Genomic DNA, 57,269 nt, shown 5'->3' with positions numbered 1-57,269 from the left:
GGATCCGCGACGAGGTTGTTCGACACGGTGTTGTCGGTGCCGCCGTAGATGGCGATGCCGTTGGCGAGGGTCGGCGTCTGCACGGTGTTGTGATCGAAGGTGTTGCCGCTGTTCTCGGAGTTCTCCGACCACATGGCGAGTCCGTCGTCTCCCGTGTTGCGGACGAAGTTGTTCGTCACGGTCGAGTCCGTCACCCCGGTGTGGAAGTTCAGCGCGTCGGCGATCTGGTCGACGATGATGTTGTCCTTCACTGTGAGGCCGTTCATCGGCCCGTCGAACCACATGCCGACCTTCGTGTGCCGGATGTGGAGCCCCTCGATCGTCGAGTCGCTCATCGCGCCGCCGATGCCGTTCACCTGGTCGGTGTCGATGCGCTCACGCACGTCGCCCTCGATGGCGAAGCCGGAGAGGTGCACGTTGGAGCTGCCGCCTGCCGCGGCATCCTTCCCGTAGAAGCCGACACCGGTGTGCACGGAGCCGTCGGGTGCCGGCTCGGCGAGCGCGACCTCCCGGCCCGTGATCGTCGTGTACCAGCTGCCGGCCCCCTCGATCGTGACGTCGTCGACGATGATGTGCCGATCCACGCGGAACGTGCCCGGCGGTACGTAGACGGGCAGGTCGTGCTTCTGTGCGAACGCGATCGCGCGATCGAACGCCTTCGCGGAATCGCGACGACCGAACGGATCCGCTCCGAACAGCAGCACGTTCGCCGCCTTCACTCGCACGTGCGGCCGCGCGACCTGCTCGGTGTCGATGAGGTCGATCGTCGTCGACGCGGCGGTGGTGCCCGCGGGGGCGGTGAGCCGGATGACGTCGCCCGCACGGTAGGTCTTGCCGAGAAGCATCCGCTGCTCGTCGTAGAAGTGCATCGGACGGAACGGCTTCGCGACCTCGAACCCATCCCCGGGCACGCAGCCGCACTCGGTGATCCACCAGTCGGGATGCAGGAGGCCGGCGTTCGGGTCGTTCGTGAACGGGTACTGGTTGTACAGCCATGCGAACTCGGACGTGAGCGTCATGGTGCGCTTGTGGCCGCCGTTGACGGTGATGTCGAGCGGAGCCCGGATGCCGCCGCCGTTCGGTGCATCAGGGATGCTGTAGCGCACGGTGACGGCATTCGCGGCCGCCGGGAGCGTGAACTCGACGTGCTGACCCGGCGCGAGCTGCACCGCGCTCCGTCCCGAGGCCTCTGCGGGCAGGGTGTAGGCGGTTCGGTCGGGCCCGATGACCGTGCCGTTGTGGGTCGCCGACTCCGCCTCCTGTTCGAGGAACGCGACGGATGCTCCTCGACCTTCGACGAGCGCCGGGTCGAGCGCCGCGCGCGTCACGACCGGACTCGGCGACGTGTTCGGCGCCGCAGTCGCTGCCAGGGGGCCGCCTGCGACCGCGCCGAGCGTCAGCACGCCGGTGAGGAAGATCGCGAGCCGTGCGGATCGCGAGGCGCGCCGCAACGGTGGGAAGGGGATCGTGCTGCGCGGCATCGTCGACTCGTCTCCTCGTGGTGGGTGCGCGTCATCGGGCACCGGGGCGGGCGAGGTGCCCGCCGGGTGAGCCGACTGTACGGCGCGGCCGAACCGCGCCACAAGGTCGTGCGAGGGAATGTCATCGAAAAGTCGAGTTCTTGCGAAACCTCGCGGAAGCGAGTGAAACTCCGGTCGCGTCCTGACGCGAACTTTCACGGATCGCGCAAGCCGGGTCGCGACGCCGACCCGGAGATCACCCGGTCTGCTCGAACACGAGCGGGGGGTAGGTGATGCGGGTCGTGTACCAGGCCCACGACTCGCCCGCCGTCTGCTCGATGGCGGCCCAGCCGCCGTATGCGGGCAGGTTCTTCAGGGTGAGGCTCACGGTCTGCTTGCCGTTCACGCTCCTGGGTCCCGCGCCGACGACTGTCCCGGATGCCGCATAGCCGCTCGCGTTCAGCGTCACCGGGGCACCGGATTCCACCGAGAAGGTGCAGACGTAGGTGCCCACGCCGGTGATGCCGTAGGCGGCCGGCTCGAAGTGGATGGAGACCGCGGGGTTGCGTGTCGGCGACTCGCGGCGATCGAACCCGGCGTACGGCGTCGCGGCATCGGTCTGCATGATCGTCGGGCGGATCAGGGTGAGGTTCGTGCGACCCTTGCCGACGGTGTGCACGGGGGAGAGGAAGTCGATCGGCGCCCAGAAGATCGGGCCGAGCACGAGCTCGCCGACCCGGTACTTCTCGGCCCACTCCTCGAGGCGGATGTCCGGCTCGAAGTCGGCGAACTCGACGACACGCTCGTCGAACTCGCTGCGAGAGCCCAGTTCTTTCGATGTCTCATACATGAGCAAAACTCTAGAACGGTGAGGCGCGAGCCGTCTCAGGGGCAGCACGGAGGTGCCGAGCGGGCGTGCTCACGGCGACTACAGTTGAAGGGTTCTGTAGACCGATTTCAAGGAGTGGATCCAGGTGGCCGACGGCTTCGAGCTCTTCACCGACCGTTCCGTTGTCGCAATGCGCGTCAACGGCGAGCTCAAGGACCTCGCCACGACGGTCACGGAGGCCGACGTGGTCGAACCCGTCACGATCGACTCGCCCGACGGACTGAACATCCTGCGCCACTCGGCGGCGCACGTGCTCGCGCAGGCGGTGCAGACGGTGAACCCCGAGGCGAAACTCGGCATCGGCCCGCCCGTCACCGACGGCTTCTATTACGACTTCGACGTCGCCGAGCCGTTCACTCCCGAAGACCTCAAGGCGCTCGACAAGGAGATGTCTCGAATCATCCGTGCCGGCCAGCGCTTCATGCGCCGGGTCGTCACCGACGAGGAGGCGCGCGCGGAGCTCGCGAACGAGCCGTACAAGCTCGAGCTGATCGGCCTCAAGGGCTCGGCGTCGACGGGCGGCGACAACGAGAACGTCGAGGTCGGTGCCGGCGAGCTCACGATCTACGACAACGTCGACCCGAAGACCGGTGAGACCGTCTGGAAGGACCTCTGCCGGGGTCCGCACCTGCCGAACACCCGCATGATCGGCAACGGCTGGTCGCTCACCCGCATCGCCGCGGCCTACTGGCGCGGCTCGGAGAAGAACCCCCAGCTCCAGCGCATCTACGGCACCGCATGGCCCACGAAAGACGAGCTGCGCGCGTACCAGCACCGACTCGAAGAGGCCGCGCGTCGCGACCACCGCAAGCTCGGCCGCGACCTCGACCTGTTCAGCTTCCCCGAGGAGATCGGCTCCGGCCTCTCGGTGTGGCACCCGCGCGGCGGCGTCGTGCGCATGGAGATGGAGCAGCACGCGCGTCGTCGTCACATCGAGGGCGGCTACACCTACGTGTACACGCCGCACATCTCGAAGGAGGACCTGTTCCTCACCTCGAACCACCTCGTCACGTACAAGGAGGGCATGTTCCCGCCCATCGTGATGGACGAGGAGCGCGACGCCGAGGGCAACATCACCAAGCAGGGCCAGGACTACTACCTGAAGCCGATGAACTGCCCGATGCACATCCTCATCTACAAGGAGCGCGGTCGCAGCTACCGCGACCTGCCGATGCGGCTGGCTGAGAACGGCACCGTCTATCGCAACGAGCTCTCGGGTGCGCTGCACGGTCTCACCCGCGTGCGCGGCTTCACGCAAGACGACTCGCACCTCTTCGTCACTCCCGACCAGCTCGAAGAGGAGGCGACCAAGGTCATCGAGTTCGTCATCTCGATGCTGCGCGACTTCGGCCTCGACGACTTCGAACTCGAGCTGTCGATGCGCGACGACGAGAAGGACAAGTGGATCGGCTCCGACGAGTTCTGGGAGTACTCGACGAACGCGCTCCGCAACGTCGCCCGCTCGAGCGGACTGAAGCTGACCGAGATGCCCGGCGAGGCCGCGTTCTACGGCCCGAAGATCGACCTCAAGACCCGTGACGCGATCGGCCGCACCTGGCAGCTCTCGACGGTGCAGGTCGACCCGAACCTGCCCGAGCGCTTCGGACTCGAGTTCACCGACAGCGACGGCCAGAAGAAGCGGCCGATCATGATCCACCGGGCGCTGTTCGGTTCGATCGAGCGATTCTTCGCGATTCTCCTCGAGCACTACGCGGGAGCGTTCCCGGTGTGGCTCGCTCCCGTGCAGGTCGTCGGCATTCCCGTCGCCGATGACTTCGCGCCCTACCTCGGTGCGATCATCGAGCAGCTGAGGGGCGCCGGTGTTCGTGCCGAGCTCGACGTGAGCGACGACCGCATGCAGAAGAAGATCCGCACGCACACCACCCAGAAGGTGCCGATCCAGCTCATCGCCGGCGACAGCGACCGCTCGGGTGAGACGGTCAGCTTCCGCTTCCGCGACGGCACCCAGGAGAACGGCGTCGCGATCGCCGAGGCGGTCGAGCGCATCAAGCAGGTCATCGAGGAGCGTCGCCAGGTCGTCACTCGCGACGACCTGTTCGCATGAGCGCGTACCAGCCCGACGAGTTCGAGGGCGTGCAGACGGATGCCGCGGCCGACCTGGCCGGAGTGCCCGACGCGTTCCAACGTCTCTGGACGCCCCACCGGCTGGTGTACATCCAGCACGGCCAGCAGCCCGACGAGCACACGTGCCCGTTCTGCCGCGCCCCCGAGATGACCGATGAGCAGTCGCTCATCGTCGCACGCGGAACGCACGCGTACGTGCTGCTGAACCTCTACCCGTACAACAGCGGGCACCTGCTCGTCTGCCCGTACCGCCACATTGCGACGTACGACGAGGCGACGCCCGAAGAGGTCGCCGAGATCGGCGAGCTCACGCAGATCGCGATGCGCGTCGTCAAGCAGGTGTCGAAGTGCGACGGGTTCAACATCGGCATGAACCAGGGCCGCATCGCGGGCGCGGGCATCGCCGAGCACCTGCACCAGCACATCGTGCCGCGGTGGGCGCTCGACTCGAACTTCTTCCCGATCATCGCCGGCACGAAGGCGCTGCCGCGCCTGCTCGGCGAGGTGCGCCAGGAGATCGCCGAGGCGTGGCCCGCCTGAGCGCTCGCTGCGCCGGGGCGGGCCCGTACCGGGCGGATGCGACTCAGCGCACCTGGCGCACGGTGAACTGCAGGCTGGGGTTCGCGTAGTACTCCTGTGCCTCGACGAGCTGCAGTTCGCGCTCGCCCGAGGTGTGCGTGATCGAGAGCAGGTCGAAGACGCTCGACGTGGCGCGAGCGAGGGCGTCGGCCGCATCGCCCGTGCGCCGGTAGTGCGCCGTGAAGAGCGCTGCGGTCACGTCGCCGGAGCCGTTCGCCTTCATCGGCAGCAGCGGCGTCTGCACGATCCAGGCGCCCGAGTCGTCGACGGCGAGCATCTCGATCGTGCCCTCCTCGCGGTCGGGCCGCTCGACGCTCGTCACGAGGACGGTGCGCGGGCCGGTCGCGCGCACCAGATCGACCGACGCGAGCGTCGACTCGAGGGTGTCGGGCTCGGTCTCGGTGAGGAAGCCGAGCTCGAACTGGTTGGGCGTGATGATGTCGGCCGCCGGCACCACGCGGTCGCGCAGCAGGACCGGGATGGCCGGAGCCACGAAGCATCCGGATTTCGCATTGCCCATGACGGGGTCGCAGGCGTACACGGCGTCGGGGTTCGCGGCCTTGACCCGCGCGACCGCATCGAGGATGACGTCGGCGATGCCCTCGCCGCCCTGATAGCCCGAGAGCACGACGTCGATCTGCGGGAACACCCCGCGCTCCTCGATGCCCGTGATGACGTCGCGAACGTCGTCGGGGCTGATCATCGGCCCGCGCCACGCGCCGTAGCCGGTGTGGTTCGAGAAGTTGACGGTGTAGACCGGCAGCACCTCGACGCCGATGCGCTGCAGGGGGAAGACGGCGGCGGAGTTGCCGACGTGACCGTAGGCGACCGCGGACTGGATCGAGAGAATCTTCACCGATCGATCATCGCACCTCCGGCGTCGGTGCTTCGTTCGCGGCGCGGGCGCTAGCGGCGAACCGCTCGAACGGAGGCGCCGAGATCGGCGGCGAGCTTACGCAGGTCGGCGTCGTCGAGGTCGTGCACGGTGAGGCGGAGGTGATCGGATGCCTCGGCGCCGAGTGCGAACTCGTCGCCGGGCCTCGCGAGCCACCCGCGACGCATGAGCTGCTCGGAGACCGCGCGGGCGGGTGCGCCGAGGGGCACCCAGACGTTCAGGCCGTCGCCGGCGTGCGTCGGAATGCCCTCGGCGCTGAGGAGCTCGGCGAACGCGGCGTTGCGAGCTGCGTAGTGCTCGCCCGCCGCCCGGATGCCGGCGGTGACCTCGGGGTCGGTCGCGAGCGCGCGCACGAGCCGTTGCAGCAGGTGGCTCACCCATGTCGTGCCGGGGGTGAGGCGCATGGCGAGCCGGTCGGCGGTCTCGGGGTCGGAGGCCGTGACGGCGAGGCACATGTCGGGACCGAGGAACTTCGACACCGAGCGCACGAGCGCCCAGCGTCGATGCTCGGCGCCGATGAGCGAGTGGTAGGGCAGTTGCGAGAGCAGCGAGTAGTGGTCGTCCTCGATGACGAGCACGTACGGGTGATCGCGGAGCACCGCGCGCAGCTCGGCGGCGCGTTGCTCGGAGAGGCCCGCGCCGGTCGGGTTCTGGGCTCGCGGCGTGCAGATGACCGCGCGGACGCCCTGTTCGAGCGCGGCGCGGAGGCCCTCGACGGTCATGCCCTCGTCGTCGATCGGCACCGGCACCGGCCGATAGCCTGCGACGCGCACCGTATGGATGCTCGTGAGGAAGCACGGGTCTTCGAGGGCGACGGCGTCATCACGTGTGAGCGCCTGGGCGAGCAGTCGCTCGACGGCGTCGCCGGCGCCGCTCGTCACGGTGAGGTGCATCGGGATCTCGGGCGGCAGGTCCGCGCCCATCCACTCCTGCGCCCACCGGGCGAGGTCGGGATCGATGACGGGCTCGCCGTACAGCACCGGGCGACGGGCGATGCTCGCCAGCGCGTGCGAGGGGTCGGGGATGCGGGAGGGATCGGGATTGCCGGTGCCGATGTCGCGGAGGGCGGTGTCGGCGGCGAAGCCCTCCTGCGCGACGGCAGCACCGCCGGCCACGCGAGTGCCGCCGCGGCCGAGGGTGATCACGACGCCCGCGTTCATCAGCTGCCGGTAGGCGGAGACGGCGGTGTTCCGGTTGACGCCGAGATGCTCCGCCAGGGTGCGAACCGGGGGGAGGGCGTCGCCGGGCCGGAGCGCTCCGCGCTCGATGAGCGTGCGCAGGCTGTCGGCGATCTCGGCCGCCGAGCGTCCCTCGATGTCGATGATGTCGAACCGCCCTTCCTCGTGTCTGCGACCATGCTATCTTTTGGCCTAGGACAATAGTTCTGTTCGTCTGTACTGATGCGCGACAACGTGCCGCGCACGTCCGAGTTCTGATGCGCGCCGAAGCGCGCGCTCGTCCGAGAGGATCCCCCTGTGACCGTATCCGAAACGGGTTCGAGCCGCGTGAAGCGCGGCCTCGCCGAGATGCTGAAGGGCGGCGTCATCATGGACGTCGTCACCCCTGAGCAGGCGCGCATCGCCGAGGATGCCGGCGCCGTCGCCGTCATGGCCCTCGAGCGCGTGCCCGCAGACATCCGCTCGCAGGGCGGCGTCGCCCGCATGAGCGACCCCGACCTCATCGACGCGATCATCGCCGAGGTGTCGATCCCCGTCATGGCGAAGGCCCGCATCGGCCACTTCGTCGAGGCGCAGGTGCTGCAGGCCCTCGACGTCGACTACATCGACGAGTCCGAGGTGCTCTCTCCCGCCGACTACGTGAACCACATCGACAAGTGGGCGTTCAACACCCCCTTCGTCTGCGGCGCGACGAACCTCGGTGAGGCGCTCCGTCGCATCAACGAGGGCGCGGCGATGATCCGTTCGAAGGGCGAGGCCGGCACCGGCGACGTCTCCGAGGCGACGAAGCACATCCGCAAGATCTCCTCCGAGATCAACGTGCTGCGCTCGATGACGAAGGACGAGCTGTACGTCGCTGCGAAGGAGCTGCAGGCGCCCTACGAGCTCGTGCTCGAGGTTGCGGAGACCGGCAAGCTCCCGGTCGTGCTCTTCGTCGCCGGCGGCGTCGCCACGCCCGCGGATGCCGCGATGATGATGCAGCTCGGCGCCGACGGCGTGTTCGTCGGCTCGGGCATCTTCAAGTCGGGCAACCCCGAGGCGCGTGCCGCCGCGGTCGTGAAGGCCACCACGTTCTACGACGACCCCTCGGTCGTCGCACAGGTCTCGCGCGGCCTCGGCGAGGCCATGGTCGGCATCAACGTCGCCGACCTCGCCGCACCGCACCGCCTCGCCGAGCGCGGCTGGTGATCACCAACCTCAGGAGCGGTTCCCTCGATGCGGGGCGGTCGGCTTCGGCCGGCCCCCGCGTCGGGGTGCTCGCCCTCCAGGGGGACTTCCGCGAGCATGCGCATGTGCTCGCCACGCTCGGCGCCGACGTCTCGCTCATTCGCCGCCCCGAGGAGCTCGACGCGATCGAGGGTCTCGTGATCCCCGGCGGCGAGTCGAGCGTCATGGACAAGCTCGCGCGAACCTTCGGGTTGCAGGCGCCGCTGAAGGCCGCGATCGCCGCGGGGCTTCCCGTCTACGGCACGTGCGCCGGGCTCATCATGCTCGCCGACACGGTGCTCGACGCGATCGCCGGCCAGGAGTCGCTCGGCGGCCTCGACGTCGTGGTGCGCCGCAACGCCTTCGGCTCGCAGAACCAGTCGTTCGAGACCGATCTCGACATCCCCGTGCTCGGCGAGGTGCCGGTGCATGCCGTGTTCATCCGCGGGCCCGTCGTCGAGTCCGTCGGCGACGGCGCGACGCCGCTCGCGACGCTCGACGACGGCCGGGTCGTCGCGGTCGAGCAGGGCAACCTCATCGGCACGAGCTTCCACCCCGAGATCACGGGGGAGCACCGCTTCCACGAGTACTTCCTCGCGAAGGTGCGCACCCGGGCCTGATGCATCGGGCTGCGTCACCCGGCTGAGCGAACGTTCAGGCGTCTCCCGCTTCGTCGTCGAAGAACGGGAGCGAGCCGAGTGCGGCGGTGCGGATCGCCGTGGCGTCGAATCGGATGCGGCGTTCCGGCATTCCCGCGCCCTGCCATTCAGCGACGAGCTCGAGGACGCCGTCGGCGGGCAGCGGCCAGAGCCAGAGCTCGACCGTGCCGTCGAAGCGATCGTCGCTTCCACCGGAAGCGCCGCCGCGCACGATCAGCGACGGTCCGGTGAACGGCTCGTCAGCAGCTGACGTCCACCACGGAACGTTCCCGTCGCTGCGCGCGATGCCGCCGTCGTCGGCGATCGTACCGAAGCGGAGCGCCACGTCGCCGGGGGCTTCGAACGGCGCGTGGTGGCCGGTGCCGGAGGTGACCGCCGCCCGCCAGCCCTCGTCGCTGCGGGTTCCGCGGCGCAGCGCCCACTTCGCGGTGATCGCGCAGCCGTTCGAGTAGGCGGTGATCCCCGTCACGGCGAGCACGGTGTCGGTGGTTCGCTCGAGGAACGCGGTGAACACGATCGGCACGCCGAGCTCGTCGGGAGGCTGCACCCACGCCGGTGCTGCCGGCACGGCCGTGCGTTCGGGCTCTGCGGGATCCGGCAATCGGCTGAAGAACACGGCCCCTCCTCGCGTCCGGCGATCGAAGCGCCGGCTCGCACCGAGCCTTCCACGCCGGTCGTTCCCGCGACAAGCGCCGCCGGGCGATGCGCGTGGTCGGTCGTGCTCGCTAGGGTCGCAGCATGGTCGACTACATCGCACTGCTCCGCGGCGTCAACGTCGGCGGAATCACTGTGAGATCCGCAGATCTGCGCGAACTGTTCGAGGGCCTGGGGTTCGGTGGAGTCCGCACGGTCCTCGCGAGCGGCAACGTCGTGTTCGAGAGTTCCGCGAAGGAGTCGCACGGGGCGCTGAAGGCGCGCATCGAGCAGGGGCTCCGCGACCGGTTCGACTACGACGCGTGGATCGTGCTCGTCACCCGCGACGAGCTGGCGCGCGCCGTCGACGATTTCCCGTTCGACGCTGAAGACGAACGACGTCAACCATGGGTGATCTTCGCCTCCGATTCCGCCGTCATCGAAGAGCTCGTGGCGTTCGCCGGCGAGGCGGACCCCGACGTCGATCCGATCGCGCAGGGGGAGGGCGTCGTGTACTGGAACCCCGTGAAGGGCACGACGGTCGACACGGCGTTCGCGAAGCTGCTCGCGAAGACCAGGTTCAAGCCGACGACCACGAACCGCAACCTCCGGACCCTTCGGAAGATGCTCGGCTGAGCCCAGTCCCGGCCTTCCCGAGTACGCCGGAGTTCAGGGGAGGCACCGAGTGCAAGCGCGGGTCGTCACGGGGGCGGGAGGCCGCGGCATCCGCTTCGCTGTCTTCCCATGACCACTCGACTCCCCAGTTCCGGCGCTCCCGGCGCTCCCGGGGCTCCCGACGCGCCTCGGACGACCTGCCGCAGCGATGAGATCGTGCTCATCCACCGCATGTTCCGTCGCCTCTTCGGCGAAGCGCCCGCGCTCGTGCGCGAGGTCGTGCCCGGTGATACGCCGCGGGCGGCCTTCCTCTCCAAGCACCTGCACGGCCTCACGAAGCTGCTTCACGTGCACCATCACGCGGAAGACGACTTCTTCTGGGACCGGATGAGCGAACGAGCACCCGCGTGCGGGCTCCACGTCGCCCTCATGCGGTCGCAGCACCAGAACGTCTCCGACCAGCTCGACGCGATCGACGTGCTCATCGACGGCTGGACGGCGAGTGGTGCCGATGCAGCGGCGGCCGAGCGCCTGGCGACGGCACTCGACGAGGTCGACCGGAGCCTCGCCGTGCATCTCGCCGATGAGGAGCGCGAGGCGTTCCCCGTGCTCGACGCGGTGCTCTCCGAGGCCGAGTGGGACGAGATCTCCGCCCACGCGCAGCGCGAGAAACCGCCGTTGCCGCTGTTCCTGCTGCTGGGCCTCATGATGGCGGCCGTCCCGGAGACCGAGCGCGCCGCGTGGATGGACCGCGAGCTGCCCGCGCCCATGCGGGTCGCCTACCGGCTGTTCGGCCGTCGTCGGTACGAGCGCGCCCTCCGCCGACTGCATCCCGTGCCGCGGAAGAGCGTGGAGGTCGGGCGCCGCTGACCTAGAATGGTGGCGCGCGAGCCGCGACCCGGCCCGCGAGAGGATTCGATTCAGGAGACGCATGTCCGGGCATTCCAAGTGGGCGACGACCAAGCACAAGAAGGCGATCATCGATTCGCGCCGTGCGAAGTCGTTCGCGAAGCTCATCAAGAACATCGAGGTCGCCGCGAAGATGGGCGGCGCCGATCTCTCCGGCAACCCGACCCTGGTCGACGCCGTGCAGAAGGCGAAGAAGACCTCCGTCCCGAACGACAACATCGATCGCGCGATCAAGCGCGGCGCCGGCCTGACCGGTGAGTCGATCGAGTACACGACGATCATGTACGAGGGCTACGGCCCCAACGGCGTGGCGCTGCTCATCGAGTGCCTCACCGACAACAAGAACCGTGCGGCCGCCGAGGTGCGCACGCTCATGTCCCGCAACGGCGGCACCATGGCCGACCCGGGGTCCGTCGCGTACAACTTCGCGCGCAAGGGCGTCATCGTGGTCGCCAAGACCGACGGTCTCAGCGAAGACGACGTGCTCGGCGCGGTGCTCGATGCCGGCGCAGAAGAGGTGACCGACGAGGGCGAGACCTTCGAGGTCATCACCGAGGCATCCGACATGGTCGCCGCGCGCACCGCGCTGCAGGAGGCGGGCATCGACTACGACTCCGCGGATGCCGCGTTCGTGCCGTCGCTCAAGGTCGAGATCGACGCCGAGACCGCCCGCAAGGTGTTCCGTCTCATCGACGCGCTCGAAGACAGCGACGACGTGCAGAACATCTACAGCAACTTCGACCTCACCCCCGAGGTGCAGGCCGAGCTCGAAGCGGAGTAGCCGATCGCCGTGCGAGTGCTCGGCATCGACCCCGGCCTCACGCGATGCGGCGTGGGCGTCGTCGATGTCGAGCCGAACCGCACGGCGCGACTCGTCGACGTCGTCGTGCTGCGCTCGCCCGCCGAGCTCGACACCCCGCGCCGGCTCGTGCGCATCGCCGAGGGACTCGAGGCGATCATCGAGGAGCACCGGCCGCAGGCCGTCGCCCTCGAGCGCGTGTTCGCCCGCAGCGACGTCTCGACGATCATGGGCACGGCCCAGATCTCGGGCGTCGCCATGCTGATCGCCGCCCGCCGCGCCCTGCCGGTCGCGCTGCACACGCCGAGCGAGGTCAAGGCCGCGATCACCGGATACGGCCGCGCCGACAAGAAGCAGGTGGGCGCAATGGTCGCACGCATCCTCGGCCTCGACGAGGTGCCGAAGCCGGCGGATGCCGCGGACGCCCTCGCCCTGGCGATCTGCCATGCCTGGCGCACCGGGGGAGTCGCGGGCGCCGCGGTCCGCGACGGCGCCGACGACGCTGCCGGCGATTCCGCGCTCACGCCGGCGCAGCGTGCGTGGCTCGCCGCGGAGCGCTCCGCCTCCGTGTCGGGGGCGGCCCGTAGGCTGAAGCGGTGATCTCCTCTCTTCGTGGCCGTGTGCTCGCAGCTGCCGGTGGTTCGGTCGTGATCGAGGTCGGCGGGGTGGGGTTCCACGTCAACACGACGCCGGCGCTGGCCCTCTCGATGCGCGAGGGGCACGAGGCATCCGTGCACACGACGCTCGTCGTGCGCGAAGACTCGCTAACCCTCTTCGGCTTCGCCACTCGCGACGAGCTCGACGTCTTCGACCTCCTGATCGGGGTCACCGGCGTCGGGCCGAAGTCGGCGCTCGGCGTGCTCTCGGTGCTCTCGCCCGGGCAGATCGCCGAGGCCGTGCAGCGCGACGACGACGCCGTGTTCCGCAAGGTGAGCGGCATCGGCCCGAAGACCGCGAAGCTCATCACCGTCTCGCTGGCCGGCAAGCTCGTCGCACCCGCCGTGTCGACGCCGCACGCACCCGTCGTCGCAGGCGGTGCAGCCGACAGCGTGCTCGCAGCGCTCACGGGCCTCGGCTGGTCGGAGCGGGTCGCGGCGGAGGCCGTCGACGAGACGATCGCCGCGGTGACCGACATCGAAGCAACCTCGGTGCCCACGCTGCTGCGGCTCACGCTCGCACGGCTCGGCCCCGCGCAGCAGACGGGGCGGGCGCGATGAGCGACGACCTCGACCTGACCGACCCGGTGCTCGCCTCAGAGGCCGAGCTCGCGTTCGAGGGTGCCCTGCGACCGAAGAGCCTCGGCGAGTTCGTCGGCCAGACCCGTGTGCGCGGCCAGTTGCAGCTGCTGCTCACCGCGGCGACCCTGCAGCAGCGCACGCCCGACCACATCCTGCTCGCGGGCCCGCCCGGGCTCGGCAAGACCACCCTCGCGATGATCGTCGCCCACGAGGGCGGGCGACCCCTGCGCATGTCGAGCGGTCCCGCCATTCAGCACGCCGGCGACCTCGCGGCCATCCTGAGCTCGCTCGTGCCGGGCGAGGTGCTCTTCATCGACGAGATCCACCGCATGGCGCGTTCGGCCGAAGAGATGCTGTACCTCGCCATGGAGGACTTCCGCATCGACATCATGGTCGGCAAGGGGGCCGGGGCGACCTCCGTGCCGCTCGACCTGTCGCCGTTCACGCTCGTCGGGGCGACCACGCGCGCCGGGCTCCTGCCCAACCCGCTGCGCGACCGCTTCGGCTTCACGGCCCACCTCGAGTTCTACGACGAGGCGGAGCTCGAGCAGGTGCTCGAACGTGCCGGTTCGATGCTCGGTCTCGACGCCGATCGCGAAGCGCTCGCCGAGATCGCCGGGCGCTGCCGCGGCACTCCTCGCATCGCGAACCGCCTGCTCCGCCGGGTGCGCGACTACGCGCTCGTCCACGGCGAACGTGCCGACCTCGCCGCGGTTCGTGCGGCGCTCGAGCTCTACGACGTCGATCCCCTCGGCCTCGACCGCCTCGACCGCGCGGTCATGGAGATGATCCTCACGCGCTTCGGAGGCGGACCCGTCGGTCTCAACACACTCGCCGTCTCGGTCGGCGAAGAGGCCGAGACGATCGAGGCCGTCGTCGAGCCGTTCCTCGTGCGCATCGGGCTCATCACTCGCACTCCGAGGGGTCGCATGGCGACACCCGCGGCATGGCGTCACTTCGGTCTCGCGGCGCATGCACCCGATGCGGCAGCGGCGCTTCCGATCGATGACCTATAATCCTTGAAGCTGACCCCTCAGCACCGATGACTTCGTGCGCGCGCCGCACTCCGGAAGGTACTTCTCCTCTCATGACGTTCGATCCGTTCACCATCATCATGCTCGCCGTCCTGGCGGTGCTCATCTTCTTCATGTTCCGCAACTCGCGCAAGCGTCAGGCCGACGCCCGCGAACTGCAGTCGAAGGTGCAGCCTGGCGCGAAGGTGATGACCAACTTCGGCGTCTTCGGCACCATCCTCTCGATCGATGAAGACGAGAACCAGGTGCTCCTCGAGACCTCGCCCGGCACCGTCCTCACCGTGCACCGTCAGACGGTCGCACGCGTCGTCGAGCCCAAGGTCGACGTCGTCGAAGAGACCGCTGGGATCGAGGGCGAGCCCGAGTTCGGCGAGCGCCTCGACGCCGAGACCGACGCGACCTCGACGGACGCGACCGACGAGAAGCCCGACACCAAGAAGTCGGACGACTAAGACTCAACCCGAGGCTGGGCCCGTGCGCTGACGCGCGGGCTCTCTGCAGAGAAAGCGGAACACGTGGCTGCACCATCCAAGCGGTCATCCCGGCCGACCCCCGTGCGCAAGGCATGGAGATCACTCATCTGGCTGGGTGTCATCATCGCGCTGCTGTTCGGCATCAATGCCGCCGGCGTCATCTGGGGCGGCGGGTCGTGGAGCCCGAAGCTCGCGCTCGACCTCGAGGGCGGCACGCAGATCATCCTCGAGCCGAAGGTCGAGACCGGAGCGAGCGTCTCTCAGGAGCAGCTCGACCAGGCCGTGTCGATCATCCGCCAGCGCGTCGACGCCTCGGGCGTCTCCGAAGCCGAGATCAACACCGAGGGCCAGAACGTCGTCGTCCGCATTCCGGGCGAACTCGACGACCAGACCCGGGCGCGCATCCAGCAGTCGGCGAAGCTCGAGCTCCGTGCAGTGCTGCTCGCCGACGCGGCGACCGACACGTCGATCGATCCGAGCGCGAGCCCTGAACCGACCGAGGCGCCCGCCGAAGAGCTCGAGTCGACGCCGACCGCCAAGCCGACCGACGGCAGCGACCCCTCGTGGATCACGCCCGCGCTGCAGCAGCAGTTCGACGACTTCGACTGCGCGGAGATCGACGAGAACTCGGCGAACGTCGCACCGGCCGACGAACCGCTCGTCACGTGCGACGTCAGCCGCACCGCGAAGTACCTGCTCGGCCCGGTCGAGGCGAGCGGCGAGAACATCGTCGACGCCACCAACGGCATGGTGCAGACCCAGACCGGTGCATCGACGGGCCAGTGGGCCGTCAACATCGTCTTCGATGCAGAGGGCACCGAAGACTTCGCCACGGTCAGCACGCGGCTGTACGGCCTGCAGGGCCAGACGCCTCGCGACCAGTTCGCGTTCGTGCTCGACGGTCAGGTGCTGACCGCACCGTCGATGAACGGTGCGATCACCGACGGCAAGCCGCAGATCACGGGCAGCTTCGACCAGGCCTCGTCGAAGGCACTCGCCGACCAGCTGAAGTTCGGTGCACTGCCGATCAGCTTCACGGTGCAGTCCTCCGACACGATCTCGCCCACACTCGGCACCTCGCAGCTCCAGTCCGGCCTCATCGCCGGCCTCATCGGCCTGATCCTCGTGGTGATCTACACGATCTTCCAGTACCGCGCACTCGCGTCGGTCACGATCGCCTCGCTCGTGATCGTGGGCATCATCACCTACCTGATGATCACGATCCTGTCGTGGCGCGAGGGCTACCGCCTGTCGTTGGCCGGCATCGCGGGCCTCATCGTCTCGATCGGCTTCACAGCCGACTCGTTCATCATCTACTTCGAACGCGTTCGAGACGAGCTCCGCGATGGCAGGGCACTCGTCGGCGCGGTCGAGGCGGGTTGGAAGCGCGCCTTCCGAACCGTGCTCGCGTCGAAGGCCACCAACCTGCTCGCGGCCATCGTGCTGTTCGTGCTCGCCGTCGGCAGCGTCAAGGGCTTCGCGTACACACTCGGTCTCACCACGATCATCGACGTCGTCGTGGTCATCCTGTTCACGCACCCGATGCTGCAGCTGCTCGCGCAGACCCGCTTCTTCTCCAGCGGCAACCCCTGGTCGGGCCTCGACCCGAACGCGCTCGGCGCCGTGTACCGCGGCCGTGCCGAGTTCCGCAAGCCCGTCGGACAGCCCGCGAAGAAGACCGCGGCAAGCGCCAAGGAAGCGCAGCGCCGCCAGACGATCGCCGAACGGAAGGCCGCTGCATCAGTGGGCGCCTCCGATTCGTCCGACGAAGGGAAGGAGTCCTGATGGCGAACCGTCTCACGACCTTCGGCAACGACCTCTACACCGGCAAGCGCTCGTTCAACTTCGTCGGCGGCCGCAAGAAGTGGTACACGATCGCCGGGATCCTGATCCTGCTGTCGGTCGTCGTGCCGCTCCTCACCGGCGTCAACTTCAGCATCGAGTTCCGCGGCGGATCCCAGTTCCAGATCGCCGAGGTCGAGAACGCCACGCCTGAGCCCGCGATCGAAGCGGTGCACTCCGTGGTGCCCGACGCAGAGGTGCGGGTCGCGATCGTCGGCGGAACCGGCGTGCGCGTGCAGACCGACCAGCTCGAGCAAGCGGATTCCGAAGACGTGAGCGGCGCCCTCGCCGAGGCGTACGACGTTCCCGAGTCAGAGGTCACGTCCTCGTTCATCGGCCCCAGCTGGGGCGCGGATGTCACTCGGCAGGCCCTCGTCGGCCTCGTCGCGTTCCTCCTCCTCGCGGGCATCATCATGGCGTTGTACTTCCGAACCTGGAAGATGTCGCTCGCAGCGATCCTCGCCCTGATCGGCGACCTCGTCGTGACCGTGGGCATCTACGCCGCTGTCGGATTCGAGATCAGCCCGGCAGCGACCATCGGTATCCTCACGATCCTCAGCTACTCGCTGTACGACACCGTCGTGGTCTTCGACAAGATCCGAGAGAATACCGCCGAAGACGGCCAGGAGTCTCGGCGCACCTTCGCCGAATCCGTGAACCTCGCGGTGAACCAGACCCTCGTGCGCTCGATCAACACGAGCGTCGTGGCCGCGCTGCCCGTCGCGGCGATCCTCTTCATCGGTGCCGGCGTGCTCGGAGCGGACACGCTCCGCGACATCTCCCTGGCGCTGCTGATCGGCATCCTCGTGGGCACCTGGTCGACGGTGTTCGTCGCTGCGCCGCTCTACTCGCAGCTGCGCGAGGGCGAGCCGGCGATCCACCGACACGATCAGAAGGTCCTGAAGGAGCGTGAGCGCGCGACATCCGTTTCGTCGGGAGCCGACGCGCCACCCACCGCATGATGTTCGCGGCGGGCGTGAGCCGTGTGGCACGTCGAAGCCTCCGGAGCGGCGATAATTGAGTTCCGGAGGTGAGCGATGACGGAGACGGGTGTCAACTCGACGGCATCGCTGCGCCGTCTGGTGCCCCGCATCTTCTCGAAGGCGCAGCCGTCGGGTGCCGTCGACACGCTCATGCGCACGGTGCGGATGCACCATCCGAAGGCCGATCTCTCCCTCATCGAACGCGCCTACACGGTCGCCGAGCGAGCGCACGAGGGACAGAAGCGCAAGAGCGGTGAGCCGTACATCACCCACCCGATCGCGGTCGCGCAGATCCTCGCGGATCTCGGCATCGGGTCGAAGACGGTCGCGGCGGCGCTGCTGCACGACACCGTCGAAGACACCGCGTACACGCTCGACCAGGTACGCGCGGACTTCGGCGACGAGATCGCGATGCTCGTCGACGGCGTCACCAAGCTCGACAAGGTCAAGTACGGCGACTCCACGCAGGCGGAGACCGTTCGCAAGATGATCGTCGCGATGTCGAAGGACATCCGAGTGCTGATCATCAAGCTCGCCGACCGGCTGCACAATGCGCGCACGTGGGGCTTCGTGCCCGCGGCATCCGCTGCCCGCAAGGCGACCGAGACGCTCGAGATCTATGCGCCGCTCGCGCATCGCCTCGGTATCCAGACGATCAAGTGGGAGCTCGAAGACCTCTCGTTCGCCGTGCTCTACCCGAAGCTCTACGCCGAGATCGAGAGCCTCGTCAAGCAGCGCACCCCGCAGCGCGAAGAGTTCGTGCAGAACGTCATCGATCTCATCACCGACGACCTGAAGGCCGCGAAGATCCGCGGCAAGGTCGTGGGGCGCCCCAAGCAGTACTACTCGATCTACCAGAAGATGATCGTGCGGGGCCGGGACTTCGACGAGATCTACGACCTCGTCGGCATCCGGGTGCTCGTGAACTCGGTGCGCGACTGCTATGCGGTGCTCGGCGCGATCCACGCGAGGTGGACTCCGCTGCCCGGCCGCTTCAAGGACTACATCGCGACGCCGAAGTTCAACCTGTACCAGTCACTGCACACGACCGTCATCGGCCCGAAGGGGCGTGCGGTCGAGATCCAGATCCGCACGCACGACATGCACCAGCGCGCCGAGTACGGTGTCGCGGCGCACTGGAAGTACAAGGAACGCATGGCGGGCGGACGCACCGCCGACAAGTCCGGCCAGAACGAGACCGACATGGCGTGGCTCGCCCACATCTCCGACTGGCAGGCCGAGACCGCCGACCCGGGGGAGTTCCTCGATTCGCTGCGGTTCGAGATCGGCGCCAAAGAGGTCTACGTGTTCACGCCGAAGGGTCGGGTGATCGGCCTGCCGGCGGGCGCGACGCCCGTCGACTTCGCGTATGCCGTGCACACCGAGGTCGGACATCGCACGATGGGTGCGAAGGTCAACGGCCGTCTCGTCCCGCTCGAGAGCGAGCTGTCGAGCGGCGACGTCGTCGAGGTGTTCACCTCGAAGAACCCCGACTCGGGGCCGAGTAAAGACTGGCTCACCTTCGTCAAGAGCCCTCGCGCCCGCAACAAGATCCGTCAGTGGTTCACCAAGGAGCGACGCGACGAGGCGATCGAGCAGGGCCGCGACGCGATCGCCCGCGCCATGCGCAAGCAGAACCTGCCGCTGCAGAAGCTCATGAACCAGGAGTCCTTCGCCGAGGTGGCAGCGCAGCTGCGGTACGACGATGTCTCCTCGCTGTACGCCGCCGTCGGCGAAGGCCACGTGTCGACGCAGTCGGTGCTCGAGAAGGTCGTCGCGCTCGTGCGCGACGTCGACGAGGGCGACGAGCCCGACCTGCCGATTCCGGTGCGCTCACGGCCATTGCCGCGGCACTCGGACTCCGGGGTGCTCGTGCGCGGAGCGCCCGACATCCTCGTGAAGCTCGCCCGATGCTGCACTCCGGTGCCGGGCGACGAGATCGTCGGGTTCGTCACGCGCGGCGCAGGCGTCTCGGTGCACCAGGCGAGCTGCCACAACGTGCAGAGCCTCATGCAGGAGCCCGAGCGCATGATCGACGTCGAGTGGGCGCCGAGCTCGAAGAGCGTCTTCCTCGTGCAGATCCAGATCGAGGCGCTCGACCGTGCCGGGCTGCTCTCCGACGTCACGAGGGTGTTGTCGGAACACCACGTCAACATCCTCTCCGCGAACGTCTCGACCTCCACCGACCGCCTCGCGCTCAGCCGGTTCGTCTTCGAGATGGGCGACACGACGCACCTCGACCGTGTGCTCAACGCGGTGCGGCGCATCGATGCCGTCTACGACGTCTACCGCGTCAGCGACGGCTGACGGCCGACGTCCGCCCCTGCTCAGCCCCCTCGCGGGCGAGCATCGCGTCGACGCGCTCGAGTCGTTCGAGGGCGAGCCCGCGATGCGGCATTCGGTTGGCATCGTCGAGACGCCGTCGCAATCGGGCGAGGAGCCGTGGATCGTCGGTGCAGAGCGCCACGACGATGGACTCGACCTCGCGATCGTCTTCCGCGGGTTCACGGAGCAGGTCGAAGCCCGTGCGCAGCGGCGTCGTGCATTGCGCGAACGCGAACTCGATGATCTCGTCCTGCTCGATCGCGACCTCTCGTACGACGAGGCGGGGCGCGGAGACCGCCGCGACCCGTGCCGTGCGGGGCACGCAGAACTGGGCGATCGCCGGGGGAGAGGGCAGCGCACCGTGCACCCACGCCGCCGAGCGTCGCTCGATCACCAGGACGCGCGGGGCGCGCAGCGCGATGGCCGCTGCACGCAACGAGGGCAGATCGGGTTCGTCGACCGGCGCCCACCCGTCGTCGATCGGCATGAGTTCACCGTCGATGCGGGCCGCGCAGAGCTCGGCGAGCGGGAGATCGTCGATGCTGAGCACGTTCGGGAGCTTGGCCATACCGACATGCTGCGGCACGCGTGCCGTTCAGGATGCAGGCACGCGCGATCTGTGGAGAACGATGCCTCGCATCGGGTGATCGCGGCCGGGACCGCGATCACCACGAGACGGACTCAGCCGCCGACGGCCTTCAGCCATGCGCGGCGGGCGTCGAGGGCTTCGCGAGCGGATGCCGCGGCCTTCGCGTCGCCGGCTGCCTCTGCGGCGGCGAGCTCGGCCTCGAGCTTGTCGATCGCGTCGTGCAGCTGGCCGAGCATGCCCTCCGAGCGTGCCTTCTTCTCGGGGTCCTCGCGCTGCCAGCGCTCCTCCTCGAGCGACTTCACGTGATTCTCGATCTTGCGGAGGCGGTCTTCGACGACCCGCACCTGGTCGCGCGGGACCTTGCCGATCTCATCCCACTTGCGCTGGATCTTGTTGAGATCGGCGCGGGCCTGCTTCGGATCCTTCGCGGTGAGCAGCGGCTCGGCCTCGGTGAGGAGCGCGAGCTTCTCGTCGAGGTTGGCGCGGTAGCTCTCGTCCTCCTGCGCGTCGATCTCGGCCTTGGCACCGAAGAGCACGTCGCCCGCAGCCTTGAACTTCGCCCAGAGCGCGTCGTCGAGCTTCTTGCCGGCGCGACCGGCGAGCTTCCACTCGTCGAGGAGGTGCCGGTAGTCGCCCACCGCATCGGCGCCGCGCGGCGCGAGCGCCTCGGCGCGTTCGATGAGCGCCTGCTTGCGCGACCGCACGTCGCGGTGCGCGGCGTCGAGCTCGGCGAAGAACGCCTTGCGGTGCGTCTCGATCGTCGAGCGGGCGGCACGGAATCGCTTCCAGAGCTCGTTGGCCTCGTTCTTCGGCAGGCGGGGGCCGTCTTGCTGGTGGCGCTGCCAGCGCGCGAAGAGATCGTCGAGCTCGGCGGTGGCCTGCTTCCACTGCGTCTTCGCGGGGTCGCCGGCCGCGAGGGCCTCGGCGGCCTCGACGATCGCGGTTCGCTCGGCGACGGCCTCGGCGACCGCGGCCTTCGACTCCGCCTGCTGCTGTTCCGTCAGTTCCTTCGTCGTGCCCGAGAGCGCTTCGAGGCGGCGGGCGAGTGACTCGAGGTCGCCGACCGCGTTGGCCGTGGAGACCGAGGACTGGAGGGTGGTGACGGCCTTCGCGACATCCGCTGCCGGTGCCCCGCGGCGCACTCGCTGCTCGAGCAGGCCCACTTGGCCCGCGAGGTCGGCGTACTTGCGCTCGAAGTAGGCGAGCGCCTCTTCAGCCGAACCGTCGGGGTACTGCCCGACCGCTCGTTCGCCGTCGCTCGTGCGCACGAAGACGGTACCCGTCTCGTCGACGCGGCCCCACGGTTGCTGATCTGAATCGGTCACGGCCTCACCCTGTCGTATGTCGGATGCCGCCCGGAGGCGACGTTGACGGCATCAAGCCTATTGCACCGCCGAGGGGCGGCGCGGGCGGTCACTCGATCGTGAACGCCGTGATGGTGGTCGGCACGGCGGGAGCGCCGTCGCCGGCACCGTCGCTCGTGCCCGCGTCGATGACCCCGGCCCGGAGCGCGTCGAGTCCGCTCGTCACCTTTCCGATCACGGTGTAGCCACCGGTGTCGCCCGGCAGGGTCGTGTCTTCGTAGACGATGAAGAACTGGCTGCCCTGGCTGTACTGCGACGCGGCACGAGCCATCGCGATCGTGCCTGCGGGGTAGACGCCATCGGCCGGAACGTTCTCGACCGGGCCGTAGCTGTAGCCGGGGCCACCGGTGCCGTCGCCGCTCGGGTCGCCGCACTGCAGCACCCAGATGCCCTCGGTCGTGAGACGGTGGCAGCTCGTGCCGGTGTAGAAGCCCGACTGGATGAGGCTGATCTCGCTCGAGACGGCCTGCGGGGCGGCCGCGCCGTCGAGCTCGACGCCCAGGGGGATCTCGTTGAGCGTCAGGGTGCCGTTCCAGGTGCGGTCCTCGGCGATGTCGGCGGAGGGCACATCGCCCTGGTTCTCGCCTTCGGCGGGAGTCGGAGTCGGGGTCGCCGTCTCGGTGGCGAGGGGCTCGGCGCCCGGCCCGCTGCTGAAGTAGAAGATCTGCGCGGCCGTCGCGAGGGCGAGCACGACCACGAGTGCGAGCACCGCGATGACGTTGTCGCGGGTGCGTCGGCGCTGCTTCCTGGTGTGGACTTCCTGGCGTGCCTGGTAGGTGCGAAGGCGCGCTCGTTCTTCACGCGTCTGTCGGTCGTTCGATGCCACGCATGCTCCTTCTCGGGACTCCTGCGTGCCGACTCTACGCAAGGCGGGGTGCCCAGACCAATCGCCGCACCGATCCGGTGTCGAGTTCCGGTGTCGGACGCCGCGACGTGCTCGATCGCGTGGTCGCTTCCGGCTCGCGTTCCGGTGTCGGATGCCGCGACGTGCTCGATCGCGTGGTCGCTTCCGGCTCGAGTTCCGGTGTCGGACGCCGCGACGTGGTGGATCGCGTGGTCGGTTCCGGCTCGAGTTCCGGTGTCGGACGCCGCGACTACGCTGGAGGACATGGTGGATTCCGGCCCGGGGCTGCGCTCAGGCGCGACCCCGCTCGCGGTGCGCATGCGCCCGACGAGCCTCGACGAGGTGGCCGGCCAACGGCATCTGCTGACGCCCGGCTCCCCGCTCGTCGCCCTCGCCGGTGATCGATCGGGGGAGTCCGGCTCCGTCTCCGTCATCCTCTGGGGGCCGCCCGGCACCGGCAAGACGACCCTCGCCCAGGCGATCGCCCGCTCGTCGGGTCGCAAGTTCGTCGAACTGTCGGCCGTGACCGCTGGCGTGCGCGACGTGCGCCAGGTCATGGAGGAGGCGCGGGCGAGCCGTGACCTCTACGGACTCTCGACCGTGCTCTTCCTCGACGAGATCCACCGCTTCACGAAGGCCCAGCAAGACGCACTTCTGCCGGGCGTCGAGAACGGCTGGGTCATCCTCGTGGCCGCGACGACCGAGAACCCGTCGTTCTCGGTGATCTCCCCGCTCCTGTCTCGCTCGCTCCTGCTCACCCTCGAACTCCTCACCGACGACGACCTCGGCGTGCTCGTCGACCGAGCCGTCTCCGATCCGCGCGGTCTCGCCGGCAGGGTGGCCCTCGACCCAGAGGCGCGTGCGGCGATCATCCGGCTCGCATCGGGCGACGCGCGCCGTGCGCTCACGGCGCTCGAGGCCGCAGCGGTGGCCGCGGCGCAGTCGGTTCCGCCCGCCGAGACGACGGACGCCGAGGCCGGCGATGGCGCCGACGACGACTCGAGCACCGGCACGGCAGACGCCGGCGACACGGCGACCGACGGCGAGACGGATGCCGCGGCATCCGTTGCACCCGTGATCACGACCGACATCGTGGCGCGCGCGGTCGACCGTGCGCTGCTCCGCTACGACCGCAACGGCGACGAGCACTACGACGTGATCAGCGCCTTCATCAAGTCGGTGCGCGGCAGCGACGTCGACGCGTCGCTGCACTATCTCGCTCGCATGATCGAGGCGGGCGAAGACCCGAGGTTCATCGCGCGGCGCATCATCGTGCTCGCCTCCGAAGACATCGGGCTCGCCGACCCGAGTGCGCTCGGCGTGGCCGTGGCCGCCGCCGACGCCGTCGCGTTCATCGGCATGCCCGAGGGCCGCATCCCGCTCGCCCAGGCGGTCGTGCACCTGGCGACGGCCCCCAAGTCGAACGCGGCGTACGTCGGCATCGACCGGGCCATCGCCGACGTGCGCGGCGGCAAGGCCGGGCGAGTGCCCAAGCACCTGCGCGACGCGCACTATCCGGGGGCGAAGCGCCTCGGCCACGGCAAGGGGTACAAGTATCCGCATGACGACGACATCGGCGTGGTCGCCCAGGAGTACCTGCCCGATTCACTCCGAGGCGCCGTCTACTACGAGCCGACCGAGCACGGCAACGAGCGCGAGGTCTCGGCGCGACTCGCGAAGCTGCGGCGCATCGTGCGCGGCGGGCGCTGAGCGCCGGCGAGCGGCCTGAGCGCCCGTGTCGGGGCGCCCCACGCCATCGTGATATCATTTCCGTTGGCCTGAAGCCTGATTCTCGAGCGCGGCTGCGAGAGGGTCACCGGCGAACGGGTGCGATCTGTAGCCGATCCACCCTTGGCGAATCCCTCTGACACAGATTCTCGGCGCACGAACGCGCCGAGTATTCACTTGAGATTCTTCCGAAAGGACATTCGTGTCGAACCAGTCACGTAGCAAGACCCGCCTCTCCCGTGCGCTCGGCGTCGCCCTCACCCCGAAGGCCGCCCGCTACATGGAGAAGCGTCCGTACGCTCCCGGCGAGCACGGCCGCACCAAGCGCAAGCAGGACAGCGACTACGCCGTTCGTCTGCGCGAGAAGCAGCGCCTGCGCGCCCAGTACGGCATCCGCGAGAAGCAGCTTCGCATCGCCTTCAACGAGGCCCGCCGCACCGACGGCCTGACCGGTGAGAACCTGGTCGAGCTGCTCGAGATGCGTCTCGACGCCATCGTGCTGCGTGCCGGCTTCGCCCGCACCATCTCGCAGGCGCGCCAGTTCGTGGTGCACCGCCACATCCTCGTCGACGGCCAGCTCGTCGACCGCCCCTCCTTCCGCGTGAAGCCGGGCCAGCTCGTGCACGTCAAGGCACGCAGCGAGGGCACCGAGCCGTTCCAGGTCGCCGCTGCCGGCGGTCACGTCGACGTGCTGCCCAAGCTCCCCGCGTACCTCGAGGTCGAGCTCGACAAGCTCCAGGTGAAGCTCGTCCGTCGCCCGAAGCGCGCCGAGGTCCCCGTGACCTGTGACGTGCAGCTGGTCGTCGAGTACTACGCCGCTCGCTGACGCAGAGCAGTTGAGACAGGGGTCGCGGGATTTCCCGCGGCCCCTGTGTCGTACCCGGCGAGCGCCCGCGGTGCGGCCACTAGACTGATGCGTGGCGTGCCGAGCGCACCGCAAGGCGACACATCGATCAGGGAGCAGGAGCACCTCGTGAAGAGCATTCTGTGGTTCACCGTCGGCGTCGCGGCCGGATTCGCGGTCGCGCACCAGGTCAACCAGACCAAGCAGGGGCGAGACTTCTTCTCCGCGGTGGACGCGAAGGCCCGCGCCTTCGGCCAGGCGATCGCCGAGGGCTACCACGCACGTGACGCCGAGCTCCGCGCCGAGCAGGGCGAAGCGCCCGCGGCTCTCTGAGTCCAGGCGAGCGAAGCCCCACGAATGTGAAGGCCCGGATGACCCGGGCACGACCGAGAACGGAACCATGCAGACTGCCGACATCCGCCAGCGTTGGCTGGACTTCTTCGCCGAGCGCGGCCACACCGTCGTGCCCTCGGCATCACTCGTCTCCGACGACCCCACGCTGCTCTTCACGGTCGCCGGCATGGTGCCGTTCGTCCCGTACCTGACGGGTCTCGTGCCCGCGCCGTACCCTCGCGCGACGAGCGTGCAGAAGTGCATCCGCACGAACGACATCGAAGAGGTCGGCAAGACCCCGCGCCACGGAACGTTCTTCCAGATGAGCGGAAACTTCTCGTTCGGCGACTACTTCAAAGAGGGCGCCATCTCGATGGCGTGGGAACTGCTGACCACGCCCGAGGCCGACGGCGGCTACGGCTTCGATCGCGACGACCTCTGGGTCACCGTCTACGAAGACGACGACGAGGCGATCGAGCTCTGGAAGAAGGTCGCCGACCTGCCCGATGAGCGCATCCAGCGACTCGGCAAGGACACGAACTACTGGCACACCGGCCAGCCCGGCCCGGCCGGCCCCTGCTCCGAGATCTTCTTCGATCGCGGCCCCGAGTACGGCATCGACGGCGGCCCGGCCACCGACGACGACCGGTACGTCGAGATCTGGAACCTCGTCTTCATGCAGTACCTCATCGATGACGTGACGTCGAAGACCGACTTCCGCATCGTGAAGGAACTGCCGAAGAAGAACATCGACACGGGCATGGGGCTCGAGCGCGTCGCCTTCATCAAGCAGGGCGTCGACAACATGTACGAGATCGACCAGGTGCGCCCGGTGCTCGACCGCGCAGCAGAGCTCTCGGGGCGCCGCTACGGCGCGAACCACGACGACGACGTGCGCATGCGCGTCATCGCCGACCACGTGCGCTCGGCGCTCATGCTCATGAGCGACGGCGTGAGCCCGTCGAACGAGGGGCGCGGGTACATCCTGCGCCGTCTCCTGCGCCGCAGCATCCGTGCGATGCGCTTGCTCGGCGTCGAGGGCCCGACCTTCCGCGAGCTCTTCGCCGCGTCGCGCGACGCGATGAAGAGCGCATACCCCGAGGTCGCGAAGGACTACGCGCACATCGAGCAGCTCGCCCTCGGCGAGGAGGAGACCTTCCTCCGCACGCTCACGGCCGGCACGTCGATCCTCGACCTCGCGGTCTCCAAGACGAAGGACTCCGGTCGGGGCGAGCTCGCCGGCGACACGGCGTTCCTCCTGCACGACACCTACGGCTTCCCGATCGAGCTCACGCTCGAGATGGCCGACGAGGCGGGGCTCGCCGTCGATCGTGCTGCGTTCGACACGCTCATGACCGAGCAGCGCTCGCGTGCGAAGGCCGATGCCAAGTCGAAGAAGAAGGTGCTCGCCGACCTCTCGGTGTACGCCGAGTTCCGCGCCAAGGGCGAGACGATCTTCACGGGCTACACCGAGCTCACGACGGCGTCGAGCGTGCTCGGCCTGCTCGTCGACGGTCGACCCGTGCCGTTCGCGACCGCGGGCCAGACCGCCGAGGTGATCCTCGCGGAGACCTCGCTCTACGCGGAGTCCGGCGGTCAGGCCCCCGACCAGGGTCGCATCGTCGGCGACGGCTTCGAACTCGAGGTGCTCGACGTGCAGAAGCCCATCAAGGGCCTCATCAGCCACACCGTGAAGGTGACGAAGGGCGAGGTCGGCGTCGGAGTGCCGGCGACGACGCTCGTCGACGAGCAGTATCGACGCGGCGCGACGCAGGCGCACTCGGGCACGCACCTCGTGCACGCGGCGCTCCGCCAGGTGCTCGGCCCGAACGCGCATCAGTCCGGCTCGTTCAACAAGGCGGGCTACCTGCGTCTCGACTACGGCTGGAATTCCGCCCTCTCGGCCGAGACCCGCAGCGAGATCGAGGAGATCTCGAATGCCGCGATCCGCGACAACCTCGAGGTCGTCACGCGCGAGATGCCGCTCGACGAGGCGAAGTCGCTCGGCGCGATGGCCCTCTTCGGCGAGAAGTACGGCGACGTCGTGCGCGTCGTCGACATCGGCGGCCCCTGGTCGCGCGAACTCTGCGCCGGCACCCACGTGTCGACGAGCGCCGAGGTCGGCATGATCAACATCGTGGGGGAGTCCTCGGTCGGCGCGTCCAACCGCCGCGTGGAGTCGCTCGTCGGCCTCGACGCGTTCCGCCGTTTCGCCTCCGAGCGTGCGCTCGTCTCCGAGCTGACCTCGACGCTGAAGACCCGGCCCGAGCAGCTCGTCGACCGCGTCGGCGAACTCGTCACGAGCCTGAAGGCCGCCGAGAAGCGCATCCAGCAGTTCGAGGCCCGCGCACTCAACGACCGCGTGCCGGCACTCGCCGCGAAGGCCGTGCGCACCGGAGAGGTGCTGCTCGTCGCAGAATCGGTCGGAACGCTCGGCAGCGGTGACGAATTGCGCGCGCTCGCGCTCTCCGTGCGATCGCAGCTCGGCGACGCGGCGTCCGTCGTCGCCCTGACCGCCGAGGTCGGCGGCAAGCCGGTCGCGATCGTCGCTACCTCGCCCGCCGCCCGCGACGCGGGCGCGAACGCCGGTGCACTCGCGAAGACGATGGCCGGGGTGCTCGGCGGCGGCGGCGGCGGCAAGCCCGACCTCGCGCAGGGTGGCGGCAGCGATGTCGCGGCCATTCCGGCCGCCCTCGACGCGGTGCGCTCGGCGCTCCGCGGGTAGTCGCCGTGCGTACCGGGGCGAGGCTCGGGGTCGACGTCGGGCGCGCCCGCATCGGCGTCGCCCGTTGCGACGCCGGCGGCCTGATCGCAACACCGATCGAGACGGTGGCGCGCGCCGCCGACGGCGACGCGGATGTCGCGCGCATCCTCGATCTCGCGCGCGAGTACGAGGTGATCGAGATCGTCGTGGGCAATCCGTTGTCGCTCTCGGGGGCCTCGACGCCGTCGACCGACGATGCGGTAGCGTTCGCGGAGCGACTGGCGAGCACGGGGATCCCGGTGCGCCTCGTCGATGAACGGCTTTCGACCGTGAGCGCCCAACAGGCGCTCCGCGCGACGGGCAAGTCGACCCGCAAGCAACGTCCCATCGTGGATCAGGTTGCAGCCGTTATCATTTTGCAACACGCCATCGACGCCGAGCGGGACTTCAACCGCCCGCCCGGCCGGACGATCGAGATCCCCGAAGGGCGATCCCCCCTGTGACCCAGCCCCCACCCGAGCGCAACGAACACGACCGCGCGACCGCCGACTGGCACGCGATGCTCGCGGGCGATGCGCCGGTGCGCGCGCCCAGAGCAGCGGATGCCGCGCCGCCGACTCCGCCGGCCGACCCGACGCCGACCGGAGCGACTGCGCCGCAGCCGCCCTCGGAGGGGCGGCCCATGACCCGCCGGGAGGCGCGTGAGGCCGAGCAGCGCCAGGCTGCAGAGGCCGAGGCCGCCGCGATCCTCGCCGAGGCAGGCCCGCCGGCGGTGCCCGCGGAGCCGACTCGGCCGGCCGAGTCGGCATTGCCGCTCTTCGAATCGATCGTCGCCGAACCGGCGGCCACGGAGCCCGAGCAGGCCCGGCCGTCGCGCGCCGAGCGCCGCGCCGTCAACACCGACCCGTACGAGCCCGAGAAGCCGAAGCGGCGCGGGGCATGGGGCTGCCTCGTCGGCCTCCTCATCGTCGCCGCGCTCGGTGCAGGCGCGTTCTTCTTCCTCCAGGGGCCGATCAACGCCGTCATCGAGCGGTTCACTCCCGCAGCGGACTTCGAAGGCGCTGGCACCGGTGAAGTCGTGTTCATGATCCACGACGGCGACGTCGGCTCCGACATCGCGACGAACCTCGTCGACGAGGGTGTCACCGCGTCGTACGACGCCTTCTACGACCTCCTGCTCGAGCAGAGCCCCGAGCCCGAGTTCCACCCGGGCGCCTACCAGCTCGCCGAGGAGATGAGCGCGCAGGCTGCGCTGGACGCGCTGCAGGATCCCGCGAACAAGCTCGAGAACACCTTCGTCATCCCCGAGGGGATGTCGCTGCCCGACGCGCTCGTCGCCATCTCCGAGGGCACCGACGTGCCGCTCGAGAACCTGCAGGCGGCCGCCGTCGAGCCGCCCGCGAGTTACGGACTGCCCGCGGAGGCCACGACCCTCGAGGGGTTCCTCTTCCCGGCCACCTACACCCTGGAACCGGGCCTCGACGCGCACGCCGTGCTGCAGACCCTCGTGAACCGGCAGTTCGAGGCCCTCGACGCCGCAGGCGTGCCCGCCGACCAGCGCTGGAGCACGATCGTGCTCGCGTCGATCGTGCAGCGCGAGGCCGGGTCGAACCTCGACGACTTCCCGAAGGTCGCGCGGGTCTTCCAGAACCGCCTCGACCAGGGCATCAACCTCGAGTCCGATGCGACGGTCGCCTACGGCACGGGCAACACGCACACCGTGTGGACGACCGATGAGGAGCGCGCCGACGCGTCGAACCTCTACAACACCTATGCCAACCCGGGCCTTCCGGTCGGGCCGATCGGCAACCCGGGCGATGTGGCGATCAACGCCGCCATCCACCCGGCCGAGGGGTCATGGCTGTTCTTCGTCCCGGTGAACCTGGCGACGGGCGAGACGGTCTTCTCCACCACGGTCGAGGAGCACGAAGCGGCGGTCGCCCGACTGCAGGAATGGTGCGCGCTCGACGAGAACGCCGCGTACTGTGAGTGACCTCCGCAGGCTCGCGGTGCTCGGCTCGCCGATCTCGCACTCCAAGAGCCCTGCGCTGCACCGAGCGGCGTACGACCGGCTCGGCCTGCCGTGGCGGTACTCCGCCGTCGAGATGGACGGCGACCGGCTCGGCGAGTTCATGGGCGGTCTGGATACCGCGTGGCGCGGGCTCTCGCTCACCATGCCACTGAAGCACGACGTGCTGCCGTTGCTCGACGCGATCGACGACGTCGCCGTGATCACCGGCGCCGCGAACACGGTGCTCTTCGACGCCGGCATCAGGCGCGGATTCAACACCGACGTCGGCGGCATCGTGCGGACGCTCCGCGAGGCCGGCGTGCACGAGGTGCCGCGCGGCGTGGTGCTCGGCGGCGGTGCGACGGCAGCTTCGGCGCTCGTCGCGATGTCGGAGCTCGGCGCGCGCGAGGTGCGGGTGCTCGTTCGTCGGCCGGGGGCGGCCGCCCCGCTCGTCGAGCTCGGGTCGCGACTCGATGTGCACGTCGACGAGGGCGGTCTGGCCGAGCTCGCGACGATCGACGGCGCAGCACTCGTCGTCAGCACCGTTCCCGGTGGCACCGACCTCGGCGTCGCGGCATCCGCTGATCTCGTCGCCTCGGCGGCGCTGCTCGATGTCGCCTACGACCCGTGGCCGACTCCGCTCGCGGCCGGCTGGATCGCGGGTGGCGGCACGGTCGTGCACGGACTCGGGATGCTCCTGCACCAGGCACTGCTGCAGGTGCGCATCTTCGTGAACGGCGATCCGAACGAGCCGCTCGACGACGAAGACGCCGTGCTCGACGTCATGCGAGCCGCGGTCGCCTGAACTCGGCTGTCGCCGTCGCCGTCGCCGTCGCCGTCGCCGTCGCCGTCATGCGACGTGCGCGTCCCTGAGCCTGTGGAAGGAGTCGCCGTCGCCGTCATGCGACGTGCGCGTCCCTGAGCCTGTGGAAGGATAGGAACATGCTCCGTTGGCTCACTGCCGGAGAGTCGCACGGCCCTGAGCTGGTCGCGATCCTCGAGGGTCTTCCCGCCGGTATCCCCGTTTCGCTCGACGATATTCGCGCCGACCTCGCGCGCCGCAAACTCGGCTACGGCCGGGGTGCGCGCATGAAGTTCGAGCAGGACGAACTCGCGATCTCGGGCGGTGTGCGCCACGGCTTGAGCCTCGGCAGCCCCGTCGCGCTGCGCATCGGCAACACCGAGTGGCCGAAGTGGCAAGAGGTGATGAGCCCCGAACCCATCGATCCGGCCAAGCTCGGCCGCGGGCGAGGTGCTGCGCTGACCCGCCCGCGACCGGGTCACGCCGACCTCGTCGGCATGCAGAAGTACGGCTTCGACGAGGCCCGCCCGGTGCTCGAGCGCGCGAGTGCTCGTGAGACCGCCGCCCGTGTCGCGCTCGGTGCGGTCGCACGGTCGTTCCTCGCCGAGCTCGGCATCCGGCTCGTCGCCCACACGCTCGCGATCGGTCCCGTCCGGGTGCCCGATGGTCGCCCGCTGCCGACGCCCGACGACGTCGAGCTGCTCGACGCCGATCCGCTGCGGTGCTTCGACCCCGAGACCTCTGCCGCGATGGTCGCGGAGGTCGACCTCGCGCACAAGGAGGGCGACACGCTCGGCGGCGTCGTCGAGGTGCTCGCCTACGGCGTGCCGCCCGGCCTCGGATCCCACGTGCACTGGGACCGGCGTCTCGACGCGCAGCTCGCGGCCGCACTCATGGGCATCCAGGCGATCAAGGGCGTCGAGGTGGGCGACGGATTCGAGACGACCCGCCGCCGCGGCTCGGCCGCGCACGACGAACTGCACGTCGACGGCGGGCGTATCGCGCGCGCGAGCGATCGTGCGGGTGGCACCGAGGGCGGCATGTCCACGGGTACCGTGCTGCGCGTGCGCGCCGGCATGAAGCCCATCGCGACCGTGCCGCACGCATTGCCGACGGTCGACGTCGCCACGGGCGAGGCCGCCGCCGCGCACCACCAGCGCTCCGACGTCGTCGCGGTTCCCGCCGCCGGCGTCGTGGCCGAGGCGATGGTGGCACTCACCCTCGCGAACGCCGTGCTCGAGAAGTTCGGCGGCGACTCGGTCGACGAGACGCGGCGGAACCTCCAGTCGTACCTCGAGGCGATCCCCGACACGCTCCGCACGGCGGGCGCCGCCGCGGCAGATCGTGTCTGACACCCCTCGACTCGCCCTGCCGATCGTGCTCGTCGGCCCCATGGGCGCGGGCAAGTCCCGGGTCGGGCAGCGACTCGCGGCATCCGTCGGCGCCCCCTTCGTCGACACCGACCTGCGCATCGTCGAGCGCTACGGACCCATCGAGGAGATCTTCGACCGCGAGGGCGAGGAGTACTTCCGCATCGTCGAACGCGAGATCGTCGACGAGGCGCTGCGTGAAGAGGCCGTGATCTCGCTCGGCGGCGGCGCCGTGCTGCACGACGACACCCGCGACGACCTCGCCGGCCTGCCCGTCGTCTGGCTGCAGGTCTCCGCGTCGGCGGTGGCACCGCGGCTCACTGGCGGCAACCGCCCGCTGCTCGCCGACGGCGGCATCGAGCGCTGGAGCGCCATCCTCGAGACACGGCGCCCCCTGTACGAGTCGGTCGCCGACTTCAGCATCGACACCTCGCGCCGCTCGGTCGCGCGGATCGTCGACGACATCACCGGGCACTTCGGAGGAACACGATGACCGCAGACGAGACCCGCACGAGCATCCGCGTCGGCGGCGAATCGGGCTACGACGTCATCGTGGGCCGCGGCGTGCTCGCCGAGCTCGGCGACGCGATCGGCACAGAGGCGACCAAGGTGCTCATCGTGCATCCCGCGACCCTCGGCGCGCGTGCAGCAGAGCTGCGCGAGGCGCTCTCCGATCGCTACCAGGTGCTGCTCGCCGAGGTGCCCGATGCCGAGGCCGGCAAGCGCATCGAGGTCGCCGCGTTCTGCTGGCAGGTGCTCGGACAGGCCGACTTCACGCGCACCGACGCGATCGTCGGATTCGGCGGGGGAGCGATCACCGATCTCGCGGGCTTCGTCGCCGCGACCTGGCTGCGCGGCGTGAAGGTCGTGCAGGTGCCGACGACGGTGCTCGGCATGGTCGACGCGGCCGTCGGCGGCAAGACCGGCATCAACACCAACGAGGGCAAGAACCTCGTGGGCGCGTTCCACGCGCCCGCCGTGGTGATCTGCGATCTCGACACGCTCGACACGCTGCCGAAGAACGAGATCCTCGCCGGCTTCGCCGAGATCGTGAAGGCGGGCTTCATCCGCTACCCCGAGATCCTCGACATCATCGAGGCCGACCCCGAGGCCGCGACCGACCCGTCGACACCGCAGTTCCGCCGAGTGGTCGAGCTCGCGATCCGGATGAAGGCCGACGTCGTCTCCGAGGACTTCACCGAGCAGGGGCTCCGCGAGATCCTGAACTACGGGCACACGCTCGGCCACGCGGTCGAGCACGCCGAGCGGTATCAGTGGCGTCACGGCGCCGCGGTCGCCGTGGGCATGGCGTTCGCGGCCGAGCTCGGCCGCCTCTCGGGCCGCCTCCCCGACGAGGTCGCCGACCGGCACAAGCGCGTGCTCGACCTGCTGAGCCTGCCGACGTCGTACCCCGCCGGCCGGTGGAACACGCTCCTCGCGACGATGCAGCGCGACAAGAAGGCCCGGGCAGGCCAGTTGCGCTTCATCGTGCTCGACGACCTGGCGAAGCCGACGGTCATGCTCGCGCCCGACCCGTCACTGCTCTTCGCCGCCTACCAGGAGATCGCATCCTGAGCGATCAGGGCGACGGATGCCTCGGCGCTAGGCTTCTGGCATGACGACGATCCTCGTGCTCAACGGCCCGAACCTCGGCCGGCTCGGCACCCGCGAACCCGAGGTCTACGGCAGCGAGAGCCTCGCCGACATCCGCGACTCGATCGCAGGCTCGGTGCCGGGCGATGTCGAGATCGACCTGCGCCAGAGCGACGACGAGGCCGAGCTGATCGGCTGGATCCACGAGGCCGTCGATCGCAAGCTGCCGGTCGTGCTGAACCCCGCGGCGTTCACCCACTACAGCTACGCGCTGCGCGACGCGGCCGCCCAGCTCAAGCAGGCGGGCGTTCCGCTCGTCGAGGTGCACCTCTCGAACCCGCACACTCGCGAGACGTTCCGCCACACGAGCGTGATCTCGGGCGTCGCGACCGGCGTGATCGCCGGCTTCGGCAGCGATTCGTACCGCATGGCGGTCGAGTGGGTGCTGCGTCACGCCTGAGGTGGGCGTTCTCGCCGCGACATCCGCGTGCATTGGCGCAGTCTCGACCGAGCGACTAAACTCGACCGACTGAACTTCTGCGGCCGATTCCGGCCGAGCCTCTTCGCAACTGAACGGAACACACACGCATGGCAAGCACCGCTGACATCAAGAACGGCGTCGTCCTCTCCATCGACGGTCAGCTCTGGAGCGTCATCGAGTTCCAGCACGTCAAGCCCGGCAAGGGCGGTGCGTTCGTGCGCACCAAGCTGAAGAACGTCGTGTCGGGCAAGACCGTCGACCGCACCTACAACGCGGGCGCGAAGATCGAGATCGAGAACGTCGACCGCCGTGACTTCACGTACCTCTACAGCGATGGCGACGGCTACGTCTTCATGGACCAGACCGACTTCGACCAGCTCACGGTGCCCGGCACCGTCGTCGGCGACGCCGCGAACTTCATGCTCGAGAACCAGTCGGTGACCGTCGCGCTGAACAACGGCAACCCGCTCTACGTCGAGCTGCCCGCGTCGGTCGTGCTCGAGATCACCTACACCGAGCCGGGCCTGCAGGGCGACCGCTCGACCGGCGGCACGAAGCCCGCGACCGTCGAGACCGGCTACGAGATCCAGGTGCCGCTCTTCCTCGAGACCGGCACGAAGGTCAAGGTCGACACCCGCACGGGCGACTACCTCGGCCGCGTGAACGACTAGTGAGCGCTCGTACCAAGGCGCGCAAGCGCGCGCTCGACCTGCTGTACTCGGCCGACATGCGTCAGGTGCCGGTCGAACAGATGCTCGTCGTCGAAGCCGAGAAGGCCGCGAGCGAGCCCGAGCGCGCGGCATCGTGGCTCTACGCGCGCGAGATCGTCGACGGCATCGTCGACAACCGCGCCGAGATCGACGAGCTCATCGAGACGCACTCGCACGGCTGGACCCTCGAGCGCATGCCCGCGGTCGACCGCGCGATCCTGCGCATCGGCGTGTGGGAGATCATCCACAACGACGCCGTGCCCGACCCGGTGGCGATCTCCGAGGCCGTTGAAGCGGCCACGGTGCTCTCGACCGACGACTCGGCCGGCTTCGTGAACGGCCTGCTCGCGGCGATCTCGCACTCGAAGGCCTGACGCCGGCGCTCAGCGCCTGCCGCGACCGCTCACCGGCGGGCGAGCAGCGCCATCGTGTGCTCGACCACCTCGCGCGGTCCGTCGTGGGCCGACAGCGATCTCGCCAGACGCTGCGCATTCGCCCGGTACGAGCCGTCGGCGGTGATCCGCCGCCAGGCGGCGAGGATCGCGCGTGGACGTGGACGCCCGGTGCGCAGGTTCACGCCGGCACCGGCCCACGCCACGCGCGCGGCGATCTCGGGCTTGTCGACGTCGCCGCCCGCGACGATGAGCGGAATGCCGTGTGCGAGGGCGGCGAGCACCCCGCCCCAGCCGCCGTTCGTGATCATGGCGTCGAGGCGGGGCAGCAGCGAGTCGTACGGGACGAACCCCGCCACGCGGGCGTTCGGCGGCGCGGGGAACGGCAGCTCCGCGACATCCGCTCGCCCGGTCGAGGCGACGAGCAGCACCGGCTGCCGCCCGAGGGCCGCGAACGACGGCTCGATGAGGTCGTGGGGATCGACGTTCAGCGTGCCCTGGGTGACGTGCAGGACGGGGTCGGTGCATGACTCGACGTCGTGCCACCACGACGGGAGCGCGGCGTCGTTCGCGCGCGGCCGGGTGAGCTCGCCGACGAACACGACCTGCGTCGCGAGGTCCGAGCGCGGATACTCGAGCTCGGCGACGCCCGAAGCGCAGACGAGCTCGGGCGAGATGAAGGCCTGTTCCAGGGCGAGCTCGTCGGGCGGCAGGCCGGCTCGGGTGCGTTCCTCGGCGTAGGCACGCCGGATCCCTCGAGACGCCACGCGCGTCAGTCCTCGAAGTGCGCGGTCGCGCAGCCGCCCGGTGATGCCCTTGGCCGGCTGGAGCCCGAGTATCGGCGGGGGCAGGTCACGGCTCGGGATGGTCAGCGGCACGATGCTGACCGTCACCCACGGCGTGCCGGTCAGCTCGGACGCGAGATGGGCGCCGATGCTCAGCCCGTCGGCGACGATGACATCCCAGGGTCGCTCGGCGTATGCGCGCGTGAGATCGGCGGCCTGGTCTGCGCCGGTTCGCACGAAGAGCTGCTCGACGTTCGTGAGCATCTGCCGGGGGCCCTTCCTGCCCCGCAGCGCGGGAAAGGTGGCGGGCAGGTCGTGCTCGTCGAAGTCGGGTGCCTCCTGCCAGCGGATGACGCCCGCCCCGAGCTCCTCGAAGCGAGCCGCGTGCGCCGCGCCCGTGTAGACGCGAACACCGTGCCCGGCCGCCAGGAAGGCCTCGGCGACGGCCGCCAGCGGAGCCACATGGCCATGGAACGGCATCACCGCGATCATGACATCGACCATGGACCATTGCAGCACGAGCGGACCGGGCTCCGTGACCCGCACTCGGGGGGTCGGGCGTGCATGACCCTGAGAAGGCGTTCGGTGGAAGCACCGAGCGCGGTTCAGCGGCACTCCCGACGACGGGCGGTCGCCATGGCGATGTGATGAGTGTGCCGCCGATTCCGGCCGGCATCACCCACGTTGCTCTCGGAAGGAGCACCATGTCCAGCACCACCATCGGCACCGGTCGCGTCGCGACCGGGGCCGGGCTCGACTCGATCCTCGACCGCGCGAACGCCGCCCAGGCAGTCGTCCAGCGCTTCCTCGCCCGCGCAGGCGTCCCCGCGCTCCGAGTCTCGCTCGGCCTCGTCTTCCTCGTCTTCGGCGTGTTGAAGTTCTTCCCGGGCATGAGCCCCGTCGAGGCACTCGTGACCCGCACCTGGAACGCGCTGTCGTTCGGCCTGGTCGACGGCTATGCGGCACTCGCGCTGACGGCCTCGCTCGAGGTGTTCGTCGGCATCACGCTCGCGACCGGCCTGCTGCTCCGCATCGGCCTGCTCGCCCTCGCGGTGACGTTCGTCGGCGTGTTCTCGCCGCTCGTGTTCTTCGCCGGCGAGCTCTTCACCGCTGCCGGTCCCACGCTCACGGCGCAGTACATCCTGAAGGACGTCGTGCTCGTGGCCGCGGCCATGGTGATCGCGGCGAAGGCGTTCAGTCGACCGATCCGGTGACCTCGTGCGTTCGGCCCGTCTCGCCGACGACCCCCTCCGCTCGCGGCAGGGGGTCGTTCGCGTCATCGGCCCGCGGCGCCCACGCGGCGAGCACGGCACCTTCGAGCGCCAGCCCGACGAGACTGCCGTGCGGCCAGTAGGTGAGCAGCACGGTCGAGCCGACGAGGACGGGCAGCGTCGCGGCGAGGAGCCATCGTTCCCACCCGGGGATGCCGACGCCACGCGGCGCGGCGGCCGCCGTGACGATCGCCCAGACGCCGATCGCCAGGAGCACGAACAGTTCGCCGCCCCAGATCCCGTGCAGCGGGGCCTCGGTCGGGTGGTTCAGGTATGACAGCACGGTGACGACGCCGCCGGCGAGCACGAGCCAGCCCAGCACGCGCCCGCTCCACCCGAGCGCCGCGAGCGCGGGCCCGGTGGCGATCCAGACGAGCACGAACGACGCGGATGCCGCGGCCCCGAACACGAGGTAGAAATCGTGCAGGCCGGCCGCATGCAACGACGCCCTGATGCCGTCGTAGACCGGCAGCTCGTCGAGCGCACCGAGCCAGGCGGGGATGTACACGCCCGACCAGACGGCCTGCTGCGGCGCGAGCAGGAAGAACGCCCAGACCGCGGCGAGGAGCGCGCACGCGACCGCCCACGGGCGGGACGGGTGTGCACGCATGGCGGAACGCTACCGGCCGACGCCATCGCTCCGGCAGCCCCCGGTCGTGGGACACGATAGGCTTGACCGACGTTGACAACCTTTAAGGCCGTCCTGTGAGGCGGAGAAGGGAGTCGTTTGATGGCACGTGCCGTGCTCAGTCAAGCTGACATCTCGCGGGCGCTGACCCGCATTTCGCACGAGATCCTCGAATCCAATCGCGGGAGTTCCGATCTCGTCATCCTCGGCATCCCGACCAGGGGCGTGATCCTCGCCCGTCGCATCGCCGAGACCATCGCCCGCATCGAACCCGATGCCGCACCGCCGCAGGCGGGAGCGCTCGACGTCACGATGTACCGCGACGACCTCACTCGCACCCGCACGCGCACGCCGCAGCCGACGGAGCTGCCGCCCGGCGGCATCGACGGCAAGACCGTCGTGCTCGTCGACGACGTGCTGTATTCGGGTCGCACGATCCGAGCCGCGTTCGATGCGCTGAGCGATCTCGGCCGTGCCCGGGCCGTTCGCCTCGCAGTGCTCGTCGACCGCGGCCACCGCGAGTTCCCGATCCGGGCGGACTTCGTCGGCAAGAACCTGCCGAGCTCGGCTCGTGAGCGCATCAATGTGCGCCTGACGGAGATCGACGGCGACGACGCCGTCGCGATCGACGACGGCGCGGCGACCGAGGGCGGCGAGGCCTGATGCGCCACCTCCTGAGCACGCGCGAGCTCTCCCGCGAGCAGGCGATCGAACTCCTCGACATCGCGGAGGACATGGCCGCCGTGCAGGAGCGCGAGGTCAAGAAGCTCCCGACACTGCGCGGCAAGACGGTCGTGAACCTCTTCTTCGAGGACTCCACTCGCACTCGCATCTCGTTCGAGGCGGCCGCCAAGCGCCTCTCGGCCGACGTCATCAACTTCAGCGCCAAGGGATCGAGCGTCTCGAAGGGCGAGAGCCTGAAGGACACGGCGCAGACCCTGCAGGCGATGGGCGCCGACGGCGTGGTGATCCGTCACCACGCCTCGGGTGCGCCGTACACGCTCGCGACGAGCGGATGGATCGACGCCGGCGTCGTCAACGCCGGCGACGGCACGCACGAGCACCCCACGCAGGCGCTGCTCGACGCCTTCACGATGCGTCGGCGGCTGCACGGCGCGGCATCCAGGGGGCGCGACCTCGACGGTGTGCACGTCGTCATCGTCGGCGACGTGCTGCACTCCCGAGTCGCGCGATCGAACGTCTGGCTGCTCGCGACCCTCGGCGCGGAGGTCGAACTCGTCGCCCCGCCGACCCTCGTGCCGGTCGACACCAGTTCGTGGCCGGCGCGCGTCGGCTACGACCTCGACGCCGCGCTCAGCGGCACACCCGACGTCGTCATGATGCTGCGCATCCAGGCCGAGCGCATGCACGCGGCGTTCTTCCCGAACAGCCGCGAGTACGCGCGCACCTGGGGTCTCGACGATGCCAGGTTCGACGCGCTGCCCCCCAGTACGATGGTGATGCACCCCGGCCCGATGAATCGCGGGCTCGAGATCGCCGCCCGCGCAGCCGACTCCCAGCAGTCGACGGTGCGCGAGCAGGTTGCGAACGGAGTTTCAGTGAGAATGGCCGCCCTCTATCTGTTGATGTCCGGCGAACGGGGGGACGCCTGATGAGCGAGCGTTTCCTGATCACCGGCGCCACCCTCCCGGGCGGCGAACGGGCCGACATCCTGCTCGACGGCGGCATCATCGCCGGCGTCGGCAGCATCGCGGATGCCTCGGGTGCGACGGTCGTCGACGCCGACGGGCTCATCGCCCTCCCTGGACTGGTCGACCTGCACACGCACCTCCGCGAGCCCGGCTACGAGCAGAGCGAGACCGTGCTGACCGGCACGCAGGCCGCGGCCGCAGGCGGCTTCACGGCGGTGTTCGCCATGGCGAACACGTTCCCCGTCGCCGACACGGCGGGCGTCGTCGAGCAGGAGGCGAGCCTCGGGCGCGCCGCCGGCTACGCGACGGTGCAGCCGATCGGCGCCGTCACCGTCGGACTCAAGGGCGAACAGCTCGCGGAGCTCGGCGCCATGGCGCGCTCGAGGGCGAACGTGCGGGTGTTCTCCGACGACGGCTTCTGCGTCTCCGACCCGCTGCTCATGCGCCGCGCACTCGAGTACGTCAAGGCCTTCGACGGCGTCATCGCCCAGCACGCACAGGAGCCCCGGCTCACCGAAGGCGCGCAGATGAACGAGGGCGCCCTCTCCGGCGAACTCGGCCTGACCGGCTGGCCGGCCGTCGCCGAGGAGTCGATCATCGCCCGCGACGTGCTGCTCGCCGAGCACGTGGGCTCGCGCCTGCACGTGTGCCACGTCTCCACGGCCGGATCCGTCGAGGTGATCCGCTGGGCGAAGGCCCGCGGCATCGACGTGACCGCCGAGGTGACGCCTCACCACCTGCTCCTCACCGAAGACCTCATCGCCGGCTACGACCCCCGGTACAAGGTCAATCCGCCGCTCCGCCGTGCCGAAGACGTCGAGGCGCTGCGCGCCGCCCTCGCCGACGGCACGATCGACATCGTCGCCACCGACCACGCTCCGCACCCGGTCGAGGCGAAGGAGAGCGAGTGGCAGGCCGCCGCGAACGGCATGGTCGGACTCGAGTCCGCCCTCGCCGTCGTGCACGCCGCCGTCGTCGAGACGGGCTTCCTGAGCTGGGCGGATGTCGCGCGCGTGATGTCGTCGACTCCCGCCCGCATCGGCCGGCTGACCGGGCACGGCGAGTCGATCGCCGTCGGTGCCGCTCCCGAGCTGACGCTCTACGACCCCGCGGCTGCTGCTGAATTCGACCTCGACCGGCTCGCCGGCCGCAGCGCCAACTCGCCCTACCTCGGTCGTCGCCTGCCCGGGCGCGTCGTCGCGACCTTCCACGGCGGCTACCCGACCTTCATCCACGGGGCGGTGCGCCCGCACGACGAGGTCGCCCGCAACGCGGCATCCGCTCAGGGGGTCGCACGTGGATAAGGTGATCGGCACCATCGTCGCCGTCGCGATCGTCGCACTCGTCGGTTGGCTCATGTACCGCTCGTGGAAGCGGCGAACCGTGCGCGACGAGTCGCTCGGGTCGTACCCGGTTCCCGCCGAGCACGGCGCGCCGGTGATCGACGCCGAGGTGCTCTACGTGGCGACCACCCCGCTCGGCGAACCCCTCGAACGACTCGCGGTGCACGGGCTCGCATTCCGCGGCTCCGGCCATGTCGAAGTGCTCGCCGAGGGCGTGATCCTCCGCATCGCGGGGGAGTCGCTGACCTTCATCCCGGCCGATCGCCTCGTCGGTGCGCAGCTCGCGAGCTACGCCATCGACCGAGGCGTCGAGCCCGAGGGCCTCGTCGCCCTCACCTGGATCGCCCAGGAACGGGGAACGGCCGAACGCACCGAACCCCGGGTCGACAGCTACGTGCGAGCCCGGTACCCGGGCGACCCGGCCAGGATCATCCAGGCGGTCAACGACATCGCCGCAGCGCCGGCCGCGCCGCGGCCGGAACAGGACATCGCCGCAGCGCCATCCGCGCCGCGGTCGGAGCAGGACATCGCCGCAGCGCCAGTCGCGCCGCGGCCAGAGCAGGAGAGTGAGGCCTCGAATGACTGAGACCCCCGCCGGCACGAGCGAATCCGCCGTGCTCGTCCTCGAAGACGGACGCCGTTACGAAGGTCGCGCGTACGGTGCGCGCGGCCGCACCCTCGGCGAGGCCGTCTTCGCCACCGGCATGACCGGCTACCAGGAGACACTGACCGACCCGTCGTACGCCGGTCAGATCGTCATGATGACCGCGCCGCACATCGGCAACACGGGCATGAACGACGACGACATGGAGTCCGCCCGCATCTGGGTCGCCGGGTTCATCGTGCGCGACCCCTCGCGAGTCGTCTCGAACTTCCGCTCGCAGCGGAGCCTCGACGACGACCTCGCGGACTCGGGCGTCGTCGGCATCAGCGGCATCGACACGCGAGCGCTCACGCGACACCTCCGCTCGGCCGGCGCCATGCGCGCCGGCATCTTCTCCGGTGACGACGCGCTCCTCACGCCGGGTGAGCAGCTCGACCTCGTGCAGAGCGGCGCCGCGATGGCCGGCGCGAACCTGTCGGGCGCGGTCTCGACCGCGGAGCCCTACACGCTGCCGGCCGAGGGCGAACGCGTCGGATCCGTCGCGGTGCTCGACCTCGGCGTGAAGACCTCGACGCTGAAGTACCTCGCCGAGCGCGGCTTCGACGTGCACGTCGTGCCGCAGTCGATCACGGCCGAAGAGGTGCTCGCCCTCGAGCCCGACGCGCTGTTCTTCTCGAACGGGCCCGGCGACCCCGCGGCATCCGACCGGCATGTCGAACTGCTGCGCACGACGCTCCGCGAGGGGCTGCCCTACTTCGGCATCTGCTTCGGCAACCAGCTGCTCGGCCGGGCACTCGGCTTCGGCACCTACAAGCTGCCCTTCGGCCACCGCGGCATCAACCAGCCGGTGCTCGACAAGGTCACCGGTCGCGTCGAGATCACGGCGCACAACCACGGCTTCGCCGTGGACGCCCCGATCGACCGCGTGAGCGACTCGACCGAGGGCTTCGGCCGCGTCGAGGTCAGTCACTACGGCCTCAACGACAACGTGGTCGAGGGACTCAACTGCCTCGACATCCCCGCGTTCAGCGTGCAGTACCACCCCGAGTCGGCGGCCGGCCCGCACGACGCGAACTACCTCTTCGACCGATTCCGCGACATGGTGATCGCGAACACGACGACGAGCACCGCGACCGAAGGAAGCAACGAGTAATGCCCAAGCGCGACGACATCAACAGCGTCCTCGTCATCGGATCCGGTCCGATCGTCATCGGACAGGCCGCCGAGTTCGACTACTCGGGCACTCAGGCGTGCCGCGTGCTCCGCGAGGAGGGCGTGCGGGTCATCCTCGTGAACCCGAACCCCGCGACGATCATGACCGACCCCGACTTCGCCGACGCGACGTACATCGAGCCGATCACGCCCGAGATCATCGAGTCGATCATCATCAAGGAGAAGCCCGACGCGGTGCTCCCGACGCTCGGCGGCCAGACGGCGCTGAACGCCGCCATCGCGCTCCACGACGCGGGCATCCTCGAGAAGCACGGCGTCGAGCTCATCGGCGCGAAGGTCGACGCCATCCGCAAGGGCGAGGACCGCCAGCTCTTCAAGGACCTCGTGATCGAGGCCGGCGCGGGTGTCGCCAAGTCGCACGTCGCGAAGACGCTCGAAGAGGCCAAGGAGTTCGCCCTCGACCTCGGCTACCCGCTCGTGGTGCGCCCGTCGTTCACGATGGGCGGCCTCGGCTCGGGCTTCGCGTACACCGAGGAAGACCTCGTGCGCATCGTCACCCAGGGCCTGCACGACTCGCCCACGACCGAGGTGCTCCTCGAGGAGTCGATCCTCGGCTGGAAGGAGTACGAGCTCGAGCTCATGCGCGACACCACCGACAACACGGTGGTCGTCTGCTCGATCGAGAACGTCGACCCCGTCGGCGTGCACACCGGCGACTCGATCACCGTGGCGCCCGCACTGACGCTGACCGACCGCGAGTACCAGCACCTGCGCGACATCGGCATCGACATCATCCGCGCAGTGGGCGTCGACACCGGCGGCTGCAACATCCAGTTCGCGATCGACCCCGCCGACGGCCGCGTCATCGTCATCGAGATGAACCCGCGCGTCTCCCGCTCGAGCGCCCTCGCCTCGAAGGCCACCGGCTTCCCGATCGCGAAGATCGCCGCGAAGCTCGCCATCGGCTACCGCCTCGACGAGATCCCGAACGACATCACCCGGGTCACCCCGGCGTCGTTCGAGCCGACGCTCGACTACGTCGTCGTCAAGGTGCCCCGGTTCGCGTTCGAGAAGTTCCCTGCCGCCGACCCCACCCTCACGACGACCATGAAGTCGGTCGGCGAGGCGATGGCGATCGGCCGCAACTACGCGACCGCGCTGCAGAAGGCGCTCCGCTCGCTCGAGAAGCGCGGCTCCTCGTTCCACTGGGGCGAAGAGGACCGCTCGATCGAGGAACTCCTCGAGGTGGCCTCCGTGCCGACCGACGGACGCATCGTCGTCGTGCAGCAGGCGCTCCGCAAGGGCGCCACGATCGAGCAGCTCTTCGAGTCGACCAAGATCGACCCGTGGTTCCTCGACCAGATCGTGCTCATCAACGAGGTCGCCGAGACCGTCGCCTCGGCCGAGAACCTCGACACCGAACTCCTGCTGCTCGCGAAGGACCACGGCTTCTCCGACGCGCAGATCGGCCAGCTCCGCGGCTTCGGCGAGGCCGACGCCCGCGAGGTGCGCCACATCCTCGGCATCCGCCCGGTCTACAAGACCGTCGACACGTGCGCGGGGGAGTTCCCGGCGCTCACGCCGTACCACTACTCGAGCTACGACGTCGAGACCGAGGTGGAGCCGAGCGACCGCCGCAAGGTCGTCATCCTCGGCTCGGGCCCGAACCGCATCGGCCAGGGCGTCGAGTTCGACTACTCCTGCGTGCACGCCTCGTTCGCCCTCTCGGCGGCGGGCTTCGAGACGATCATGATCAACTGCAACCCCGAGACGGTCTCGACCGACTACGACACGAGCGACCGGCTCTACTTCGAGCCGCTCACGCTCGAGGACGTGCTCGAGGTCATCCACGCCGAGTCGCAGTCGGGCGAGCTCGTGGGCGTCGTCGTGCAGCTCGGCGGCCAGACGGCGCTCGGGCTCGCCAAGGGCCTCGAGGCCGCCGGCATCCCGATCCTCGGAACGACCCCCGATGCGATCGACCTCGCCGAAGAGCGCGGTCTCTTCTCCGGCATCCTCGACGCCGCGGGCCTCCTCGCACCGAAGAACGGCACTGCGACCGACCTCGCCGGCGCCGTGCACGTCGCAGAGGGCATCGGCTACCCGGTGCTCGTGCGTCCGAGTTACGTGCTCGGCGGACGTGGCATGGAGATCGTCTACGACTCGCCGTCGCTGGCCGACTACTTCGCACGCATCGAGGGCCAGGGCATCGTCGGTCCGACGCATCCGCTGCTCGTCGACCGCTTCCTCGACGACGCGATCGAGATCGACGTCGACGCGCTGTACGACGGCACCGACCTCTACATCGGCGGCGTCATGGAGCACATCGAGGAGGCCGGCATCCACTCCGGTGACTCGAGCTGCACCCTGCCGCCCGTGACCCTCGGCCGCGCCGAGGTCGACCGGGTCCGCGAGGCGACTCGCGCCATCGCCGAGGGCATCGGAGTGCGGGGCCTGCTGAACGTGCAGTTCGCGATCGGCGCCGGCGTGCTCTACGTGCTCGAGGCCAACCCTCGTGCCAGCCGTACTGTGCCCTTCGTCTCGAAGGCGCTCGGCATCCCGCTCGCGAAGGCCGCCTCGCGCATCATGGTCGGCGCGACGGTCGCCGAGCTCATCGACGAGGGCCTGCTGCCCGCCTCCGACGGATCGCGGGTGCCGTTCGACGCGCCCGTCGCCGTCAAGGAGGCCGTGCTGCCGTTCAGCCGCTTCCGCACCCGCGAGGGCATCATCGTCGACTCCGTGCTCGGCCCCGAGATGCGCTCGACCGGCGAGGTCATGGGCATCGACAAGGACTTCCCGACCGCGTTCGCGAAGAGCCAGCTCGCAGCCTACGGCGGCATGCCCACCTCGGGCACGGTGTTCGTCTCGGTCTCCGACCGCGACAAGCGCGCGATCATCCTCCCGGTGCTCCGCCTGCAGCAGCTCGGCTACGACATCGCCGCGACCGAGGGCACCGCAGAGGTGCTGCGTCGCAACGGCATCCGCGCCCAGGAGGTGCTGAAGTTCAGCGAGAAGACGAGCGCCGACGCGGCATCCGTCGTCGAACTCATCCACCGCGGTGAGGTCGACGTCGTCGTGAACACGCCAAGCGGGCGTTCGTCGCGCGCTGATGGCTACGAGATCCGCGCGGCCGCGGTGGCCGCCGACATCCCGCTGTTCACGACCATCGCCGAGCTCTCGGCGGCCGTGGCGTCGCTCGACGTGCAGCGCGAGGGCTTCGAGGTCACGAGCCTGCAGGAGTACGCACTCCGCCGGGAGGCTCGCGCATGACCGACGTGACACCGTTCGGCGACCGGCTGGAAGCCGTCTTCGCGGCGTACGGCCGGCTCTGCGTCGGCATCGACCCGCACGCGTCGCTGCTCGACCAGTGGGGTCTTCCCGACTCTCCCGAAGGCCTCCGCGAATTCGGCCTGCGCACGGTCGACGCCGCCGCTGGGCGCGTCGGTGTCGTGAAGCCCCAGGTGGCGTTCTTCGAGCGGCATGGTGCCGCGGGCTATGCGGCGCTCGAGCGCGTGCTGGCCGAGGCCCGCGACGCCGGACTGCTCGTGATCGCCGACGTGAAGCGCGGCGACATCGGTTCGAGCGTCGAAGCCTACGGTCAGGCGTGGTTGACGCCGGGCTCGAGTCTCGAGGCCGACGCGATGACGATCAGCGCATATCAGGGGCTCGGCTCGATCGCGGGCGTGCTCGAGGCTGCAGAGCGCGCCGGAAAGGGTGCGTTCGTGCTGGCCGCGACGTCGAACCCCGAGGCCGCCGCCATCCAGCGCGCCGTGCTGCAGCAGTCGAGCCGCGCCGGCTCCACAGTCGCGCAGGCCATCACGACCGGGGTCGTCGCCTGGAACCAGGGGCGATCGGATGCCGCGGACCGGGCACTCGGCTCGGTCGGTGTCGTGCTCGGCGCGACGATCGACCTGCGCAGCTCGGGCATCGAGCTCGACATCGATCCGCCGCGGCCCGGGCTGCCGGTGCTGGCACCCGGATTCGGTCATCAGGGCGCCGAGCTCCGCGACCTCCGGGCGATCTTCGGATCGCTCGCCGCCGGCGTCATCGTGAGTGAGTCGCGGTCGATCCTCGGCGCGGGGCCCGATGGCCTCACCGAGGCCATCACGCGCCGCGTCGGCGAAGTGGGGGCGACGAGTGTCTGAGCAGACGACCGTCTCCGGAGCCACGCGCCCCTCGCCGCCCGACGTCGATCGCGTCGCAGCATCCCGTGCCGCCGTGGCGGCCCGCCGTGCCCGCGCGACCGTCAAGTCCGCGATCGCAGCCGGTTCGCGGAGCCCGCTCGACGTGCTGCGCGAGGCCTTCGAATCGCCCGAGGGCGTCGAAGGGCGCCTCCGCGTCACCGAGTTCCTCACCTCGATCCCCGCGATCGGGCAGACGAAGTCCGCGCGCATCATGGAGGAGCTCGAGATCTCGCCGTCGAAGCGGCTCGGCGGCCTCGGCCGGCTGCAGCGCCGACGTCTTCGCGAGTTCCTCGCGGACTGGGTCGCCGCGCACGGCGGCACGGGCGACCGCCTCGTCGTGCTCGCCGGGCCGACCGCCGTTGGCAAGGGCACCGTCGCCGAGTACATCCGGCGCCACCACCCCGATGTGCGACTCTCGGTGTCGGCGACGACGCGCCAGCCGCGACCCGGCGAGGTCGAGGGTGAGAGCTACTTCTTCGTCGATGACGCCGAGTTCGATCGCATGGTCGAGGCCGGTGAGCTGCTCGAGTGGGCGACCGTGCACAATGCGTCGCGCTACGGCACGCCGCGCAAGGCGGTCGAAGAGGCCATCGCCGCGGGTAACAGCGTGCTGCTCGAGATCGACATCCAGGGTGCGCGGTCGGTTCGCCGAGCCGCCCCCGAGGCGACGCTCGTCTTCCTGCTGCCGCCGAGCTGGGACGAACTCGTGCGCCGACTCGTCGGCCGCGGCACCGAGAGCCCGGCCGAGCAGCAGCGCAGACTCGAGACCGCGAAGGTCGAACTGGCCGCCGTCGAGGAGTTCGATCACCAGGTCGTGAACCACGACGTCGCCGAAGCAGCTCAAGAGGTCGTAGACTTGATGAGATCTCGCAAGGGTCGGCGTTGAGCTGCCCTCGACACGAATTTCCGCGCGCTGCGGGTGCGCACCCACGATCTAAGGAGTCATTCCATGGCTGAGAAGCTGTCCGGCATCATCGATCCGCCCATCGACGACCTGCTCTCGAAGGTCGACTCGAAGTACCAGCTGGTCATCTTCGCGTCCAAGCGCGCGCGCCAGATCAACGACTACTACGCCGACCTGCACGAGGGAAGCCTCTTCGACAACGTCGGCCCGCTCGTGGACTCCTCGATCGACGACAAGCCGCTGTCGGTCGCGATGCACGAGATCAACGAAGACAAGCTCCGGCTCCGCCCGATCGCCGAGTGATCCGGAGGGCCGGATGACTCGGCTCAACATCGTCGTCGGCATCACCGGCGGCATCGCCGCGTACAAGGCCGTCGGCGTCGTGCGCGCGCTCGTGCTCGCCGGCCACGACGTGCACGTCGTGCCGACCGAGGGCGCGCTGCGCTTCGTCGGTCGGCCGACACTCGAGGCGATCTCGCGCAACCCGGTGCACACCGAGCTGTACGAGGGCGTCGCCGAGGTACGGCACGTGGCCATCGGCCAGGCCGCCGACTTGATCGTCATCGCCCCGGCGACCGCGAACTCGATCGCGAAGCTCGCGACGGGCCTCGCCGACGACCTTCTCGGCAACACCCTGCTCGCGAGCGAGGCGCCCGTCGTCATCGCTCCGGCCATGCACACCGAGATGTGGCGGCACCCGGCCACCCAGGCGAACGTCGAGACGCTCCGTTCGCGGGGCGTCACGATCGTGGGCCCCGCCGTCGGGCAGCTCACGGGTGCCGACAGCGGCCCCGGCCGCATGGAGGAGCCCGACGAGATCGTGCGTGCAGCGCTCGAACGCGTGCTCGGCGACGGCACGGCCGCCGAGGCATCCGGTGATCGCGGCGACCTCGCGGGCCGCCGTGTCGTGGTCAGCGCAGGCGGCACTCGCGAACCCCTCGATCCCGTGCGATTCCTCGGCAACCGCTCGAGCGGCAAGCAGGGCATCGCGATCGCCGAAGCGGCTCGCGAGCGAGGCGCGCAGGTCACCCTCATCGCCGCGAACCTCGAGGTCGCCGAGCCCGAGGGCTGCGACATCCGACGCGTCTCGACCGCGCTCGAGCTGCAGGCGGCGGTGACCGAGGCCGCGCAGGGGGCCGACGTCGTCGTGATGGCCGCGGCCGTCGCCGACTACCGTCCCGCGAGCGTGAGCGAAGGCAAGATCAAGAAGGACCAGAGCGACGACGGGCTGACGCTCGAACTCGTGCGCAACCCCGACATCCTCGCGGGCCTCGGCCATGCGCCGCACCCGGGCACGCTGCTCGTCGGCTTCGCCGCAGAGACCGAGCCCGACGACGACCGCCTCATCGCACTCGGCCGTGCCAAGCGCGAGGCGAAGGGCGCCGACCTGCTCGTCGTCAATCGCGTGGGCTGGAACGAGGGCTTCGCGAGCGACGAGAACCGGGTCGTCGTGATCGGCCGAGACGGCGGCGTCGTCACACGAGCACACGGAACGAAACAGTCGGTGGCGCATGACATCCTCGATGTGGTGGTCACGGAAGTGACCGCAGTCACCACCGCGACGATCTCGAAGGAACACGAGCCCACCACATGAGCGCACTCCGCCGCTTCACGTCCGAGTCCGTCACTGAAGGCCACCCCGACAAGCTCTGCGACCAGATCTCCGACTCGATCCTCGATGCGCTCCTGCGTGAGGATCCCCACAGCCGGGTCGCCGTCGAGACCCTCGTGACGACCGGGCTCGTACATGTCGCGGGCGAGGTCACGACCAGCGGCTACGTCGAGATCCCGGCGATCGTGCGCGAGCGGGTCACCTCGATCGGCTACGACTCGTCCGACGCGTGGTTCGACGGGCGCTCGTGCGGTGTCTCGGTCTCGATCGGCGGTCAGTCGCCCGACATCGCCCAGGGCGTCGACCACGCGTTCGAAGCGCGTGAGCGATCGAGCGAAGATGCGCTCGACATGCAGGGGGCCGGCGACCAGGGCATCATGTTCGGCTATGCCACGCGCGAGACCCCTGAGCTCATGCCGGTGCCGATCTGGCTTGCACACCGCCTCGCGGAGCGGCTCTCCGCCGTGCGCAAGAGCGGCGAACTCGACTACCTCCGCCCCGATGGCAAGACCCAGGTCACGATCGGCTACGAGGGCCAGGTGCCGAAGACGGTCGAGACCGTCGTGCTCTCGACGCAGCACACGCTCGCAGTGTCGACGGAGCAGCTCCGTGCAGAGGTCGAGGAGCTCGTGATCCGACCGGTGCTCGACACCGTCGAGCTGGCCCGCCCCGACCTCGACGTGCTCATCAACCCGACCGGCAGGTTCGAGATCGGCGGCCCGCAGGGCGACGCCGGCCTCACCGGCCGCAAGATCATCATCGACACGTACGGCGGCGCGAGCCGGCACGGCGGCGGCGCGTTCAGCGGCAAGGACCCGTCGAAGGTCGACCGCTCGGCGGCGTACGCGATGCGCTGGGTCGCGAAGAACGCCGTCGCGGCGGGTCTCGCCGACCGCCTCGAGCTGCAGGTGGCCTATGCCATCGGCAAGGCGGCTCCCGTCGGACTCTACGTCGAGACCTTCGGCACCGGGGCGCTGCCCGACGAGCAGATCACGGCTGCGATCCGCGAGGTGTTCGACCTGCGACCCGCCGCGATCATCCGCGACCTCGACCTGCTGCGTCCGATCTACGCCCAGACCGCGAGCTACGGCCACTTCGGCCGTGAGCTGCCCGACTTCACGTGGGAGCGCCTCGACCGCGTCGACGACCTCCGCTCCGCTGCCGGGCTCTGACGTGGGAGGCGGCACCGTCGCCCGCGTGCTCGTCGACTCGCCGCTGCCGCAACTCGATCAGCTGTTCGACTACGCCGTGCCCGAACGGCTGCGTGACGCCGCCGTCGCCGGTGTGCGTGTGCGCGTGCCGCTTCGGTCGGGCGGGCGCATCGCCAACGGGTGGCTCGTCGAGATCGCGTCGTCGAGCGAGTTCGAGGGGCGCCTGAGCGAACTCGAAGACGTCGTCTCCGAGGTGCCGCTGCTGACTCCCGAGGTGTGGGCGCTCGCGCGAGCCGCCGCCGATCGCGCGGCCGGCAACGCCGGCGACATCCTCCGCGTCGCGATTCCGAGCCGCTACGTGCGCGCCGAACGGGCGTGGCGGGCGGCCGAGCCCGATCCGGGCGAGCTTCCCGCGCCCGCCGCGGCGATTCCCGGGTACGAGCCTGGACGCATCGAGTCGGGCATCGACGCAGGCGAGCGGATGGCGCTTGCCGCCGATCCCCGCCCGGTGCTGCTCTCGTCGGGTGAGTGGGTCGGTGCGTGGGCCGCGACGCTCGCGGCGGCCGCTGCGCACACCCTCGCGGCCGACCGCTCGAGCCTCATCATCGTTCCCGACTACCGCGATCAGGAGCAGTTGCAGGCGGCCCTCGCCGATCGTGTCGACCCGCGACGGGTGCTCCGCACCGACGCACGGCAGACGGGCGGCGAGCGGTTCCGCGCGTTCCTCGACGCCACGGGCGCCGACGCGCGCGTCGTCATCGGAAATCGCTCCACCGTGTACGCGCCGGCGTCGCGGCTCGGCCTCATCGCGATCTGGGACGACGGGGACTCGCTCCAGAACGAGCAGCTCGCCCCGGGCGTCCACCCCCGCGACGCCGCGCTCATCAGGCAGGAGCAGTCGGGCGCCGCCCTGCTCTTCCTCGGGCACAGCCGAAGCGTCGAGGTCGAACGACTCGTCGAGATCGGATGGGTGCACGACGTGCCCGCGGTCAGGCATGTGCGGCCCAAGGTCATCCCGACCGAGCAGCAGGCATCGCCCGAACCCGGCTCCGCACGCATCCCGTCGAGCGCCTGGCGCGCCGCGCAGCAGGCGATCCTCGAGGGGCCGGTGCTCGTGCAGGTGGCGCGTCCCGGGCACGCACCGATGCTCACGTGCGACCGCTGCCGTGAACCGGCGCGGTGCGCGGCCTGCGGCGGCGCCCTGGTCATTCCGCGCAGCGGCGGCGATCCGCGATGCGTGCTGTGCGGCACGAGCGCGAGCACCTGGCGGTGCCCGGTGTGCGAGGCAACGAAGCTGCGAGCAGCGACGGTCGGGGCGAGCCGCACCGCCGAAGAACTCGGTCGCGCGTTCCCGAAGGCCCGTGTCATCCTCTCCGACGGCGAACGGCCGGTGCTGCAGGTCGGCGCCGAGCCGGCACTCGTCGTCGCGACCCGCGGCGCCGAGCCCATCGCCGAGGGCGGCTACCGAGCGGTGCTCCTCCTCGACGGCGAGCGGATGCTGCTGCGCGAGTCCCTTCGCGTGGCAGAAGACTGTCTGCGCTGGTGGGCCAACGCCGCGGCGCTCGCGGCTCCCGGTTCGCCGATCTACCTCGTCGGGGTGGCGGGCGCGCTCGCGCAGTCGCTGACGTCGTGGCGGCTCGCCGAGTGGGCGAGCGGCGAACTCGCGAGTCGCCGAGCGCTGCGGTTCCCACCGGCGGTGCGCGTGGCGAGCGTGACGGCAGCGCCCGCCCTGGTCGCGAGAGCGCTCGATGCGGCACGGGATGCCGCTCAGGGCGTCGACTCGCTCGGCCCCGTGCCGGCCGATGAGGGACTCGAACGCGGCATCGTGCGGTTCGACTACGCCGCCGGAGGCGCGGTCGCCAAGGCGCTGCGTGCCGAGATGATCCGCGTCGCGACCGAGCGACGTCGCCCGGTCGCCGGGCAGCCGCCGAAGCGCCCTGCGGTGCTCCGCGTGCGCTTCGACGACCCCGAGGTCCCGTAGCGGCGCTCCCGTCGGCGACAATGGAGTGTGCAGAAGCTCCGCATCGTCTTCGCCGGCACTCCTGCCGTCGCCGTCCCGTCGCTCGACCGTCTCGCGACGAGCGGCCATGATCTCGTCGGCGTCGTCACGCGGCAGCCGGCTCCGCTCGGTCGCAAGCGCGTGCTGACGCCGTCACCCGTCGCGGAGGCCGCGGCCCGGCACGGCGTGCCGCTCATCGAGGCGAACCGGCTCGATGCCGACGCGACGGCCCGCATCGGCGCGCTCGAACCCGATCTCGGCGTCATCGTCGCCTACGGCGGCCTCGTGCGCGAGCCCCTGCTCTCGACGCCGGTGCACGGCTGGATCAACCTGCACTTCTCGCTGCTGCCCGCCTGGCGTGGAGCCGCTCCGGTGCAGCACTCGCTCATCGCGGGCGACACCGTCGCCGGCGCGTCCGTGTTCCAGCTCGTGCCCGAGCTCGATGCCGGTGACGTGTACGCGGAGCTGCGGCATCCGCTGCAGGGCGACGAGACGGCCGGTGCGCTGCTCGACGAACTCGCCGTCTCGGGCGCAGGGCTGCTCGCCGAGGTGGTCGAGGCGATCGCCGACGGTTCGGCGCGCGCCGTGCCGCAGACCGGAGCGCCGAGCCTCGCCCCGAAGCTGTCGATCGACGACGCCCGTCTCGACTGGTCGAAGCCGGCGGATGAGGTGCGCGCCCGGTTCCGCGGTGTGACGCCCGAGCCCGGCGCGTGGACGACGATCGACGAGCAGCGGGTCAAGCTCCTCGACCTCGGTACCCCGGCCGACGGCGACGGGGTGTCGGCGCCCCCGCTCGCCCCCGGCGAGCTCGGGTTCTCGTCACGCCGCGTGCTCATCGGCACCGGCACGACCCCGCTCGAGCTGCGCCGGGTGCAACCGGCCGGCAAACCGGCGATGGACGCCGGCGACTGGTGGCGCGGCTCCGGCCGCACCACGGCGGTGGCACGATGAGCGGCGGTCACGGCGGTCGCGGCGGAAGCAGCGGCGGTCAGCGTCGCAGCGGCGGGGGAGCCTCCGCTCGCCCGGCGCCTGCCCGCATCGCCCCCGCGCGCATCGTCGCCGTCGAGGTGCTCGAGGCCGTGCGCGCCGACGAGGCCTACGCGAACCTCCTGCTGCCCACTCGCATCCGCCGCGCCGGCCTCGATCGTGCTGATGCCGCCTTCGCGACCGAGCTCACCTACGGCACGCTCCGCATGCAGGGCTTCTACGACCGGGTGATCGAGCTCGCGGCGAACCGTCCGGCGTCCGCGATCGACCCCGCGGTGCTCGACGTGCTCCGGCTCGGCGCGCACCAGCTCCTGGCGACGCGCGTCGCCACTCACGCGGCAGTCAACGAGCAGGTCGAGCTCGCCCGTCGCGTCGCCCCCAAGGCCGCAGGATTCGCGAACGCGGTGCTCCGCACGATCTCCCGTAGTTCTCCAGATGAGTGGCGCTCACTCGTCGCCGAGGGGGCACGCGGTGACGACGCTCGTCTCGCCGCCGTCACGAGCCACCCCGAGTGGATCGTGCGGGCGCTCCGGACCGCCCTCGAGCACGAGGGCCGGGCCGATGAGCTCGCGCAGCTCCTCGACGCCGACAACGCCTCGCCGCGCGTCAATCTCGCCGTGCTGCCGGGTCTCGACGTCGACACCGACGGCATCGAGGGTCTCGAGCCCGACCGGTTCTCGCCGATCGGCGCGGTCGCTGCCGATCCGATCGCAGCGGCCGAACGCTCGGGCGGGCGCATCCGCGTGCAGGACGAGGGCTCCCAACTCGCGGCGCTCGCCCTCAGCCGAGCCGAGCCGGCGCGGCCGGGGGAGCGCTGGCTCGACCTCTGCGCGGGCCCGGGCGGCAAGACGGCAGTGCTCGCGGCCGAGGCGCTCGCGGGCGGCGCGCTGCTCGCGGCGAACGAGACGGTTCCCGCTCGCGCCGAACTCGTGCGCAACGCGATCACCGGCGTGCCGCTCGACGTCGAGGTGCACGTCGGCGACGGCCGGCAGCTCGACGTCGGGGCGCTCGGCGCACCAGGGGGCTTCGACCGCATCCTGCTCGATGCGCCGTGCACCGGGCTCGGCGCACTGCGTCGTCGCCCCGAGGCGCGGTGGCGGAAGGCCCCGTCGGATGTCGCCGAGCTCACCAAGCTCCAGGGGCAGTTGTTCGACAGCGCCTTCGCCGCGCTCGCGCCCGGCGGCATCCTCGCCTACGTCACGTGCTCGCCGCACACCGCCGAGACCCACGGCACCCTCGCGGCGGCGCTCCGCCGCGCCGGCGACGCGGCCGAGCAGCTCGACACGCGCTCCGTGATCGACGGGGTGTCGCGGCATCCGCTCGACCTCGCGGGCGCACCCGAGACGGTGCAGCTCTGGCCGCACCGACACGGCACCGACGCGATGTTCATCGCACTCGTGCGGAAGCGCGCCTGAGCGAACGGCTCGCCGATGACGCTCGATAGGGTGGCTGCATGACGACGCGGATCAACCCGAGCATCCTCGCTGCCGACTTCGCGAACCTCGAGCACGAGCTCGGGCGCATCGCGAGCGCCGACCTCGTGCACGTCGACGTGATGGACAACCATTTCGTGCCGAACCTGACGTTCGGCCCGCAGATGGTCGGGCGCCTGCAGGAGGTCAGCCCGATCCCGCTCGACGTGCACCTCATGATCTCGGACGTCGATCGCTGGGCACCGGGCTATGCCGAGCTCGGCGCGTTCTCGGTCACCTTCCACGCCGAGGCGACCGACGAGCCGGTGGCGCTCGCGCGCCGGCTCCGCGAGATCGGCGCACGCGCGGGCATCGCGCTGAAGCCCGGCACCGATGTCGAGCCGTACCTCGAGCTGCTGCCCGAGTTCGACCAGGTGCTCGTGATGACCGTCGAGCCCGGCTTCGGCGGCCAGTCGTTCATGCCCGAGACGATGCCGAAGCTCGAGCGGCTCTCGCGCGTCGTGCGTGAGACCGGTCTCGACGTCTGGCTCCAGGTCGACGGCGGCATCGCGCTCGACACGATCAGCATCGCCGCCGAGGCCGGCGCGAACACCTTCGTGGCAGGGTCGGCGGTCTTCGGGGCCGACGTGCCCGCCGAACGCATCGCCGCCCTTCGTGACGCCGCGAGCGCCCACCGGCACTGACCCGGGGTGCTTCGTGACGTCGCGGTGGCGCATCGGCATGGCCGGGCTTCCGGCACCGGTAGTCTTGACGGGTGAAGACCTTCGACGAGCTGTTCATCGAGCTCGCTGACAGAGCCGCCACCCGCCCCGAGGGCTCAGGCACCGTGCGCGAGCTCGATGCCGGCGTGCACGCCATCGGCAAGAAGATCGTCGAGGAGGCGGCCGAGGTGTGGATGGCCGCCGAGTACCAGAGCGACGACGAGACCGCTGAAGAGATCTCCCAGCTGCTGTACCACCTGCAGGTGCTCATGCTGGCGAAGGGCCTCTCGCCCGCCGACGTGTACCGACATCTCTGATCACGCCCATGGCCGATCAGAACCGTCGACACGAAAGTACTGAAATGCTCCGAATCGCCGTGCCCAACAAGGGCTCGCTCGCTGAGACCGCCGCGCAGATGCTCTGGGAGGCCGGGTACAGCGGTCGCCGCGACCCGCGCGACCTGCACACCGCCGACCCGCGCAACGGCGTCGAGTTCTTCTACCTCCGCCCGCGCGACATCGCGACGTACGTCGGCTCCGGCGCACTCGACGTCGGCATCACGGGTCGCGACCTCCTGCTCGATTCCGGCTCGGATGCCTCCGAGATCGCGCCGCTCGGATTCGGCGACTCGACCTTCCGCTTCGCCGGCCCGGCGGGCGCCTTCACCGAACTCGCCGGCCTCGAGGGCGTCCGGGTGGCCACGAGCTACCCGGGGCTCGTCGGCGACTTCCTCGCCGGCCACGGCGTGACGCCTGCGAAGCTCGTGAAGCTCGATGGCGCCGTCGAGTCGGCGGTGCGCCTCGGCGTCGCCGATGCGGTCGCCGACGTCGTCTCGACGGGCTCGACGCTCCGTCAGGCCGGCCTCGAGATCTTCGGCCCTGTCATCCTCGACTCCGAGGCCGTGCTCATCGGCTCCGGTGTCGACAAGCCGGGGGCCGCGACGCTGCTCCGACGCCTGCAGGGCGTGCTCGTCGCGCGCCAGTACGTGCTGCTCGACTACGACGTACCGGTCGAGCACCTCGAGCGTGCGACCGCTGCGGCGCCCGGATTCGAGTCGCCCACGGTCTCGCCGCTGCACGATCCCGAGTGGGTCGCCGTGCGGGTCATGATCCCGCGCACCGACATGAACCACGTCATGGACGAACTGTACGAACTCGGCGCGAGGGCGATTCTCGTCAGCGCCATCCACGCGGCCCGGTTGTGAGGCGCGCGCATGTCTCTCGCCGTCCGTGTGATCCCGTGTCTCGACGTGGCAGCAGGCCGCGTCGTGAAGGGCGT

56 protein-coding genes (2 of these 56 running past the window's edge) are annotated in these 57,269 nt (G+C 70.0%); 46 read left to right on the top strand and 10 right to left on the bottom strand.

Translation table 11 applies throughout. The features are described from left to right. Both ACFCVM_RS02455 and ACFCVM_RS02450 read right to left on the bottom strand, forming a co-directional pair. Positions 1-1,481, bottom strand: the 5' portion of a protein-coding gene (locus ACFCVM_RS02455) for a glycosyl hydrolase family 28-related protein (protein WP_375833432.1). The gene continues 574 nt to the left of window position 1, outside the view; the window shows 1,481 of its 2,055 coding nt (coding positions 1-1,481); its start codon is at positions 1,479-1,481; the stop codon falls past the left edge of the window. 235 nt (positions 1,482-1,716) lie between these two features. After that, positions 1,717-2,310, bottom strand: coding sequence for a hypothetical protein (locus ACFCVM_RS02450; RefSeq protein WP_375833429.1), 594 nt, complete (start codon positions 2,308-2,310; stop codon positions 1,717-1,719). Positions 2,311-2,479: 169 nt separating this feature from the next. Here ACFCVM_RS02450 and thrS point away from each other — a divergent pair, with 169 nt between their 5' ends. Beyond that, a complete protein-coding gene (gene thrS, locus ACFCVM_RS02445) occupies positions 2,480-4,414 on the top strand; it encodes a threonine--tRNA ligase (protein WP_375836628.1) in 1,935 nt (644 codons plus the stop codon). After that, positions 4,411-4,974, top strand: a complete 564-nt coding sequence (locus ACFCVM_RS02440; protein WP_375833427.1) for an HIT domain-containing protein — start codon at positions 4,411-4,413, stop codon at positions 4,972-4,974. Before thrS ends, ACFCVM_RS02440 begins: the two co-directional genes overlap by 4 nt. Before the next feature lie 43 nt (positions 4,975-5,017). Here the strand turns inward: ACFCVM_RS02440 and pdxY are convergent, their stop codons facing one another. Beyond that, positions 5,018-5,869, bottom strand: coding sequence for a pyridoxal kinase PdxY (gene pdxY, locus ACFCVM_RS02435; protein WP_375833424.1), 852 nt, complete (start codon positions 5,867-5,869; stop codon positions 5,018-5,020). Between the two features lie 50 nt (positions 5,870-5,919). Further along, positions 5,920-7,233, bottom strand: a complete 1,314-nt coding sequence (locus ACFCVM_RS02430; protein WP_375836626.1) for an aminotransferase class I/II-fold pyridoxal phosphate-dependent enzyme — start codon at positions 7,231-7,233, stop codon at positions 5,920-5,922. A gap of 150 nt (positions 7,234-7,383) precedes the next feature. Here ACFCVM_RS02430 and pdxS point away from each other — a divergent pair, with 150 nt between their 5' ends. Together pdxS and pdxT are read left to right on the top strand one after the other, a co-directional pair. Continuing rightward, the gene (gene pdxS / locus ACFCVM_RS02425) at positions 7,384-8,274 is read left to right on the top strand and encodes a pyridoxal 5'-phosphate synthase lyase subunit PdxS (RefSeq protein WP_332063205.1); all 891 of its coding nucleotides are present in this window, start codon (positions 7,384-7,386) and stop codon (positions 8,272-8,274) included. After that, entirely contained in the window at positions 8,271-8,912 is a 642-nt protein-coding gene (gene pdxT / locus ACFCVM_RS02420) for a pyridoxal 5'-phosphate synthase glutaminase subunit PdxT (protein ID WP_375833420.1), read from the top strand. Before pdxS ends, pdxT begins: the two co-directional genes overlap by 4 nt. Positions 8,913-8,946: 34 nt before the next feature. On the opposite strand, the gene ACFCVM_RS02415 is transcribed toward pdxT, so the two are convergent. Beyond that, entirely contained in the window at positions 8,947-9,567 is a 621-nt protein-coding gene (locus ACFCVM_RS02415; RefSeq protein ID WP_375833418.1) for a hypothetical protein, read from the bottom strand. 122 nt (positions 9,568-9,689) lie between these two features. Between ACFCVM_RS02415 and ACFCVM_RS02410 the strand changes: the two genes are divergently transcribed. The 10 genes from ACFCVM_RS02410 to ACFCVM_RS02365 all read left to right on the top strand — a co-directional run bounded on the left by ACFCVM_RS02410 (position 9,690) and on the right by ACFCVM_RS02365 (position 19,784). Continuing rightward, the gene (locus ACFCVM_RS02410) at positions 9,690-10,220 is read left to right on the top strand and encodes a DUF1697 domain-containing protein (RefSeq protein ID WP_375833415.1); all 531 of its coding nucleotides are present in this window, start codon (positions 9,690-9,692) and stop codon (positions 10,218-10,220) included. Positions 10,221-10,328: 108 nt separating this feature from the next. Next, on the top strand, positions 10,329-11,069 hold the full coding sequence (locus tag ACFCVM_RS02405) for a hemerythrin domain-containing protein (RefSeq protein WP_375833412.1): 741 nt from the start codon (positions 10,329-10,331) through the stop codon (positions 11,067-11,069). A 61-nt stretch (positions 11,070-11,130) separates the two neighbouring features. Further along, positions 11,131-11,889 (top strand): YebC/PmpR family DNA-binding transcriptional regulator, encoded by a 759-nt coding sequence (locus tag ACFCVM_RS02400; protein WP_375833410.1) that lies wholly within the window; start codon positions 11,131-11,133, stop codon positions 11,887-11,889. Positions 11,890-11,898: 9 nt separating this feature from the next. Further along, a complete protein-coding gene (gene ruvC, locus ACFCVM_RS02395) occupies positions 11,899-12,507 on the top strand; it encodes a crossover junction endodeoxyribonuclease RuvC (protein ID WP_375833407.1) in 609 nt (202 codons plus the stop codon). Further along, positions 12,504-13,124 (top strand): Holliday junction branch migration protein RuvA, encoded by a 621-nt coding sequence (ruvA, locus tag ACFCVM_RS02390; RefSeq protein ID WP_375833405.1) that lies wholly within the window; start codon positions 12,504-12,506, stop codon positions 13,122-13,124. Before ruvC ends, ruvA begins: the two co-directional genes overlap by 4 nt. Beyond that, a complete protein-coding gene (gene ruvB / locus ACFCVM_RS02385; RefSeq protein WP_375833402.1) occupies positions 13,121-14,161 on the top strand; it encodes a Holliday junction branch migration DNA helicase RuvB in 1,041 nt (346 codons plus the stop codon). The genes ruvA and ruvB overlap by 4 nt, the downstream gene beginning before the upstream one ends. A 71-nt stretch (positions 14,162-14,232) precedes the next feature. Then, on the top strand, positions 14,233-14,631 hold the full coding sequence (yajC, locus tag ACFCVM_RS02380; RefSeq protein ID WP_375833400.1) for a preprotein translocase subunit YajC: 399 nt from the start codon (positions 14,233-14,235) through the stop codon (positions 14,629-14,631). Between the two features lie 63 nt (positions 14,632-14,694). Beyond that, positions 14,695-16,437, top strand: a complete 1,743-nt coding sequence (secD, locus tag ACFCVM_RS02375; protein WP_375833397.1) for a protein translocase subunit SecD — start codon at positions 14,695-14,697, stop codon at positions 16,435-16,437. Continuing rightward, a complete protein-coding gene (gene secF, locus ACFCVM_RS02370; protein ID WP_375833394.1) occupies positions 16,437-17,456 on the top strand; it encodes a protein translocase subunit SecF in 1,020 nt (339 codons plus the stop codon). Before secD ends, secF begins: the two co-directional genes overlap by 1 nt. Before the next feature lie 75 nt (positions 17,457-17,531). Beyond that, the gene (locus ACFCVM_RS02365; protein ID WP_375833391.1) at positions 17,532-19,784 is read left to right on the top strand and encodes a RelA/SpoT family protein; all 2,253 of its coding nucleotides are present in this window, start codon (positions 17,532-17,534) and stop codon (positions 19,782-19,784) included. Here ACFCVM_RS02365 and ACFCVM_RS02360 read toward each other — a convergent pair. From ACFCVM_RS02360 to ACFCVM_RS02350, 3 genes are all read right to left on the bottom strand, one after another. After that, positions 19,771-20,370, bottom strand: a complete 600-nt coding sequence (locus ACFCVM_RS02360) for a hypothetical protein (RefSeq protein WP_375833388.1) — start codon at positions 20,368-20,370, stop codon at positions 19,771-19,773. The two genes, ACFCVM_RS02365 and ACFCVM_RS02360, sit on opposite strands and share 14 nt — an antisense overlap. A 113-nt stretch (positions 20,371-20,483) precedes the next feature. Next, positions 20,484-21,716 carry a DUF349 domain-containing protein gene (locus tag ACFCVM_RS02355; protein ID WP_375833385.1) on the bottom strand — a complete coding sequence of 411 codons (1,233 nt, stop codon included), beginning with the start codon at positions 21,714-21,716 and terminating at the stop codon, positions 20,484-20,486. An 88-nt stretch (positions 21,717-21,804) separates the two neighbouring features. Then, entirely contained in the window at positions 21,805-22,581 is a 777-nt protein-coding gene (locus ACFCVM_RS02350) for a peptidylprolyl isomerase (protein ID WP_375833383.1), read from the bottom strand. A 282-nt stretch (positions 22,582-22,863) separates the two neighbouring features. On the opposite strand from ACFCVM_RS02350, the gene ACFCVM_RS02345 reads away from it, so the two are divergent. The 13 genes from ACFCVM_RS02345 to nusB all read left to right on the top strand — a co-directional run bounded on the left by ACFCVM_RS02345 (position 22,864) and on the right by nusB (position 35,549). Continuing rightward, positions 22,864-24,309, top strand: a complete 1,446-nt coding sequence (locus tag ACFCVM_RS02345) for a replication-associated recombination protein A (RefSeq protein ID WP_375833380.1) — start codon at positions 22,864-22,866, stop codon at positions 24,307-24,309. A gap of 220 nt (positions 24,310-24,529) precedes the next feature. Next, positions 24,530-25,153, top strand: coding sequence for a 30S ribosomal protein S4 (rpsD, locus tag ACFCVM_RS02340; protein WP_074258913.1), 624 nt, complete (start codon positions 24,530-24,532; stop codon positions 25,151-25,153). A 147-nt stretch (positions 25,154-25,300) separates the two neighbouring features. Next, positions 25,301-25,504, top strand: a complete 204-nt coding sequence (locus ACFCVM_RS02335) for a hypothetical protein (protein ID WP_375833377.1) — start codon at positions 25,301-25,303, stop codon at positions 25,502-25,504. Positions 25,505-25,571: 67 nt separating this feature from the next. Further along, positions 25,572-28,229 (top strand): alanine--tRNA ligase, encoded by a 2,658-nt coding sequence (gene alaS / locus ACFCVM_RS02330; RefSeq protein WP_375833374.1) that lies wholly within the window; start codon positions 25,572-25,574, stop codon positions 28,227-28,229. Between the two features lie 5 nt (positions 28,230-28,234). Then, positions 28,235-28,711: a Holliday junction resolvase RuvX gene (gene ruvX, locus ACFCVM_RS02325; RefSeq protein WP_375833371.1), complete on the top strand. Its 477-nt coding sequence runs from the start codon at positions 28,235-28,237 to the stop codon at positions 28,709-28,711. Then, positions 28,708-30,201: an endolytic transglycosylase MltG gene (mltG, locus tag ACFCVM_RS02320; protein ID WP_375833368.1), complete on the top strand. Its 1,494-nt coding sequence runs from the start codon at positions 28,708-28,710 to the stop codon at positions 30,199-30,201. The genes ruvX and mltG overlap by 4 nt, the downstream gene beginning before the upstream one ends. Beyond that, entirely contained in the window at positions 30,194-31,024 is an 831-nt protein-coding gene (locus ACFCVM_RS02315) for a shikimate dehydrogenase (protein ID WP_375833365.1), read from the top strand. The genes mltG and ACFCVM_RS02315 overlap by 8 nt, the downstream gene beginning before the upstream one ends. 137 nt (positions 31,025-31,161) lie before the next feature. Further along, a complete protein-coding gene (gene aroC / locus ACFCVM_RS02310; RefSeq protein ID WP_375833362.1) occupies positions 31,162-32,373 on the top strand; it encodes a chorismate synthase in 1,212 nt (403 codons plus the stop codon). Then, complete coding sequence (locus ACFCVM_RS02305; protein ID WP_375833361.1) at positions 32,366-32,884, top strand: shikimate kinase; 519 nt, start codon at positions 32,366-32,368, stop codon at positions 32,882-32,884. Before aroC ends, ACFCVM_RS02305 begins: the two co-directional genes overlap by 8 nt. Then, on the top strand, positions 32,881-33,966 hold the full coding sequence (aroB, locus tag ACFCVM_RS02300) for a 3-dehydroquinate synthase (RefSeq protein WP_375833359.1): 1,086 nt from the start codon (positions 32,881-32,883) through the stop codon (positions 33,964-33,966). The genes ACFCVM_RS02305 and aroB overlap by 4 nt, the downstream gene beginning before the upstream one ends. Before the next feature lie 40 nt (positions 33,967-34,006). Further along, a complete protein-coding gene (locus tag ACFCVM_RS02295) occupies positions 34,007-34,444 on the top strand; it encodes a type II 3-dehydroquinate dehydratase (protein WP_375833357.1) in 438 nt (145 codons plus the stop codon). Between the two features lie 128 nt (positions 34,445-34,572). Then, positions 34,573-35,136 (top strand): elongation factor P, encoded by a 564-nt coding sequence (gene efp / locus ACFCVM_RS02290; RefSeq protein ID WP_074258921.1) that lies wholly within the window; start codon positions 34,573-34,575, stop codon positions 35,134-35,136. Further along, entirely contained in the window at positions 35,136-35,549 is a 414-nt protein-coding gene (gene nusB, locus ACFCVM_RS02285) for a transcription antitermination factor NusB (protein WP_074258922.1), read from the top strand. The genes efp and nusB overlap by 1 nt, the downstream gene beginning before the upstream one ends. A 29-nt stretch (positions 35,550-35,578) precedes the next feature. On the opposite strand, the gene ACFCVM_RS02280 is transcribed toward nusB, so the two are convergent. Then, on the bottom strand, positions 35,579-36,856 hold the full coding sequence (locus tag ACFCVM_RS02280) for a glycosyltransferase (protein WP_375833355.1): 1,278 nt from the start codon (positions 36,854-36,856) through the stop codon (positions 35,579-35,581). A gap of 200 nt (positions 36,857-37,056) precedes the next feature. Here ACFCVM_RS02280 and ACFCVM_RS02275 point away from each other — a divergent pair, with 200 nt between their 5' ends. Beyond that, positions 37,057-37,566 carry a DoxX family membrane protein gene (locus ACFCVM_RS02275; protein WP_375833352.1) on the top strand — a complete coding sequence of 170 codons (510 nt, stop codon included), beginning with the start codon at positions 37,057-37,059 and terminating at the stop codon, positions 37,564-37,566. Here ACFCVM_RS02275 and ACFCVM_RS02270 read toward each other — a convergent pair. Next, positions 37,547-38,233, bottom strand: coding sequence for a hypothetical protein (locus tag ACFCVM_RS02270; protein ID WP_375833349.1), 687 nt, complete (start codon positions 38,231-38,233; stop codon positions 37,547-37,549). The genes ACFCVM_RS02275 and ACFCVM_RS02270 overlap by 20 nt on opposite strands. 117 nt (positions 38,234-38,350) lie before the next feature. On the opposite strand from ACFCVM_RS02270, the gene pyrR reads away from it, so the two are divergent. From pyrR to hisF, 18 genes are all read left to right on the top strand, one after another. Then, entirely contained in the window at positions 38,351-38,914 is a 564-nt protein-coding gene (gene pyrR, locus ACFCVM_RS02265; RefSeq protein WP_375833347.1) for a bifunctional pyr operon transcriptional regulator/uracil phosphoribosyltransferase PyrR, read from the top strand. Next, positions 38,914-39,864, top strand: a complete 951-nt coding sequence (locus ACFCVM_RS02260) for an aspartate carbamoyltransferase catalytic subunit (protein ID WP_375833345.1) — start codon at positions 38,914-38,916, stop codon at positions 39,862-39,864. Before pyrR ends, ACFCVM_RS02260 begins: the two co-directional genes overlap by 1 nt. After that, positions 39,864-41,207: a dihydroorotase gene (locus ACFCVM_RS02255; RefSeq protein WP_375833343.1), complete on the top strand. Its 1,344-nt coding sequence runs from the start codon at positions 39,864-39,866 to the stop codon at positions 41,205-41,207. Before ACFCVM_RS02260 ends, ACFCVM_RS02255 begins: the two co-directional genes overlap by 1 nt. Continuing rightward, complete coding sequence (locus tag ACFCVM_RS02250) at positions 41,200-41,832, top strand: hypothetical protein (protein ID WP_375833340.1); 633 nt, start codon at positions 41,200-41,202, stop codon at positions 41,830-41,832. Before ACFCVM_RS02255 ends, ACFCVM_RS02250 begins: the two co-directional genes overlap by 8 nt. Then, a complete protein-coding gene (gene carA, locus ACFCVM_RS02245) occupies positions 41,825-43,003 on the top strand; it encodes a glutamine-hydrolyzing carbamoyl-phosphate synthase small subunit (protein ID WP_375833337.1) in 1,179 nt (392 codons plus the stop codon). The genes ACFCVM_RS02250 and carA overlap by 8 nt, the downstream gene beginning before the upstream one ends. Continuing rightward, complete coding sequence (carB, locus tag ACFCVM_RS02240) at positions 43,003-46,290, top strand: carbamoyl-phosphate synthase large subunit (RefSeq protein ID WP_375833334.1); 3,288 nt, start codon at positions 43,003-43,005, stop codon at positions 46,288-46,290. The genes carA and carB overlap by 1 nt, the downstream gene beginning before the upstream one ends. Next, a complete protein-coding gene (pyrF, locus tag ACFCVM_RS02235; protein ID WP_375833332.1) occupies positions 46,287-47,165 on the top strand; it encodes an orotidine-5'-phosphate decarboxylase in 879 nt (292 codons plus the stop codon). Before carB ends, pyrF begins: the two co-directional genes overlap by 4 nt. Beyond that, on the top strand, positions 47,158-48,090 hold the full coding sequence (gene gmk, locus ACFCVM_RS02230) for a guanylate kinase (RefSeq protein WP_375833330.1): 933 nt from the start codon (positions 47,158-47,160) through the stop codon (positions 48,088-48,090). Before pyrF ends, gmk begins: the two co-directional genes overlap by 8 nt. 63 nt (positions 48,091-48,153) lie before the next feature. Beyond that, the gene (rpoZ, locus tag ACFCVM_RS02225; RefSeq protein ID WP_056009287.1) at positions 48,154-48,411 is read left to right on the top strand and encodes a DNA-directed RNA polymerase subunit omega; all 258 of its coding nucleotides are present in this window, start codon (positions 48,154-48,156) and stop codon (positions 48,409-48,411) included. A gap of 13 nt (positions 48,412-48,424) precedes the next feature. Next, entirely contained in the window at positions 48,425-49,702 is a 1,278-nt protein-coding gene (gene coaBC, locus ACFCVM_RS02220) for a bifunctional phosphopantothenoylcysteine decarboxylase/phosphopantothenate--cysteine ligase CoaBC (RefSeq protein ID WP_375833327.1), read from the top strand. Then, the gene (gene metK, locus ACFCVM_RS02215; RefSeq protein WP_375833324.1) at positions 49,699-50,892 is read left to right on the top strand and encodes a methionine adenosyltransferase; all 1,194 of its coding nucleotides are present in this window, start codon (positions 49,699-49,701) and stop codon (positions 50,890-50,892) included. The genes coaBC and metK overlap by 4 nt, the downstream gene beginning before the upstream one ends. 1 nt (position 50,893) lies before the next feature. Further along, a complete protein-coding gene (locus ACFCVM_RS02210) occupies positions 50,894-52,852 on the top strand; it encodes a primosomal protein N' (protein ID WP_375833321.1) in 1,959 nt (652 codons plus the stop codon). Positions 52,853-52,879: 27 nt separating this feature from the next. Then, positions 52,880-53,821 (top strand): methionyl-tRNA formyltransferase, encoded by a 942-nt coding sequence (gene fmt / locus ACFCVM_RS02205; protein WP_375833319.1) that lies wholly within the window; start codon positions 52,880-52,882, stop codon positions 53,819-53,821. Further along, entirely contained in the window at positions 53,818-55,272 is a 1,455-nt protein-coding gene (locus tag ACFCVM_RS02200; protein WP_375833316.1) for an RsmB/NOP family class I SAM-dependent RNA methyltransferase, read from the top strand. Before fmt ends, ACFCVM_RS02200 begins: the two co-directional genes overlap by 4 nt. A gap of 38 nt (positions 55,273-55,310) precedes the next feature. Further along, on the top strand, positions 55,311-55,973 hold the full coding sequence (gene rpe, locus ACFCVM_RS02195; protein ID WP_375833313.1) for a ribulose-phosphate 3-epimerase: 663 nt from the start codon (positions 55,311-55,313) through the stop codon (positions 55,971-55,973). Positions 55,974-56,044: 71 nt separating this feature from the next. Then, positions 56,045-56,308: a phosphoribosyl-ATP diphosphatase gene (locus ACFCVM_RS02190; protein ID WP_056650691.1), complete on the top strand. Its 264-nt coding sequence runs from the start codon at positions 56,045-56,047 to the stop codon at positions 56,306-56,308. Between the two features lie 44 nt (positions 56,309-56,352). Beyond that, positions 56,353-57,195, top strand: coding sequence for an ATP phosphoribosyltransferase (hisG, locus tag ACFCVM_RS02185; RefSeq protein ID WP_375833310.1), 843 nt, complete (start codon positions 56,353-56,355; stop codon positions 57,193-57,195). 9 nt (positions 57,196-57,204) lie between these two features. After that, positions 57,205-57,269 carry the 5' end (the start) of an imidazole glycerol phosphate synthase subunit HisF gene (gene hisF, locus ACFCVM_RS02180; RefSeq protein ID WP_375833308.1) on the top strand. Its footprint extends 697 nt past the window's final position, so only the first 65 of its 762 coding nucleotides appear in the window; the start codon lies at positions 57,205-57,207; its stop codon lies beyond the right edge, outside the window.

The organism is Agromyces sp. NPDC056389, assembly GCF_042262385.1.
Lineage (GTDB): Bacteria > Actinomycetota > Actinomycetes > Actinomycetales > Microbacteriaceae > Agromyces.
This window is presented reverse-complemented; position numbering and strand designations above follow the sequence as displayed.

Excerpts from the sequence above, each read along its gene's own strand:
- ACFCVM_RS02450 (WP_375833429.1), bottom strand. The coding sequence starts at position 2,310 with ATGTATGAGACATCGAAAGAACTGGGCTCTCGCAGCGAGTTCGACGAG.
- thrS (WP_375836628.1), top strand. The coding sequence starts at position 2,480 with ATGCGCGTCAACGGCGAGCTCAAGGACCTCGCCACGACGGTCACGGAG.
- ACFCVM_RS02440 (WP_375833427.1), top strand. The coding sequence starts at position 4,411 with ATGAGCGCGTACCAGCCCGACGAGTTCGAGGGCGTGCAGACGGATGCC.
- ACFCVM_RS02410 (WP_375833415.1), top strand. The coding sequence starts at position 9,690 with ATGGTCGACTACATCGCACTGCTCCGCGGCGTCAACGTCGGCGGAATC.
- ACFCVM_RS02405 (WP_375833412.1), top strand. The coding sequence starts at position 10,329 with ATGACCACTCGACTCCCCAGTTCCGGCGCTCCCGGCGCTCCCGGGGCT.
- ACFCVM_RS02400 (WP_375833410.1), top strand. The coding sequence starts at position 11,131 with ATGTCCGGGCATTCCAAGTGGGCGACGACCAAGCACAAGAAGGCGATC.
- ruvB (WP_375833402.1), top strand. The coding sequence starts at position 13,121 with ATGAGCGACGACCTCGACCTGACCGACCCGGTGCTCGCCTCAGAGGCC.
- yajC (WP_375833400.1), top strand. The coding sequence starts at position 14,233 with ATGACGTTCGATCCGTTCACCATCATCATGCTCGCCGTCCTGGCGGTG.
- secF (WP_375833394.1), top strand. The coding sequence starts at position 16,437 with ATGGCGAACCGTCTCACGACCTTCGGCAACGACCTCTACACCGGCAAG.
- ACFCVM_RS02365 (WP_375833391.1), top strand. The coding sequence starts at position 17,532 with ATGACGGAGACGGGTGTCAACTCGACGGCATCGCTGCGCCGTCTGGTG.
- ACFCVM_RS02360 (WP_375833388.1), bottom strand. The coding sequence starts at position 20,370 with ATGGCCAAGCTCCCGAACGTGCTCAGCATCGACGATCTCCCGCTCGCC.
- ACFCVM_RS02345 (WP_375833380.1), top strand. The coding sequence starts at position 22,864 with ATGGTGGATTCCGGCCCGGGGCTGCGCTCAGGCGCGACCCCGCTCGCG.
- alaS (WP_375833374.1), top strand. The coding sequence starts at position 25,572 with ATGCAGACTGCCGACATCCGCCAGCGTTGGCTGGACTTCTTCGCCGAG.
- aroC (WP_375833362.1), top strand. The coding sequence starts at position 31,162 with ATGCTCCGTTGGCTCACTGCCGGAGAGTCGCACGGCCCTGAGCTGGTC.
- aroB (WP_375833359.1), top strand. The coding sequence starts at position 32,881 with ATGACCGCAGACGAGACCCGCACGAGCATCCGCGTCGGCGGCGAATCG.
- ACFCVM_RS02295 (WP_375833357.1), top strand. The coding sequence starts at position 34,007 with ATGACGACGATCCTCGTGCTCAACGGCCCGAACCTCGGCCGGCTCGGC.
- efp (WP_074258921.1), top strand. The coding sequence starts at position 34,573 with ATGGCAAGCACCGCTGACATCAAGAACGGCGTCGTCCTCTCCATCGAC.
- ACFCVM_RS02280 (WP_375833355.1), bottom strand. The coding sequence starts at position 36,856 with ATGGTCGATGTCATGATCGCGGTGATGCCGTTCCATGGCCATGTGGCT.
- ACFCVM_RS02275 (WP_375833352.1), top strand. The coding sequence starts at position 37,057 with ATGTCCAGCACCACCATCGGCACCGGTCGCGTCGCGACCGGGGCCGGG.
- ACFCVM_RS02270 (WP_375833349.1), bottom strand. The coding sequence starts at position 38,233 with ATGCGTGCACACCCGTCCCGCCCGTGGGCGGTCGCGTGCGCGCTCCTC.
- ACFCVM_RS02260 (WP_375833345.1), top strand. The coding sequence starts at position 38,914 with ATGCGCCACCTCCTGAGCACGCGCGAGCTCTCCCGCGAGCAGGCGATC.
- ACFCVM_RS02255 (WP_375833343.1), top strand. The coding sequence starts at position 39,864 with ATGAGCGAGCGTTTCCTGATCACCGGCGCCACCCTCCCGGGCGGCGAA.
- carA (WP_375833337.1), top strand. The coding sequence starts at position 41,825 with ATGACTGAGACCCCCGCCGGCACGAGCGAATCCGCCGTGCTCGTCCTC.
- carB (WP_375833334.1), top strand. The coding sequence starts at position 43,003 with ATGCCCAAGCGCGACGACATCAACAGCGTCCTCGTCATCGGATCCGGT.
- pyrF (WP_375833332.1), top strand. The coding sequence starts at position 46,287 with ATGACCGACGTGACACCGTTCGGCGACCGGCTGGAAGCCGTCTTCGCG.
- rpoZ (WP_056009287.1), top strand. The coding sequence starts at position 48,154 with ATGGCTGAGAAGCTGTCCGGCATCATCGATCCGCCCATCGACGACCTG.
- coaBC (WP_375833327.1), top strand. The coding sequence starts at position 48,425 with ATGACTCGGCTCAACATCGTCGTCGGCATCACCGGCGGCATCGCCGCG.
- metK (WP_375833324.1), top strand. The coding sequence starts at position 49,699 with ATGAGCGCACTCCGCCGCTTCACGTCCGAGTCCGTCACTGAAGGCCAC.
- ACFCVM_RS02200 (WP_375833316.1), top strand. The coding sequence starts at position 53,818 with ATGAGCGGCGGTCACGGCGGTCGCGGCGGAAGCAGCGGCGGTCAGCGT.
- rpe (WP_375833313.1), top strand. The coding sequence starts at position 55,311 with ATGACGACGCGGATCAACCCGAGCATCCTCGCTGCCGACTTCGCGAAC.
- hisG (WP_375833310.1), top strand. The coding sequence starts at position 56,353 with ATGCTCCGAATCGCCGTGCCCAACAAGGGCTCGCTCGCTGAGACCGCC.